Raw genomic sequence first — 54,383 nt, 5'->3', positions numbered from 1 at the left:
ACCGGCTCCGACGTCAGCGCGCCGGACACGGTGCTCACCCCGCCGCGCAGCTCGGGCGTGTCCCGCAGCGCGTCCCGCAGCCCCTTGTTCGCGATCTCCAGGGCGTAGGGCAGGGTCACGTTCGTCAGCGCGTGCGTGGAGGTGTGCGGCACCGCGCCGGGCATGTTGGCCACGCAGTAGAACACCGACTCGTGCACCCGGAAGGTCGGCTCGGCGTGCGTGGTCGGCCGCGAGTCCTCGAAGCAGCCGCCCTGGTCGATCGAGATGTCCACCAGCACGCTGCCCGGCTTCATCCGGGACACCACCTCGTTGGACACCAGGCTGGGCGCCTTCGCGCCGGGCACCAGCACCGCGCCGATCACCAGGTCGGCCTCCAGCACCGCCTGCTCGATCGCGTAGGCGTTGGCCGCGGCGGTGCGGATCCGCCCCTGGTACATCCGGTCGGCGGCGCGCAGCTTGTCCACGTTCTTGTCGAACAGCACGACGTCGCCCCACGCGCCGGCGGCCACCGCGACCGCGTTCATGCCCGCCACGCCCGCGCCCAGCACCACCACGCGCGCCGGGGCCACCCCGGACACGCCGCCGATCAGCACGCCGCGGCCGCCGTTGACCCGCATCAGGGTCTGCGCGCCGACCAGCGGCGCGAGGCGGCCGGCGACCTCGCTCATCGGGAACAGCAGCGGCAGCGCCCCGCCGGGCAGCTGCACCGTCTCGTACGCCACGGCGGTGGTGCCGGCGTCGAGCAGGGCCCGGGTGCACTCCTGGCTCGCCGCGAGGTGCAGGTAGGTGAACAGCAGCTGGTCCTCGCGCAGGCGGTGGTACTCCTGGGCGACCGGCTCCTTCACCTTGAGCACCATCTCGGCGGTGCCCCACACGTCGTCGGCGCTGTCGAGCAGCTTCGCCCCGGCCGCGGCGTAGTCCTCGTCCCGGATGGACGAGCCCTCGCCCGCGCCGCGTTCCACGAACACCTCGTGTCCGGCCGCGGTGAACTCGTGCACCCCGGCCGGCGTCGCCGCCACCCGGTACTCGTGGTTCTTCACCTCGCGAGGCACACCGATCCTCATCGTCCGCTCCCATCTGCCGTGTGCGTCGATCCGAGCGTGGGGGAGGACTGGCCCGGGCAGAAGTACCAGAACCGGGCCGGTCGGCGGTGCCAGACTGGACCCCTCATCGGCCGCGGTTCTGGCTCTGTCGGCGCCCGGCGCGGCTGGTCATCCTCACGGGGAGCACTGCCGCCGCACGCGAGGAGTCCGACGATGAGGATGGCCGGGAGCTGGTGGGAACGCGTCGCGGGCCGTGGCCTGCGGGTCGCGCTGGCCGATGGCACCGACGACGGGGCGCTGCACGCGGCGGCCCGGCTGCGCGACCGCGGCGGGATCGAGCCGGTGCTGGTCGGTGCGGCGGCGTCGGTCACGCCCGGGGTGCGGACCCTGAGCAGCGCGTTCCTGATGCTGCTGCGCGACGGCCGGGCGGTCACCTTCGCCGACTGCGCGGTGGTGGACAAGGTGCGCCGCGCCACCGAGCTCGTCCGCGACCGGCTGCCCGGGATCGAGGTGGACGGCGAGCTGCAGTTCGACGCGGCGGTCGTGGACGCGGTCGGCGCGGTGAAGGCGCCGCTGCACGACCTCTCCCGCGGCTGCGGTGCCGCCGAGATCGAGACGATGGCCCTGATCGCCGCGGTGCACGCGGTGACCGCCCACGACACCCAGGAGGTCCGGTGAACCCCCGCGTCGAGCTCATCGTGCTGGACATGGCCGGCACCACGGTCCGCGACGACGGCGCCGTGGAGGCGGCGTTCGCGGCCGCGCTGTCCGCGGTGGACGTGCCCGCCGGGTCCGAGCAGTGGCGGCGCGCGCGGTCCTACATCCACGACACCATGGGCACGTCGAAGATCGTGGTGTTCCGGGCGCTGTTCCCGGACGAGCGCGCGGACAAGGCGAACGCCGTCTTCGAGGAGACGTTCGCGGAGCAGGCGATCGCGGTGGCCGAACCGGTCCCCGGGGCGGAGGAGGCGATCCGCGCGTTGCGCGAGCAGGGCCGGCGGGTGTGCCTGAGCACCGGGTTCTCCGCCGGGACGCGGGACGCCCTGCTGGACCGTCTCGGGTGGACGGACCTGGCGGACCTGGCGCTCTGCCCGGACGACGCGGGCCGCGGCCGGCCGTTCCCGGACCTGGTGCTCACCGCGGCGCTGCGGCTGCGGGTCAGTGACGTGCGCGCGGTGGCCGTCGCGGGCGACACCGGCTACGACATGGTGAGCGGCCGCCGCGCCGGCGCCTCGGTGGTCGCGGGGGTGCTCACCGGCGCCCACGACGCGGCCACGCTGACGGCCCACGGCGCGACGCACGTGCTGGACTCCGTGGCCCGGCTGCCCGCCCTGCTCGGGAACCGCTGACCGGTCACCTCCCCGGCGGCGGGACCGTCCGGCGGTTCCGGCGCAACGCGATCGCCAGCAGCCGGGCGGCCGCACCGACCGGCGTGGTGCCCGATCGCCACACCGCACGCAGCGCCCGGCCGAGGTCCATGCCCACGGTCGGGATCTCCACCAGAGCCCCGCCCGCCAGGTCCGGCGCCACGATCAGCTCGCTGATCAGCGCCGGCCCCGCCCCGGCCGCCACCGCGCTGCGCACCGCCGTCGCCGAACCCAGTTCGAGCAGCGGTTCCACCGGTTCGGCCCCGGCGGCCCGCAACGCCTGCTCCGCCGTTTCCCGCGTGCCCGAGCCGGTTTCGCGGCTGATCAGCGCGGTCGACGCGAGCTCGGCCGGATCGACCGGGCGGCGGCGCCGCCGCCACGGGTGATCCGGCGACACCACCAGGACGAGCCGGTCGCGGGCCACCACCCGGGACCGCACCCCGGGCAGCCCGCCCGGGGATTCCACGAAACCCAGATCGATGTCGCCGTGGCGGGCCAGTTCGTGCACCCGGCTGGAATTCAGCACCTGCATGCCCACGTGCAGATCGGGCACGGCGCGCCGCAGCTCGCCGATCCAGCCCGGCAGCAGGTACTCGGCCACCGTGAGGCTCGCCGCCAGCGACAGCTGCGCGCCGCGTTCGCGCCGCAGCGCCTCGGCGCCGTCCATCATCACGTCCAGCTCGTCGAGAACACGCTGCGCCCACCCGCTCACCAGCAGCCCGGACGAGGTGAGCGCCGACCCGCGGCGGGACCGGTCCAGCAGCTGGATGCCGAGCAGCCGTTCCAGCGTGCTGATCCGTTTGCTCGCCGAGGGCTGGCTGATCCCGGCGGTCTGCGCGGCGGCGGTCAGGCTGCCGTGGTGCCCCACGAGGACCAGCAGCCGCAGGGATTCGACATCGGGCAGACGGGTCATGCAGTAAGGGTATGACGTCCGCATCGCTTGACGGGTACCGGGGAGCGGCCGGTGCGGTGACGATTCGAGGGTGACCAAAGCAGAATCCGCGCGGGGACGAGCACCGCGATCGACGACCGCCCGGCGGCTCGCGCCGGGCCTGTTGGTGGCCGCCGCCGGCACGGCGGTCGCGTTCGGACTGAACGAGCTGGTGCCCGCGATCAGCGCCCTGACCGTCGCGGTCGTGCTCGGGGTGCTCGTCGCGAGCTTCGTGCCTCCGGCCGCGCAGGACGGCCTGCGCTGGGCGACGAAGAAGTTCCTGCGGCTGGGGGTGGTGCTGCTCGGGTTCCAGCTCGGCCTCGGCGAGGTGTTCCGGCTCGGTGCCGGCACGGTGCTCGCCGTCGTGGTCACCGTGCTCGTCAGCTTCTTCGGCACGATCCTGGCCGGGCGGCTGGTGGGGGTGTCGCGCGGGATGGCGCTGCTGGTGGGGACCGGGTTCTCGATCTGCGGCGCCTCGGCGATCGCGGCGATGGACAGCGTGACCGAGTCCGACCGCGAGGAGGTGGCCACCGCGGTCACGCTGGTGACGCTGTACGGCAGCGCCGCGATCGCGCTGCTGCTGCTGGCCGGGCGGGCGCTCGGCCTGGGCCCGCAGCGGTTCGGCGAATGGGCCGGGCTGAGCGTGCACGAGGTCGCGCAGGTAGTCGCGGCGGCGTCCCCGGCGGGTGCGGCCGCGGTCGCCACCGCGGTCGTGGTGAAGCTGACCCGGGTGGTGCTGCTGGCGCCGATGGTGGCCGGGGTGAGCATCGTGCGGCGGCGCCGCCACGGCGCCACGGCGGGCAAGCGGCCGCCGCTGGTGCCGCTGTTCGTGCTCGGCTTCCTGGCGACGATGGCCGTGCGCAGCTCGGGTGTCGTGCCCGCGCCGGTGCTGTCCGCCACCAGCGTGGTGACCACCCTGCTGTTCGCCGCCGCGTTGTTCGGGCTGGGCAGCGGCGTGCGGATCGGGGCACTGCTGCGCACCGGCCGCCGCGGGCTGGCGCTGGGCGCGGTGTCGACCGTCCTGGTCGCCCTGGTGGCCTACGGCACGCTCACCCTCACCGGCGGCGCCTGATCACCGTCCACCACCGCGCCCGCCGGTCGAGGGCGTCCGTCGTGGCGCCCGCGCGCGAGGGGGGCGGGCGCCACGACGAGGTGATCACTTGTCCGCGGTCAGCTTCCCGGCCTTGCCCCAGCTGTCGGTGGGGACCTCGTGGATCCACACCTGCACGGCGTCGGCCGGGATCGCGTACGCGCGGACGAACGCGTCGGTGATCTGCTTGACCAGCTCCCGCTTGAGCTCCACGGTGCGCGGGCCTTGCTGAACGGTCACGATGGGCATGTCGTTCTCCTGCCGGATGTTTTTCGGTCCGGTTCAGTCCACAGGAGAATCCCGGCGCGACCAAGGAGCAGTCCGCTGCCGCTGCGATCAGCGATCGTGATCGGCGGATAATGGGCTCGTGGAACTTCGTCAACTGCGGTACTTCGTGACCGTCGCGGAGGAACTGCACTTCGGGCGGGCCGCGGAGCGGCTGCACATCGTGCAGGCCGCGGTGAGCCAGCAGATCCGCAAGCTGGAGCGGGAGCTGGGCGTGGAGCTGTTCGACCGGTCACCGCGGACGGTCCGGCTCACCACCGCGGGCCAGGTGTTCCTGCCCGAAGCGCGGGCCGTGCTCGCCGCCGAGAGCCGGGCGCGGGCCGTGGCCGCCGACGTCGCCGCCCGGTCCACCGTGCTGCGGCTGGGCACCAGCAACGGCCTGGGCGAGCACCTGGACCGGGTGCTGGACGAGCTGACCGCCCTCATCCCGCGGTTGAGCGTGGAGCTGGTCTCGGCGTCCACGCAGACGAGGCTGGACCAGGTCCGCGGGCACGCGCTGGACGCCACGTTCGTCCGGGGCGTGACCCACAGCCCGGAACTGCGGCTGATCCCGCTGTGGCTGGACCGGCTCGTCGTCGCGTTGCCCGCCCGGCATCCGCTCGCCGAGGCGGACGAGGTCGAGCTCACCGACCTGGCGGACCTGCCGCTGCGCCTGGCCGACCGGAGCCGCAACGCGCCGCTGCACGATCTGATGGTCTCCTCCTGCCGGTCGGCGGGGTTCGACCCGGTGTTCGGCCCACCGTCGGGCAACCTGCAGGACACCCTGGCCATCATCGGCAGCGGCACCGGCACGTGGACCGTCGTGTACGAGTCGCAGGCGCGCCGGCTGGTGGCGCCCCGGGTGGCGTTCCGGCCCACGGTGCCGCCGATCACCATGACGACGCTGCTCGCCGTGTCCGAGACCAACCCGCCCTGGTGTCTCGACGAGCTGCTGCGCGCCTGCGATCACGCTTCCTGATCGCAGCGAGCGCGAAACGGGCCTTGGTGGGGGCGGGGTTTCCGGGTGGACTGGAACCAGCCCGAGAAAACCCGTCACGTCAAGGAGATCTCCGTGCACGCGATCACCATCCGCGCCTCCGGCGGCCCCGAAGTCCTGGACTGGACCGAGGTGCCGGACCCCCGTCCAGGCCCCGGGGAGGTGCTGGTCCGCGTCGCCGCCACCGCGGTGAACCGGGCGGATGTGCTGCAACGCCAGGGCCGTTACCCGCCGCCGCCCGGTGCGAGTGAGATCCCCGGCCTGGAGTGCTCGGGCACGATCATCGAAGTCGGCGAGGACGTCGACGGCTGGCAGGTCGGCGACCAGGTGTGCGCGCTGCTCGCCGGCGGCGGATACGCCGAGCAGGTCGTGGTGCCCGCTCCGCAACTGCTGCCCGTCCCGGACGGTGTGGGGATCGTCGCCGCCGCGGCCCTGCCCGAGGCCGCCTGCACGGTGTGGGCCACCGCGGTGATGAGCGCCGGCCTGCGCAGCGGGGAGGTGCTGCTGGTGCACGGTGCTGCCGGCGGCATCGGCACGCACGCCGTTCAGGTCGGCAAGGCGCTCGGCGCGACCGTCGCGGTGACCGCCGGATCGGCCGAGCGGCTCGAACAGTGCCGGCGGCTCGGCGCCGACATCCTCGTCAACTACCGCGACCAGGACTTCGTCGCCGAGCTGCAGCGGGAAACCGGTGGCGCGCACGTGATCCTGGACAACATGGGAGCGTCCTATCTGGACCGCAACCTGGACGCGCTCGTCACCGGCGGCCGGCTGGTGATCATCGGGTTCCAGGGCGGCCTCACCGGCGAACTGAACATCGGCACGCTGATGCGCAAACGCGCCGGCATCGCCTCCCTCGCGCTGCGGCCCCAGCCGGTGGCCGAGAAGGGCCGTATCGTCGCGCAGGTGCGGAAGAACCTGTGGCCGCTCGTCGAGCGCGGGTGCGTCCGGCCGGTCGTCGGCCGGACCATCCCGCTCCGCCAGGCCGCCGACGCGCACCGCGGCGTGGAAGAGGGCAGCGCCGTCGGCAAGGTCCTGCTGACCGCGTAGCGCGGCGGGAGCGCCACGTGGCTGGGAATCCGCAGTGGCGCGTTTCTCTTCCTCGCCGCCGGGACCCACCGTGCGCGCGGTCAGCCCGCGCAGCGCACCGTCGGTTCCGGGTCGTAGCGCACGGTCCGCGTGGTGCGGCTGATCTCCCGGCCGCTCAGGTCGCGGACGATCCGGGTGTCCGAGGTCCGGAAGCCCGGCTTGCCCCGGGCCGGTTTGCACTCCGGGCCCGCCGGTTTGGTGACCGTGTACGGGCTGACGTAGTCGCCGCGCGGGCCGGTCACGGATTCGACGGTGACGTGCCTGGTGCCCCACAACCGCACGGTGATGGACTTCGGTGTCCAGATCGTCTGGATCGCCACCCCGGTGGGGTATTCGTTGCCGAACTTCAGGTCGATCACGCTGCTGCCGTCCGGGTTCTGGAAGACCGTCGCGTCGCGCGCGGCGGGGTAGCGGCTGATGTAGAAGCTGTGCTCCTTGTGCTCGACGTCGGTCATGCCGGCGAAGTACGCGGCGTTGTACAACGTGGTGGCGAACTGCGAGATACCGCCACCCACCTCACGCTCCGGCACGCCCTCCTCGATCACACCCGCTTCCACGTACCCCTGCGCGGCCTCGCGGGGGCCGGTGTACCCGTTGAGGCTGAACGTTTCCCCGGGCAGCACGATCGCGCCGGTCACCTCCTCGGCGACCACCCGGATGTTCACGCCGGAATCGGGGGCGAAGCCGCCGGTGGTGAACTCGCCGATCACCTCCCTGATCCCGAGCTGCCCGGCCCGGTCGGTGGTGATCCTGGCCGGCACCGCCACGTAGCGCGCCTCGGTGGTCCGGTTGCCGCCGGGCCCGATGGCCTGCAGGAGCCCGGTCAGGGTCTGGTCCCAGTCGATCGCCCGGCCGTCGACGGACGGCACGACCGCCGGCCGGTCGTTGTCGAACCGCATCCGCGCGTCCTGCCCCGGCTTCTCCGTCGGGGCGAGCTGATCGGTCAGGACACCGAGCCGTGCGCGGTCGAGCCCGGCGGTGAGCGTGCCGTTGCCGCCGGGCTGGAACGTCAGCGCGGCGGCGAGCTGCGCGGGCTCGACCGTGGCGTCGCGGCCGTCGCCGCGCACCGTCGCCGGGCCGGCCACCGCGGGGCGGGCGAGGAGGTCGAGTGCCGCCCGGACACCCTCCGGGGTGGTCTGTGGCGCGAGCGGGAGCACGGGCAGCGTCAGGCGCGGCGAGGTGGCCCACCCGGTGCGCAGCACGTCCTCGGCCCGTGCGAGGTCGAGGGTCTGCCCGGTCTGGGGATCGACCGGGACGGGGGTCGTGCCGTCGAACCGGATGCCGCCCTCCACCGCCGGCCGGTCGACCGCCGCCCGCGCCTCGTCGAGCGTGGCGGTCAGGGAGCCGGGGTTCGCCTCGGCCACGACGGCGGTTTCGCGGTCCCGGAACAGCGACACCAGCCGGGTCCACGGGTTGAGCGGCTGTGATCCGGCTCCGGCGACGGTCGCGGCGAAGTCGACGCGGACACCGGCGTCGGCGGGAACGAACGGGATCTCCCGGTCCCCGGCCAGCACCTGGACCGGCCGGCTGAGCCGGGGCGTCAGCTCCTCGCGCAGCTTCTGCTCGGCGGCGGACTCGCTCAGCCCGCCGATCGGCACACCCGCCACCGTCGTCCCCCGCGGCACGTCGCCCGAACTCAGCGCGAGGTCGAGCACGTACAGGACGGCGAGCGCGAGCAGGACCGCCGCCGCGGCGATCGTCGCGGGCCGCCGCCACCACGGCTTCGGCCGGGCGGGCCCCACCTCGCCGACGCGCGGGAGGTATTCGGTGGGCTCAGGTGTCGAAGAAACCACCAGGTCGTAGTTGACCAAAATGGGCGGTTCAAACCCGTAGCGGCCGGCGCTCACCTGCCGTGAGCGCCGGCCGCTGCGGTCACCCGGGCCGGTGGATCACCCGATGGTGCTGCGGAAGCCGCGCAGCCGCAGGCTGTTGCTCACCACGAAGACCGAGCTGAACGCCATGGCGGCGCCGGCGATCATCGGGTTGAGCAGGCCGGCGGCGGCCAGGGGGAGGGCGGCGATGTTGTAGGCGAAGGCCCAGAACAGGTTGCCCTTGATGGTGCGCAGGGTGCGCCGGGACAGGCGGATCGCGTCGGCCGCCACCCGGAGGTCGCCACGGACCAGGGTCAGGTCGCTGGCTTCGATGGCGACGTCGGTGCCGGTGCCCATGGCCAGGCCGAGGTCGGCCTGGGCGAGCGCGGCGGCGTCGTTGACCCCGTCGCCGACCATCGCCACCACCTTGTCTTCGTCCTGCAGGCGCTGGACCACGTCGACCTTGTCGGCGGGCAGGACCTCGGCGATCACCGTCTCGATGCCGACCTCGGCGGCGACTGCCTTGGCGACGGCTTCGTTGTCGCCGGTGAGCAGGACCGGGGTGAGCCCGAGGCCGCGCAGTTGCCCGATGGCTTCGGCGGAGGTGGGTTTGACGGTGTCGGCGACCACCAGCACGGCCCGGGCCCGGCCGTCCCAGCCGACGGCGACCGCGGTCTTGCCCTGCTGCTCGGCCGTGGCCTTGGCCGCGGCGAGTTCGGGGGACAGGTGCTGGCTCCAGTCCGCCAGCAGCGCGGTGCGGCCGACGAGCACGGCCTTGCCGTCGACGATGCCCTGCACGCCGAGACCTTCGAGGTTGGTGAAGTCCTCGACGGCCGGGAGGTCACCGACCCGCTCCCGCGCGCCGGTGGCGATGGCCTGGGCGATCGGGTGCTCGGAAGCGCTCTCCAGCGCTCCGGCCAAGCGAAGCACCTCGTCGGTGTCGGCGCCGTCGGTGTGCACGTCGGTCAGGGCCATCTTGCCGGTGGTGACGGTGCCGGTCTTGTCGAGCACGATCGTGTCGACGCGGCGGGTGGATTCCAGCACTTCCGGGCCCTTGATCAGGATGCCCAGCTGGGCTCCCCGGCCGGTGCCCACCAGCAGCGCGGTGGGGGTGGCCAGTCCCAGCGCGCAGGGGCAGGCGATGATCAGCACCGCGACCGCGGCGGTGAACGCCGCGGACACCGTGCCGCCGGCGCCGAGCCAGAACGCCAGGGTCCCGGCCGCCAGCGCGATGACGATGGGCACGAACACCGCGGAGATCCGGTCGGCCAGCCGCTGCACCGCGGCCTTGCCGGTCTGCGCCTGTTCGACCAGCTTCGCCATCTGCGCCAGCTGGGTGTCCGCGCCCACCCGGGTGGCCCGCACGACGAGCCGCCCGCCGGAGTTCACGGTCGCTCCGGTGACGGCGTCACCGGGCCCGACCTCGACCGGGACCGATTCGCCGGTGAGCATGCTCGCGTCGACCGCGGAACTGCCCTCGGTGATCACGCCGTCGGTGGCGATCTTCTCGCCGGGCCGGACCACGAACCGGTCACCCACGGCCAGCTGCTCGACCGGGATGCGTTCCTCGCGGCCGTTCCGCAGCACGGCGACGTCCTTGGCGCCGAGTTCGAGCAGCGCGCGCAGCGCGGCCCCGGCCCGCCGCTTGGAGCGGGCCTCGAAGTAGCGGCCGGCGAGGATGAACGTGGTCACCCCGGCCGCGACCTCGAGGTAGATGTTGCCGTCCCCGCTGATCCGCTCGATGGTCAGCTCGAACGGGTGGGTCATGCCGGGCACCCCGGCGCTGCCGAACAGCAGCGCGTAGAGCGACCAGGCGAACGCGGCCAGCGTGCCCATCGACACGAGCGTGTCCATCGTGGCCGCGCCGTGCCGCAGGTTCGTCCACGCCGCCTTGTGGAACGGCCAGGCGGCCCACACGATCACCGGTGCGGCCAGCGTGAGCGAGATCCACTGCCAGTAGGTGAACTGCAGCGCCGGGACCATCGCCAGCACGATCACCGGCACCGACAGCACCAGCGACCCGATGAGCCGCTGCCGCAACGAGCGGGCCGGGTCCTCCTCGGCGGCCTCCGGTTCCGCGGTTTCGGGCCGGGGGACGGTGGCCGAGTAGCCCGCCGCCTCGACCTGGGCGACCAGTGTGTCCGGGTCGAGGTCGGCGGGGAAGGTGACCTTCGCCTTCTCGGTGGCGTAGTTGACGGTCGCGGTGACACCGTCGAGCTTGTTGAGCTTGCGCTCGATCCGCATCGCGCACGAGGCGCAGGTCATGCCGCCGATCGCCAGTTCGATGTCCCGCGCCGCGGTCTTCGGGGAGTTCTGCAGGTCCGAAGTCATCGTGGTACCCCTTCCTCGATCAGCCGTGGCTGTGGCCGTGGCCGTCGGCGGTCGCGGGCGGCTGCGTGGTGGCCGGTGGCGTGGTCCCGGTCGCCACGGTGAACTCGGCGGTGCGGACCTTGCCCTCGTGCTGGAAGTCCAGGAACAGCCGGTAGGTGCCGGCCGAGGGGACCTCGGCGTAGAAGGTCACGGTCGGCCCGGGCCGGGTGGTCCCGTCACCGGGTGAGCCGTCGGGGTGGACGTGGAGGTAGGCCAGGTCGCCTTCGCGCAGCGCCACCAGGTGCCCGTAGGCGCCCAGGTAGGGCTGCAGGTCGGTGACCTCCCGGCCGTCCTTGGTGACCGTGACCGTCAGCTTCGACGTGTGTCCGGCGGTGAGGTCGCCGTCGAGGCGCACCTGGTAGCCGTCCACCTCCGCGACGCGCGAGGGCGCGTAGGTCCGCGGCTGGAAGTCGCCGGCCGCGGCGAGGTCGACGCCCAGGGTCGTGGCCTGGCCGCCGGTCGGCTTGAAGTCGGCGAAGGCGCGGTAGCTGCCGGCGTCGGCGACATTCAGCGGCACGGTCCAGGTGCCGTCACCGGCCATCTCCGGGTGCAGGTGCTGGAACCCGGCGGTGTCGCGGCGCACCACGATGAGGTGCATGCGCTTGTCGTGCTCGACGTCGAACGCGGTGACCGCGTTGCCGTCGGGCCCGGTGATCCGGAAGGCGAACTGGTTGGTGGTCCCGGTGGTCAGCGTCGTGTGGGTGGGCGTGAGGGTGTAACCGCCCCTGGACGACGCCAGCCCCGCGGGCAGAGCGGGTTGCGTGGTCTCCGCGACAGTGCCGCTGTGGCTGTCCCCGTGCGCGGCGTCCTCGCCGCCGCGCGTGCCAGCTTCGCTGGTGACGGGACCGACAGCGGTGCCGATCGCCCAGGCGCCACCGGCGACCAGGACGAGCGCCGCACCGTAGGCGGAGAGCTTCCCTGCAGTGTTCATGACATTCCTGTCCTCTGGGCCGGCCGCTACGCGGTCAGCTGGTATCCGGCTTCTTCGACGGCGGCGCGCACCACGTCGGTGGTGAGCGCGTTTTCGCTGGTGACGGTGACCTTGCCGGTGGGCAGATCCACCGCGACGTCCGTGACGCCCGGGATCTCGCCGACCTCCTCGGTCACCGAAGCCACGCAGTGCCCGCACGTCATGCCGGTCACGGTGTAGGTCTGCTGAGTCATTTCGCTTCCTCTCTCGTGGTCAGGAACGGACCAGCCGGGCGATGGCCTCACTGGCCTCGCGCACCTTCGCGTCCGCGGTGTTGCCACCCACGGCGATCGCCTCGGCCACGCAGTGCTTGAGGTGCTCGTCCATCAGCCCCAGCGACACCGACTGCAGCGCCTTGGTCGCCGCCGCGATCTGGGTCAGCACGTCGATGCAGTACTCGTCGTTCTCGACCATCCGCTGCAACCCGCGGACCTGCCCCTCGATCCGGCGCAGCCGCGTCAGGTAGCCGTCCTTGTCGCTGGTGTATCCCCGCATGTCCATCTCCTCTATCCGGCCGACGACTTCGACTATACCCCCTACCGGTATCCTCCGGGTCGGGTTCCCCGTTGCCGCCGATGAGGAATTTATACCCAAGGGGGGTATGCTGCGTCAAGTACCCCTCACCGGTAGGAGGCATGTGATGGAAACAGGGCGCCGGCTCCGCGCGCTGGACCCGGGCGGCGCGCCGGAGAAGTCCCGCGAGCTGCTCGGCGGAATCGTGGAGCGGCACGGCTCGGCGGGGGAGATGATCCGCACGATGGCCCACTCGCCGGCGTTGCTGCAGGGCTACCTGGAGCTGTCGCGGGCGATGAAACGCACGAAGCTGCCCCGCGCGGTGTGCGAGAAGCTCGCGATCGCCGTGCAGGAATGGATCGGCTGCGGCGCCTGCCTGGAAGCCCACATCGAGGGCGGCCGGGCCGCGGGCCTGAGTGACACCGACATCGCGCTGGCCAGGCAGGGCACCGCGACGGACCGCCGCGAGACCGCGCTCGTCGAGTTCGCGGTGCGGGTGCTGGCCGAACCGGCATCCCGCACCGACGACGACGTGGCCGGACTCCGGGCGCACGGCTGGAGCGAGCGCGTCATCGCCGAGGTGGTCGGGCTGGTGTCGCTCAACCTGCTGACCGGCGCCTTCAACCTGGTCGCCGGAATCGAACCGGCCACGCCGCCGCGGTGACCGCCGGGCGCCCGGCGCCTACGACCGCCGCTGCGTCCCGTGCTCCTTCTCCCAGTCCAGGAAGGCGGTCAGGGTGGCCGTGCGGTGGGCGCGGGCGAGGTGCTCGATCCACTCCGCGCCCGCGCCGGACCTGATCAGGGTCACCAGCTGGTCGTGTTCGGCGACGGACGCCGCCGCGCGGCCGGGGACGAACGAGAAGGTCGACTCCCGGATCGTGGCGAGCCCGGACCAGGTGCGGCGCACCGTGTCGAGGAGCCGCGGGTTGGGGCACCGTCCATAGAGGACCTCGTGGAACTCGTGGTTGAGCCGGGTGAACTCCACCGGATCCAGATCCCGCAAGCAGGTCCGCATCTGCTCGTTGAGGCCGGCCGCCTTCGCCAGGTCGGCCGGGGTGAGCAGCGGCGCGGCGAGGGCGGTCGCCGCGCTTTCCACGATCGCCAGCACCTCCATCGCGTGCTGGTACTCCACCGGGTCGATGGCGGCCACGGTCGCCCCCACGTTGTGCTGGAAGTGCACGAGTCCCTCGGCTTCCAGCAGGCGGATCGCCTCGCGGATCGGCACCGTGCTCATGCCCAGCTCGGTGGCCAGCGAACCGAGGACGAGCCGGTGCCCCGGCCCGTACACCCCGCGCGCGATCCGGTCCTTGATCACCTCGCGCGCTCGCTGGGACTTGCTCGCCGTGCCGTCCGGTTTGTCGTCCACGTGCGCAGGCACCCGGTCCTCCTTGCTCGCTGACCCGTTCGCAGCTCCCGCGCAGCCTACCAGTCATATACGAACCAGGCGTCCAGACGTCCATCTTCTCGGTGTTCTTGTCAGCTGTCGCGCAGATCGTATATGGTCCGGCGGTCCGCATCGACAACAAGGGAGTCGTGATGGCGCGACCGTTGACGAGAACCGGCCCCGAGCACCGCCGCGTCGTCCTGGCGGCGATGGCCGGCACCACCATCGAGTGGTACGACTTCTTCATCTACGCGATCTCCGCGGGACTCGTCTTCTCCACGCAGTACTTCGCCGCGCTGGGGGAGGACGCGCTCATCCTGTCCTTCGCCACCGTGGGGATCAGCTTCTTCTTCCGGCCCGTCGGCGCGGTGATCGCCGGGCACCTGGGCGACCGCATCGGCAGGCGCGCGATGCTGGTCCTCACCCTGCTGCTGATGGGCGTCTCCACGGTGCTGATCGGCCTGGTGCCCAGCGCCGCGGCGATCGGCGTGACGGCGCCGGTCGCGCTGGTCCTGCTGCGCATCGTGCAAGGACTGTCGGCGGGCGGCGAATGGGGCGGGGCCGCCCTGCTCGCCGTCGAACACGCACCGGCCGACCGCCGTGGCCTGTTCGGCGCGTTCCCGCAGATCGGGGTTCCGGTCGGGCTCCTGCTGGCCAACGGCGTGCTCGCGCTGGTGGCCGCGCTGACCACGCCGGCGCAGTTCCTCGCCTGGGGCTGGCGCATCCCCTTCCTGCTCAGCGCCGTGCTCATCGTCGCCGGGCTGGTGATCCGCTCGCGGGTCGCCGAGAGCCCGGTCTTCGAGGAGGTCCGCCGCACGCGCAGCCAGGCCGGCCTGCCCCTGGTCCAGCTGTTCCGGCACCACTGGCGGCTCGTCGTGCTCGGCGCGATCGTGTTCGCCGCCAACAACGCGGTCGGCTACATGACCACCGGCGGATACGTGCAGTCCTACGCCGTGCGGACCCTGCACCTGGAGCGCTCGACGGTGCTCGCGGCCGTCATGATCTCCGCCGTCGCCTGGCTGGTCAGCACCCTGGCCGGCGGCTGGCTGGCCGACCGCATCGGCCGGCTCCGGGTCTACCGGATCGGCTTCGTCGTCCAGCTGCTGTGGCTGGTCCCGTTCTTCGCCCTGCTCGACACCGCGAACGTGGGACTGCTGATCGTCGCGCTGCTCCTGTTCTCGGTCGGCCTCGGGTTCACCTACGGTCCCCAGGCGGCGCTCTACGCCGAGATGTACCCGGCGCGCGTGCGCTACAGCGGCGCCGCGATCTCCTACGCGCTCGGCGCGGTGCTCGGCGGCGCGTTCGCGCCCACCATCGCCGAAGCGTTGCAGTCGAGCACGGGCACCGTGTACGCCGTGTGCGCCTACCTGGCCGGGATGACCCTGCTCGGCCTGATCGCCACCGCCGCGCTCCGCGACCACCGCGGCATTCCGCTGGACGTCTCCGGCGAGCCGGCCGCGACGCCGTTGCCCGCCGAGCGCAACCCGGGTGGCGCCGCATGACCGCGACCCAGGCGCCCGGACGGCCGGGCAAGATCATCGCGGTCCACCTCAACTACCGCTCCCGGGCCGCGCAGCGGGGCCGGACCCCGGCGTACCCGTCCTACTTCCTCAAGCCGGCGACCTCCGTGGCGGCCAGCGGGGACGTGCTCGAACGGCCCCTGGGCGCGCAGCTGCTCGGCTTCGAAGGGGAGATCGCGCTCGTCATCGGGCAGACCACCCGCCGGGTCACCCCGGAGGAGGGCTGGTCCCGCGTGTCCGGCGTGACCGCGGCCAACGACCTGGGGATATACGATCTCCGCGCGGCGGACCGGGGCTCCAACCTGCGCTCGAAGGGCGGTGACGGCTTCACCCCGCTCGGACCCGTGGTGCTCCCGGCCGGCGAGCTGGACCCGGCGCGGCTGCGCGTGCGCACCTGGGTCAACGGCGTCCTGCGCCAGGAGGACACCACCGGCGGTGTGCTGTTCGGGTTCGGCCGGCTGGTGGCCGACCTGTCCCAGCTGATCACCCTCGAACCCGGCGACGTGATCCTGACCGGCACACCCGCCGGGGCGTCGGTGGTGGTGCCCGGCGACGTCGTCGAGGTCGAGGTGGACGGGTGCGGGCACACGACCGGCCGCCTGGTCACGCCGATCGCGGAGGGGACCGTCCCGTTCGGACCGTACGGCGCGCTGCCGCGGGCCGAGGACGACCTGCGCGCGGACGCCCACGGCACCCGGCCGTTCGTGCTCACCGCCGATCTGCGCCGCCGCCTCGAATCGGTGGGCACCGCGACCCTCGCCGCGCAGCTGCGCCGCCGCGGGCACGACGACGTGACGATCGACGGGCTCTCGCCCGCCAAACCGGGCAGGCGGTTCGCCGGGCAGGCCCGCACCCTGCGGTACCTGCCCTGCCGCGCCGACCTCTTCGACGAGCGCGGCGGCGGTCACAACGCGCAGAAACGCGTGATCGACTCGCTCGGTCCGGGCGAGGTGCTCGTGATGGAGGCCCGCGGGGAACGCGGCGCCGGCACCGTCGGGGACATCCTCGCGCTGCGGGCGCAGGTGCGCGGCGCGGCGGGGATCGTCACCGACGGCGGAGTGCGCGACATCGCCGCCGTGGCCGCGCTGGACATCCCGGTCCACCACGCCGGAGCGCACCCGTCCGTGCTCGGCCGCCGCCACGTGCCGTGGGACATCGACGTGCCCGTCGCCTGCGGCGGCGCCGCGGTCCGGCCCGGCGACGTGATCGTCGGCGACGACGACGGCGTGCTCGTCATCCCGCCCCCGCTCGCCGAGGAGGTCGTCGCCGCGGCCGAGGAGCAGGAACGGCAGGAGACGTTCATCGCCGCGCAGGTGGCCGCCGGCGAACCAGTGGCGGGCCTGTACCCGATGGACGAGCACTGGCGGGCCCGGTACGCCGACTGGCTCGCCGGGCAGTGAGACCCGTTTCCCGGAAAGGAGATCCATGCGATTCCGCGCGGACCCGCGGTCGATCAGAGGCTCGATCGCACCGCTGATGACCCCGTTCACCGCCGAGGGGGACCTCGACCACGCCGGCCTGGCGAACCTGGTGCGCTGGCAGCTGGCGGCGGGCAGCCACGGCATCTCGCTCGGCGGGTCGACCGGTGAGCCCGGCGCGCAGACGGTGGCCGAACGCGCCGCGGCGATCCGGACCGTGGCCGCCGAGATCGGCGACCGCGTGCCGTGCCGGCCGGGCACCGGCTCGGCGAAACTCGGCGAAACCCTGGAGCTGACCGCCGCCGCCCGGGACGCGGGCGCCGACGCCGTGCTCGTGATCACCCCGTACTACGCGCGCCCCACCCAGGAAGCGCTCTACACCTGGTACCGCACGGTGGCGCGCGAGTTCCCCGACCTGCCGATCGTGGCCTACAACGTGCCCAGCCGCACCGCGGTGGACCTCGCCCCGGAGACCGTGGCCCGGCTCTTCCGCGACCTGGACAACTTCGTCGGCGTCAAGGAGACCACCCGGGATTTCGAGCACTTCTCCCGCGTGCTGCACCAGTGCGGGCCGGAACTGCTGGTGTGGTCCGGGATCGAGCTGCTGTGCCTGCCGCTGCTGGCGCTCGGCGGCGCCGGGTTCGTCAGCGCCACCGCCAACCTCGCCCCGGCCGCCTGCGCCGCGATGTACGAGGCGTGGCAGGCCGGCGACCACGAGCGCGCCCGCGAACTCCACTACGGCCTGCACCCGCTGGTGGACCTGCTGTTCGTGGAGACCAACCCGGCACCCGGCAAGTGGGTGCTGGCCCAGCGCGGCCTCATCGCGTCGGCGCACGTGCGGCCCCCGCTGGTCCCGCCCTCGGAAGCCGCGCTCGCCCGCATCCGGGACCTCCTGCGCCAGGGCGAGGCGTACCTGAGCCCGGCGGACGGATTTTCGACGGAAGGACAGTGACCATGCCCGAGCCCCATGTCCCCGGTGGGTTGCCGGAAGCGATCCGGCACTACATCGGCGGCGAGTTCACCGACAGCCTCTCCGGCAAGACCTTCGACGTGCTCGACCCGGTGTCCAACCAGGTGTACGTCACCGCCGCGGCGGGACAGGCCGAGGACGTCGACCGGGCGGTCGCGGCGGCGCGCGAGGCGTTCACCGGCGGCCCCTGGCCGGGCCTGCCGCCGCGCGCCCGCGCCCGGGTGCTGAACCGCATCGCCGACGCCGTCGAGGCGCAGGACGCCCGGCTCGCCGAGCTGGAGACGTTCGACACCGGCCTGCCGATCACCCAGGCGCTCGGGCAGGCGCACCGCGCGGCCGAGAACTTCCGGTTCTTCGCCGACCTGATCGTGGCCCAGTCCGACGACACCTACCGGGTGCCCGGCAGGCAGCTCAACTACGTGCACCGCAAGCCGGTCGGCGTCGCCGGGCTCATCACGCCGTGGAACACGCCGTTCATGCTGGAGAGCTGGAAACTGGCGCCCGCGCTCGCGGCGGGATGCACCGTGGTGCTCAAACCGGCCGAGTTCACCCCGCTGTCGGCCGGGCTGTGGGCCGGCATCTTCGCCGAGGCCGGCCTGCCCGACGGTGTGTTCAACCTCGTCCACGGGTTCGGCGAGGAAGCCGGCGACGCGCTGGTGAAACACCCGGACGTGCCGCTGATCTCGTTCACCGGCGAGAGCGCCACCGGGCAGACGATCTTCCGCAACTGCGCGGCCGGCCTGAAGGGCATGTCCATGGAGCTGGGCGGCAAGTCGCCGGCGATCGTGTTCGCCGACGCCGACCTCGACGCCGCGCTGGACTCCACGGTGTTCGGCGTGTTCTCCCTCAACGGGGAACGCTGCACCGCGGGCAGCCGCATCCTCGTCGAGCGCGCCGTCTACGACGAGTTCTGCGAGCGTTTCGCCGCCCGCGCCCGTGCGATCGTCGTCGGCGACCCGGACGACCCGGCCACCGAGGTCGGCGCGCTGGTGCACCCCGAGCATCACGCGAAGGTGATGCGTTACGTCGAACTCGGCCGGTCCGAGGGACGGCTGCTCGCCGGCGGCGGCCGCCCGCCCGGCCTGGACACCGGGAACTACGTGGCGCCGACCGTGTTCGCCGACGTCGCCCCGGACGCGCGGATCTTCCAGGAGGAGATCTTCGGTCCCGTCGTCGCGCTCACCCCCTTCGACAGCGAGGACGAGGCACTGGCGCTGGCCAACGACGTCCGGTACGGCCTGGCCGCCTACGTGTGGACCTCGAACCTGGAACGCGCGCACACCTTCGCCCAGTCGGTCGAGGCCGGGATGGTCTGGCTGAACTCGCACAACGTCCGCGACCTGCGGACCCCGTTCGGCGGGATCAAGGCTTCCGGGCTCGGCCAGGAGGGCGGTTACCGCTCGCTCGACTTCTACACCCACCAGCAGGCCATCCACGTCTCACTCGGCCCCGTGCGCACCCCCCGGTTCGGCGCGGTCCGGAAAGGACAGTCATGACCACCACCCCGCCCGATGTGCTCCGCTGCGCCTACGCCGAGCTGGTCGTGACCGACCTGGCCGCGTCCCGGGCGTTCTACGTCGACGTGCTCGGCCTGATCCCCACGTACGAGGACGGCGAGCGGATCCACCTCCGCGCGGTCGAGGAGTACCTGCACCATTCGCTGGTGCTGCGCCAGGGGGACACGCCCGCGCTGGCGGTGCTCGGCTACCGGGTGCGCGGCGCCGCCGACCTCGACCTCGCCGAGGCGCACTACCGCGCCCTCGGGGTGCGGGTGCAGCGGCGCCCGGCCGGGGCGACGCGCGGGATCGTCGAAGCCGTGCGGGTGGAGGACCCGCTCGGCTTCCCGGTGGAGTTCTTCCACGACGCCGTGCACGTGGAACGGTTCACCCAGCGCTACGACGTGCACGGCGCGGGCGCACTGTCCCGGTTGGACCACTTCAACCTCGGCACGCCCGACGTCCCGGCCGCCCGGGCCTACTACGAGGACCTCGGTTTCCGCGTGTCGGAGGACATCCAGGACGCCGAGGGCACGGTCTACGCGGCGTGGATGTTCCGCAAACCGACGGTGCACGACGTGGCCCTCACCGGCGGCGACGGTCCCCGGCTGCACCACCTCGCGTTCGCCACCCACGAACGGCACCAGATCCTGCACATCTGCGACCACCTCGGCGCGCTGCGCCGGTCCGGGATGATCGAGCGCGGGCCCGGGCGCCACGGGGTGTCGAACGCGTTCTACCTCTACGTCCGCGACCCGGACGGCCACCGGATCGAGATCTACACCCACGACTACTACACCGGCGACCCGGACAACCCGGTGATCACCTGGGACGTGCACGACCACCAGCGGCGGGACTGGTGGGGCAACCCGGTGGTGCCCAGCTGGTACACCGACGCCTCCCCGGTGCTCGACCTCGACGGGCGGGTCCGGCCGGTGGTGCCCCGCGTGCAGCCCCGGGAGGCCGAGGTCACCGTCGGCGCGGACGGCTTCTCCTACACGAGCCCGCGCAACGGCTTCAAACTGGGCGAACAGGTCTGACGGTGCGCCCGGCGTGGCGATCACGCGGTGCCCCCGGCGCGGGGGCACCGCGGCCGGTACCGTGGACGCGGGCACCGAGGCGAGGGGAGCGCGGGCATGGACGACGAGCACCGGTTCGACCGCGACGCCTACCGCGCCTTCGTCCGCGCCCACCACCCCGACGTCGGCGGCGATCCCGAGCTGTTCCGCGAGGGGCTGCGCCGCTTCCACGCCGCCCGCACCGCACCGGCGAACCCGATCGTGTTCGTGCGGCGCCGCCGCGGGGTCGCGGGCCTCGTCCAGCGCCTGCGGGAGGGCTGGACGCGGCACCGCCGGCCGCCGCGGGTGCGGTAGCCGCTCCGGTTCAGTGTGCGGTGCGCCGTCCGCGCGCGGTGAGCAGGCCGAGCGCGATCATCGCGACCCCGAGCACCAGGTGCAGCCAGTTGTCGGCGGTGTTGACCGGGACGAAGTTGGCGCTCCCGGCCTCGTCGACGACCAGCCCGTACACCCACAGGACCAGGTAGATCGCGCCGCCGCCGATCAGGAAGGCACGGGCGGCCCCCGCGCTGCGCGACGCGGCCAGGCCGGCGACACCGAACAGCAGGTGCACGATGTTGTGCAGCACCGAGACCGCGAACACGCCCAGCAACAGGGCCCCGGAGTGGTGCCCGGCGAAGGTCAGCTCGTCGTAGCCGGTGGTGATGCCGGGGACGAAGCCGAGGATGCCGACCAGGAGGAACACGGCGCCCACGACGCCGGCGGCGGCGCGCGCCCCGCGGGTGGTGGACAGGGTGGTGGATCGGGACATGGTGATCACCTCAACCAGTGGATCGAGTCGGTCAGCGGGTTCTCGTCGCGGAGCGGGTTCCGGATGGGCGCCGCCCGGCCCCGATGCGGGCCGGCCGCCTGGTCCAGCTGCGTGGCCGCGGTTCCCCGGTGGTGGTCACTCCGGGCATTCGGGCCCGTCGCCGTGCGGATCGGATGGACCGGGATCTTCGCGCCGGCCGATCCGGTGACGGTGCGGCGCCGGATCCGCGGCCCATCAGTCCACTACGCACGTTCAAGCCCCGGGCGACCCGGCTGCGCCCAGGAAGTGACCGAGCTACGGGCGGCGGCCGCACGACTCGCCGCCGTCGCGCGACCCCTGCCTCACGGCTGCCCGGGGCGGTGCCGGCGGCGATCACCGGGGTGCGGGAGCCGGGGTGTGTGGCCGGTGACGCCGGGGATCCCGCGACGGTTCTCGACCGTCCCGCGCCGAGCCGGTCAGGACGCTCGCGGCGGCAGAGCCGGGTGGCCGGTGGGGTGGATACCGATCGCGAAGCCGTAGGTGGTGTCCCCGGACCGGGGCAGCCGGTCGAACTCGTCGACGAGCTGGGCCATTCTGTCCCAGAACCGCGCGGCCCGGTCCCCGGAGATGCGCGCGTGGCGGATGAAGCCCCACAGCTGTCCGGCCTCGAAAGCCGCGGCGGGCTCGCGCGCCGCCACCTCGAAGTCGTCGAAGTCCCCGGAGACCGCCGCCTCGGCCACGGCCGGCTCCGCCGCGACGAAGAACATGCGTGCGGTGCGGCCGTAGAACCGTTCCGCAACGGCTCGGACCCGCCGCGTGCGCACCACCCGGAGCAGGCCGTTGCCGGCGAGCACCTGCACGTGGTGCGCGACGGTGCTCTTGGGCTTGACCGAGGGCGTGTGGAGCGTCGCCGAGGACCTGCGCCGGGCGGGCCACATGGTGCACCCCCCGGATCTGTTCGGGGGCGGACCTTCGCCGGCCTCGAGGAAGGTTTCGCCTTCGCTCGCCACGCCGGGTTCGAACAGCTGCGGGAGCGTGGGATCGCCGAGGCGGAGGCGCTGGGACCGGAACTCGGGTACGCCGGGTTCTCGTTCGGTGTCACCATCGCCCAGCGGCTCGCGCAGACCCGCCCTGGAGCACGCGGCGCGGTGCTCATCGACTCCTCACTCCCCGCGTACGACCCCGAGGCAGCCGGGGTACTCCTGGATCGCGGGCGCTCTTTCCTCGCCTCGGTGTGACTCCCGCCAGGCGGACGGGGCCGGGTCCGCCGACCTCCACCACCGCGCGTCCGGCGAGCGGGGCGGTGGGAGAATCGGGCGCGTGACGGCGAGTACCAGTGACATCGACAAGGCGGCCGGCCTGCTGCGTGCCGGGCGCCTGGTGGCCTTCCCGACCGAGACGGTCTACGGCCTGGGCGCCAACGCCGAGGACGCGGCCGCCGTCGCACGGGTGTACCGGGCCAAGGGGCGCCCGTCGTCGCATCCGTTGATCGTTCACCTCGGCGGTGCGGGGCAGCTGGGGGACTGGGTCGAGGACGTGCCCGCGACGGCGCGCCTGCTGGCCGAGCGGTTCTGGCCGGGGCCGCTGACACTGGTGCTGCGCCGGGCCCGCCGGGTGCCGCTGGAGGCGACCGGTGGTCTGGAGACCGTGGCGGTGCGCGTGCCCGATCACCCCGTCGCGCTGGCGTTGCTGGCGGCGTTCGGTGGCGGTGTCGTGGCGCCGTCGGCGAACCGGTTCGGCTCCGTCAGCCCCACGACGGCCGGCCACGTGCGGACCGAGCTCGGCGACGCCGTCGACTTCGTGCTCGACGGCGGCCCCTGCCACGTCGGGGTGGAGTCGACGATCGTCGACGTCACCGGTGACGAGCCGAGTGTCCTGCGACCGGGCGGGGTGACCCGCGAGGACCTCGAAGCCGTGCTGGAGCGCCCGCTCGCGGTTCCCGCGACCAGCCACATCCGGGTGCCGGGCCAGCACCCGTCGCACTACGCGCCGCGGGCGCGGGTGGTGCTGGTCGAGCCGGAGAAGGTCGTCACCGAGGCGGAGCTGGCCGGCGAGCAGGGGCACAAGGTGGGCCTCCTGCTGCCCCCGGACGCGGGCGACGCCCCGGTGAACGCGCACGCGGTGGCGGAGGTCCCGGCTTCGATGGCCGCCTACGCGCGCAACCTCTACGGCTTCCTGCGGGAGCTGGACCAGCGGGGGTGCGACCTCATCATCGCGTCGCTCCCGCCGGAGGAGGGGCTCGGGCTCGCGATCGCCAACCGGCTGCGCCGCGCCGCCGGCCCCCGCACCGGCTGATCAGGACAGTCGCGAAGGCGCTCGACCGCAACGGTCCTTCCCAGGTTGGTGTGATCTGAAGTCAGCGAAGAGCGCGGTCCGGGTCATCGCCCGTGATGGGGAGCACGAGGTCGAGATCAGGCGGTCCCGGTTCCGGTGCACCGTTGCCCGCGTCGGTGACGCCGAGGCCGCCGCGGCGGTGATCGCGCGGGTGCGCAAGGCCGGGCCGGGTGCCAACCACCACTGCACGGCCCTCCGGACCGGCGACCCGGAGACCGGCGAGATGACCGTGCGCAGCAACGACGACGGCGAACCCGCCGGCACGGCGGGCGTTCCGATGCTCGAGGTGCTGGCGCGCCGCAACCTGACCGATGTCGTCGCCGTCGTGTCGCGGTGGTTCGGTGGGACCAAGCTCGGCGCGGGCGGGCTGGTCCGCGCGTACTCCGGTGCGCTGGCCGAAACCCTGGACGCCGTCGGGACGCTTCGCCGGGTTCGGCACCGCGAACTGCTGCTCGCCGTGCCGCACGACCTCGCCGGCCGTCTCGAGCACGACCTGCGCACCTCGCCCTACCGGCTGCTGGGCGCCGACTACGGGGCGGACGTCACGCTGACGGTCGCCGTCACCGAGGCCGGCCGCGATGCGTTCAGCGCGTGGCTCGCCGAGCGCTCCGGTGGCGCGGTCGAGGCCCTCGACGCGGGGACGCGGGACCTCTACCTGCCCTGAGCGGCGGCACACCGGTCAGCACGGTCCTGCCGCACGTGATCGAGGAGTTCCTTGCGCGGCCCGGCACGCGACCTCCCAGGCGGCCTCGATCATGGGGAAGATCTCGTCCACCGCAGCCTCCGGATCGGTGGCTTCGCGGCCGAGCGAGAAGGCGTCCACCACGAACCTCGCGACGGTCCGGCAGGCGATGGTGACCTGCGGCAGGCCGAGGTCCGCGGCGATGGCCACGGCCAGCGCCTCGGCGTGACGCAGCCGCATCGACTTCTCGTAGTCCCGCAGCGCGGGTGACTCGTCGATCATCCGCCAGAGCGGGCCGGCGCCGTCGCCGGTGCAGTGCCGCAGCAGCGCCTGGACCTCGCGGCGCAGTGCCGGCATGAGTGGCTCCTGCGGGGATCGGTGTGTCACCGCTCGCACGAGGCGCTGTTCGAAGTCGTCGTCCCGCTCGAAGACCAGGGCCTCTTTCGACGCGAAGTGGGCGAAGACCGTGGTCACGGCTACATCGGCCGCAGCGGCGACGTCACGGATCCCCACCGCGTCGTACCCGCGCTCCAGGAAGAGCCGCAGTGCGGTGTCGGCGATCTTCTGCCGGGTCGCGGCCTTCTTGCGCTCACGGCGTCCTGGGGGCGCTTCTGCCATGGGTGGACACTACCAGGTGCAAAATCCTATCCGTTGTTAAATGCTAACCGTTAGTGTTACGGTCGCCGGTATGAAGAAGGTGGTCTTCGCCGAGTACGGCGGTCCCGAAGTCCTGCAGCTCGTCGACGCCGAGGAGCCGCACGCGGGGCCTGGTCAGGTGCGCATCGCGGTGCGGGCCGCCGGTGTGAACGCCCACGACTGGAGGGTGCGCGAGGGCCAGTTCCGGGACTCGCGCCCGATCGCGTTGCCTTCCGGGGTGGGGCTCGACGCGTCGGGGGTGGTGGACGAGATAGGTGCGGGCGTGGCCGGGGTCGAGATCGGGGACCCTGTGTTGGGCGAAGGGTCGGACACCTATGCGGAGTTCGCGGTGCTGTCCGCGTGGGCTCCGATGCCCGGGGGCCTGACGTTTCCGGAGGCGGCCGGCTACGCCTCGGTGGTGGAGTCCGCGCTGCGCATCATCGGGCTGGCCGGGGTGGAGCCTGGGCAGACGCTGCTGGTGAGCGGCGCGGCCGGGGGAGTCGGATCGGTGGTGTTGCAGATCGCCCGGGAGCGTGGCATCACCGTCATCGGCACCGCCGGGCCGTCCAATCAGGACTACGTGCGCAGCCTGGGCGCGTTCGCCACCACCTACGGCGACGGCTGGGTCGGGCGGGTGCGACAGCTCGGCGAGGTCGACGCCGCTCTCGACCTGGCCGGCTCCGGGGTGATCCGCGAGCTCGTCGAGCTGACCGGGGACCCCCGGCGGGTGGTCTCCATCGCCGACCTCAGCGCGCCCGAGCACGGTGCCCGGTTCTCCGGAACGGCCGGGAGCGTGCAGGACGCGCTCGACGAGGTTGCCGGCCTCATCGCGGCGGGGAAGCTGCGCCTGCCGGTCGAGAAGACCTACGCGCTCACGGAAGCTGCGGCCGCGCACGCCGACAGCCAAGCCGGCCACACGCGCGGGCGCCGGGTCATCGTCCTGTGATGTCTGAAAGCGTCGCCGTTGCGGTCAAGCGCGAGGCGCGGCGCCCGCCGGCCGCCGCGGTCACGCTCGCGTGCGTGCTCCCAACCGTGACGTCATGGTGAGGGAGCCGCACGTTCGACTCCTGCAGGGGTACGCATCCGTGCACCGTCGCGGCGGGGCCCGCGGCTCGACCGGGAGAGCATCCGCACGGTACAGCGCGCGGGGCCCGGCGGCCACCCGGAACTCATGACTCCGGGGAGCCTGGATCGACACCAGGACGCGCGACCACCGGCCCCGACCGGCTTGGCCCACGCCGCGGCGGCCTGCGCAGCCGTCCGGCACCCCGGCGCGTTCATTTCGGTTCCTTGACGAGCGTCATCGCTGCGATATTCTGGCCCTGACGTCCGCGAAGGGAGTTCCGGGTGAGCGGCTTCCGGCTCAGTGGCGAGCAGCGTGAGTACGTGCGCTGGGTGCGCGAAGCCGCGAGTGGGCTTCCCGCGCCAGTGCCCGGCCGGGTGGACCGCGCCCTGGTGCAGGCCCTGGGGGAGCGCGGCCTGCTGCGGGGCCTGTTCGGGCCGGGCGACCCGCCGTCCGGTGCCGCGGCCCTGCGGTTGTGCCTGCTGCGCGAGACGATCGCCCAGATCAGCACCGAGGCGGAGACCGCGCTCGCGCTGCAGGGGCTGGGCAGCTACCCGATCCTGCAGTCCGGCTCACCCGAACTGGTCAGCCGCTGGATCCCCGCGGTGATCTCCGGGGAGGCGGTCGCCGCGTTCGCCCTGACCGAGGCGGGCGCCGGATCGGACGCCGCGGCGCTTCAGCTGCGCGCCGAACGCGACGGCGACGGCTGGGTGCTGACCGGCGAGAAGCTGTGGATCTCCAACGCCCCCGACGCCGACATCTACACCGTCTTCGCGCGCACCACGCCCGACGCCGGCGCGCGCGGCGTCACCGCGTTCGCCGTCCCGGGGACGAGCCCGGGGTTGTCCGGGGAACCGCTCGACATGCTGTCCCCGCACCCGATCGGCCGCCTGGTGTTCGACGGGGTGCGGGTCGGCGCGGGCGCGGTGCTGGGCGAGGTCGACCGCGGGTTCACCGTCGCCATGCGCACGCTGGACCTGTTCCGGCCCAGCGTCGGCGCCTTCGCGGTCGGGATGGCCCAGGCCGCGCTCGACGCGACGCTGACCCACGTCCGGGAACGCCGGGTGTACGGGGCGCCGCTGGCGAACCAGCAGTCCGTGGCGCACCGCGTCGCCGAGATGGCGACGGAGCTGGAGGCGGCCCGGCTGCTCGTCTACGCCGCGGCCGCGGCCTACGACGACGGCGCCGGACCGGACGAGCAGCCGCGGCGGTCGGCGATGGCGAAGCTGTACGCCACCGAAGCCGCGCAGCGGATCGTCGACGGGTGCGTCCAGCTGCACGGCGCGGCGGCCCTGCGGCGGGGACATCCGCTGGAACACCTCTACCGCGACGTGCGGGCGCTGCGCATCTACGAAGGCGCCTCCGAAGTCCAGCGTTCCCTCATCGCCCGCAACCTGATCGGCAGGGAGTACACCCGATGACCTACCGCTTCCACGCCTCCCCGCGGCTGACCGAGCACTGGCGGCACTTCCGGTTCGCCAAGGACGGCGGCGTGGCCACCGTGACCCTGGACCGGCCGGAGAAACTCAACCCGCTGACCTTCGAAAGCTACGCCGACCTGCGCGACCTGCTCGCCGAGCTGCCGCACCACCAGGACGTGCGCGCGCTGGTCATCCGCGGCGAGGGCAAGGGGTTCTGCGGTGGCGGCGACGTCGACGAGATCATCGGCGAGCTGATCCGGATGGAGCCGCGCGACCTGATGCGGTTCACGAAGATGACCGGCGCGGTCATCCGGGCGATGCGGGAGTGCCCGATCCCGATCATCACCGCCATCCACGGCATCGCAGCCGGCGCGGGCGCGGTGGTGGCGCTGGCGTCGGACTTCCGGATCGTGAGCCGGTCCGGGCGCTTCGCCTTCCTGTTCACCAAGGTGGGCCTGTCCGGCGGCGACATGGGCGCGGCGTACCTGCTGCCGCGCGTGGTCGGGCTCGGGCGGGCCACCGAGCTGCTGATGCTCGGCGACACGATCGACGCCGAGACCGCCGGCCGGTACGGCCTGGTGTCGCGGCTGGTGGCCGACGACGAGCTGGACACCGTGGTCGCCGACCTGGCCCGCCGGCTCGCCGACGGCCCGACGCTCGCGCTCGCGCAGACGAAGTCGTTGCTCACGGCCGAACTGGACATGTCCATGCCGGCGTCGATGGAACTGGACGCGATGACCCAGGCCCTGCTCATGACCACGCGCGACCACGCCGAGTTCCACGCCGCGTTCACCGAACGCCGCGCCCCGCGCTGGGAGGGCCGTTGACCGCGCGGGTCGCGCTGGTGACCGGCGCCGGCCGCGGCATCGGCCGCGCGATCGCCCGCCGGCTCAGCGGCGAGGGCCTGCGCGTGGCCCTGGTGGCCCGCGACCGCGACCAGCTCGCCCGCACGGCGAGCGGCTGCGCCGGAGCGACGATGGTGCTCCCCGCCGACGTCACCGAACCGGAGGCGGCCGAGCACGTGCACGCCGAGATCGAACGGACGTGGGGGCCGGTCGAGGTCCTCGTCGCCGGCGCCGGGGCCGGCCATTCGGCGCGGCTGGAACGCACGACCGACGCGGACTGGCAGCGCATGCTCGACCTGAACCTGACCGCGCCGTTCCGCTTCGTGCGGCGCGCGGTACCGGCCATGCGGGACGCCGGCTGGGGGCGGATCGTGGTGGTGGCGTCCAGCGCCGCGCACATCGGTGAGCCCTACATCGCGGCCTACACCGCGAGCAAGCACGGGGTGCTGGGCCTGGTCCGGTCCGCGGCCGCGGAGCTGGCGCGCACCGGCGTGACCGTCAACGCGGTGTGTCCCGGCTACGTGGACACCCCGATGACGGAGGCGACGATCGCGAACATCGTGGCGTCCTCGGGGCGCAGCCCGGAACAGGCCCGGGAGGCGCTGGAACGCAAGCAGCCGATCGGCCGGCTGATCACGCCCGCCGAGGTGGCCGACGCGGTGTGGTTCTGCGTCGCCAGCAGCGCGGTGACCGGGCAGGCGATCAATGTGGACGGAGGTGCCGTGCAGTGAGCGTCGAACGCGTCAACCCGCCGGAACTGGCGCCGCCACGGGGTTTCTCGCACGCGGTCGTCGGCACCGGGACGACGGTCTTCCTGGCCGGGCAGACCGCGTTGGACCGAAGTGGACGGATCGTCGGCGGGGACATCGTGGCGCAGTTCGAGCAGGCCCTGTCCAACCTGCTCACCGCACTGCGGGCGGCGGGCGGCGAGCCGGGGCAGCTGGCGAGCCTGACCGTGTACGTCACCGACATGGACGACTACCGGGCCCACGCCGGGGAGATCGGCCGGGTGTGGCGACGCCTGGCAGGCCGGGACTACCCGGCGATGGCGGGCATCGGCGTGGCCCGGCTGTGGGATGCCGAGGCGCTGGTCGAGGTGCAGGGGTTCGCCGTGGTGTGACCGCCTGGGCTTCGCCAAGCAGCGGGAACACCGCTTCGAGCCAGGACTTCGGCTCCGAGCCTGCTGAGCACGCTCTGGGACGTTCCCGGGGTGGCCTGTCGACCGGACTGCACCTGGCCTGCATCGCCGCCCGGCAGCGGCGTGGCAGCCGTGGATGCCGTTGCGCAGGATCGTCCAGTCCGTACGGCCGGCGTATCCCGATGGCCTGCGACGTCCGGGAGGTCCTGGACCGCATCGGCGACACATGGACGGTGCCGGCCCGCGTCGAGTACGCGCTGACTCCCACCGGCCACAGCCTCACGTTCGTGCTGAAAGCCGTCGCCGACTGGGCGGCGGAGCACCGCCACACCGTGATCGAGTCTCGCGCCCGCTGGGACCGCGGGACGGCAGCGCCTGGTCCCGGCGTGGCTTGACTACCGCGCGAGCAGGGGTTCGACGTGGTCGTGCGCGGGCCCGGCGAGCCGGCGCCGTAACTCGAAGAACACCTCCGCCGCGCGGAGGCCGATCCAGCCGGCCGGGAGCACCTCCAGGGGGAGCCCGGGTTCGAGGTAGGGCAGCCGCCGCCAGTCGGTGAGCGCGTGGACGTAGTCGGCGAACGCTTCCGCGCCGTCGATGCGGCGCCGTCGCCGGTAGCGCGCGAGCACCGGCTCGTGGCGGCTCAGGAACGTGTCGTACAGCTCGTGCAGGCGCTGGAGGTCCCACCAGTCCCGCACCCGCTCCGCGGTCGCGGCGAAACCCAGGTGGTCGGCGTGGAACAGCTCGACGTAGGGATCCAGGCCCTGGCGCAGGAGCGCCTCCCGCGTCTCGCCGAGCAGGTGCGCCGGGGCGATCCACACCCCCGACGACACCGTGCCGAACCCGAGCCAGGACAGCCGGGAGCGCAGCTGGTGCCGTTTGTCGCGTTCGGACTCCGGCACGCTGAACACCGCCATCAGCCAGCCCTCACCGGCATCGGCCCGGCGGCGCTCGAAGATGCGGCGGTCGCCCTCGTCGAGGATCTCGCGGGCGGTGGCGGACAGTTCGTACCCGGCGGCCCCGCCGACCTTCGCCGCCGTCAGCAGCCCGCGCCGCTTGAGCCGGAAGACCGCGGACCGCACGGCCGGCTCGTCCACCCCGCAGTGCGCCAGCAGCTGGATCAGCGCGGCGACGCTCATCCAGCCGCCCGCCTCCCGGGCGTAGAGACCGTAGACGGTGACGATCAGCGCCCGCGGCTGCTGCCCACGCCCGTTGTTCTCGTCCGCACCGGTGGCCACGGCAGTCACTCTAACCCGCCGCGCGGTGGCGTCCCCGGCTACATCATTTCTATCGCCGTCTTGACTACCGTCACGAAAAGAGAATGATTGGGGCATGACCTTCCCGGGTTCCGCGCACGCCGACACGTTCTGCCGGGACAACCTGCCGCCCCGGCACTCCTGGCCGGAGTTCCTGGAGGAACTGCCCGAGCTGCGGTATCCGCCGCGGCTCAACTGCGGCGTCGAACTCCTCGACGCGGTCATCGAGCGGCTCGGGCCGGACCGCCCGTGCCTGCTCACCCCGGACGGCGAAACCTGGACCTACGGCCAGTTGCGGGACCGGGTCGATCGCCTCGCCTGGGTGCTCACCGAACAGCTCGGCGTGGTTCCCGGGCAGCGGGTCCTGCTGCGCGGCCCGAACACCCCGGCGCTGGCCGCCTGCTGGCTCGCGGTGATGAAGGCCGGCGCCGTCGCGGTGGCGACGATGCCCCTGCTGCGGGCCGGGGAGCTGACCGCGATCGCCCGGATCGCCGCGGTCAACCTCGCGCTGTGCGACGCGCGGTTCGACGGCGAACTCGTGGCGGCCGACCTGGCCGGCGCGCCGGTGGTCCGGTACGGCGGAGGCGATCCGGACGACCTGATGGCCCGCGCGCGGGCGGCGCCGGGCGGGTTCACCGCGGTCGACACCGCGGCCGACGACGTCGCGCTGCTGGCGTTCACGTCGGGCACCACGGGGCGGCCGAAGGCGACCATGCACTTCCACCGGGACGTCCTGGCGATCACCGACACCTTCTCCCGGCACGTCCTGCGGCCGCGCCCGGACGACGTCTTCACCGGCACCCCGCCGCTGGCGTTCACCTTCGGTCTCGGCGGCCTGCTGGTGTTCCCGCTGCGCGCCGGCGCGGCCACGCTCCTGATCGAGAAGGCGACCCCGGACGAGCTGGCCGACGCCATCGAGGCCCACGACGTCTCCGTGTGCTTCACCGCCCCCACCGCCTACCGCGCCATGCTCCGCTCGAACCGGGTCCGCGCGCTGGGCAAGCTGCGGCGGGCGGTGTCGGCGGGGGAGCACCTGCCGGAGGCGACGTGGCGCGCGGTGCACGAGGCGACCGGCCTGCGCCTGATCGACGGCATCGGCGCGACCGAGATGCTGCACATCTTCGTCTCCGCCGCCGACGACGACATCCGGCCCGGCGCCACCGGCCGCGCCGTGCCCGGATACCGGGCGGCCGTGCTCGGCGAAGACGGCAAGCCGCTGCCGCCGGGGACGCCGGGGCGGCTGGCGGTGAAGGGGCCGACCGGCTGCCGGTACCTGGCCGACGACCGCCAGGCCGCCTACGTCCAGGACGGCTGGAACATCACCGGCGACACCTTCGTCGCCGACGAGGACGGCTACCTCTACTTCGTGGCCCGCAACGACGACATGATCGTCTCCTCCGGCTACAACATCGCCGGGCCGGAGGTCGAGGAGGCCCTGCTCGCGCACGAGGCCGTCCTCGAGTGCGGTGTGGTCGGCGTGCCCGACCCCGAACGCGGCCAGCTCGTCAAGGCCTTCGTCGTCCCGTCGCCCGGCGTCGAGGCGGACCAGGCCCTGGTGTCCGAGTTGCAGAACTTCGTGAAGGCGCGGATCGCGCCGTACAAGTATCCGCGCGCGGTCGAGTTCGTCTCCGATCTTCCGCGCAGCAACACCGGAAAGCTGCAGCGCTACAAGCTTCGCGAGCGCGATCACGCGGGGGAGCGGTGATGCGGATCGCGGTGATCGGCGGCGGGCCGGGCGGTCTGTACTTCGCGGCGCTGGCCAAACAGCTGGGCCCGGGCGACGAGATCGACGTGTGGGAACGCAACGCCGCCGACGACACGTTCGGGTTCGGCGTGGTGTTCTCGGACGAGACACTCGGGGGCATCGAGCACGCCGACGAGCAGGTCTACCGGCAGATGGCGCGGGAATTCGCCCGCTGGGACGACATCGACGTGCACTTCCGCGGCCAGGTGCTCACCAGCGGCGGCCACGGGTTCGCCGCGATGAGCCGCAAACGGCTGCTGCAGATCCTGCAGCAGCGGTGCGCCGGGCTGGGCGTGCGGCTGCACTTCGCCACGCCCGCCCCGGACGCCGACCGGCTCGCGGCCGAGTACGACCTCGTCGTCGCCGCGGACGGGGTGAACTCGGCGGTGCGCGCCCGCCACGCGGGCGTGTTCGGCCCGTCCCTGGACGACCGCTCGTGCCGCTACATGTGGCTGGGCACGGACAAGGTGTTCGACGCGTTCAAGTTCTACATCGAACAGACGCCGTACGGGGTCATGCAGATCCACGGCTACCCGTTCGACGCGCACGGCAGCACCTTCATCGTGGAGATGGCCGAACAGGTGTGGCAGCGGGCCGGGTTCGCCGCCTTCGCCGACCGCGAGTTCGCGCCGGGGGAGTCCGACGAGAAGTCGATCGAGCTGGTGCGGGAGCTGTTCGCCGGCGTGCTGGGCGGCGCCCGGCTGCTGGCGAACAACTCCCGGTGGATCACCTTCACCACGGTGCGCAACCAGCGGTGGCGCCACGGCAACGTCATCCTGCTCGGGGACGCCGCGCACACCGCGCACTTCTCGATCGGCTCGGGCACCAAGCTCGCGATGGAGGACGCGCTCGCGCTCGCCGCGTCCCTGCACGAGCAGCCGGACGTGGAGCGGGCGCTGATCGCCTACGAGGCGGAGCGCAAGCCGGTGGTCGAGTCGACCCAGCGCGCGGCGCAGGCCAGCCTGGAGTGGTTCGAGAACCTGGGCCAGTACGTGCACCAGGAGCCGGTGCAGTTCGCGTTCAACATCATGACCCGCAGCCGTCGCGTCACCTACGACAACCTCCGCGTCCGCGACCCCGGGTTCGTCGACCGCGCCGACCGCTGGTTCGCCGGGCACGAGCAGCGGCGCGGCCACGGCGACGGCAGCATGCGGCCGCCGATGTTCCAGCCGTTCCGGCTGCGCGGGCTGGAGCTGCGCAACCGCGTGGTGGTGTCCCCGATGGACATGTACCGGGCCTGCGACGGGATGCCCGGCGACTTCCACCTGGTGCACCTCGGCGGCAAGGCGCTCGGCGGCGCGGGCCTGGTGATGACCGAGATGGTGTGTGTGTCCGACATCGGCCGGATCACCCCGGGCTGCACCGGGATCTACACCGACGAGCAGGCGCGGGCGTGGCGGCGGATCACCGAGTTCGTGCACGCCGAGAGCACCGCGAAGATCGGCATCCAGATCGGGCACTCGGGGCGCAAGGGCTCCACCCGGCTGATGTGGGAGGGCATCGACCAGCCGCTGCCGGAGGGCAACTGGCCGGTCGTCGCCCCGTCGCCCCTGCCCTACCGGGAGGGCGTGAACCAGGTGCCGCGCGAACTCGATCCGGACGACCTCGCCGTGATCCGGCGCCAGTTCACCGACGCCGCGGCGCGGGCCGCCGACGCCGGGTTCGACCTGCTCGAACTGCACTGCGCGCACGGCTACCTGTTGTCGTCGTTCATCTCACCGCTGACCAACCACCGCACCGACGGCTACGGCGGGTCGCTGGAGGCGCGGCTGCGGTTCCCGCTCGAGGTGTTCCGGGCGATGCGGCGGGTGTGGCCGGCGGACCGGCCGATGAGTGTCCGGATCTCGGCCACGGACTGGTGCGACGACGGCATCACCGCCGAGGATTCGGTGGAGATCGCCCGCGCGTTCGCCGCGGCCGGGGCGGACGTCATCGACGTGTCCACCGGCCAGGTGGATCCCGCCGAGAAGCCCGCGTTCGGCCGGTCCTACCAGACGCCCTTCGCCGACCGCATCCGCAACGAAACCGGCATCGCGACCATGGCGGTCGGCGTCATCTCCTCCTACGACGACGTCAACTCGATCCTGCTCGCCGGCCGCGCGGACCTGTGCCTGCTGGGCCGCGCGCACCTGTACGACCCGAACTGGACGCTGCGCGCCGCCGCGGAGCAGGGGTATTCCGGTCCCGGGGCGGAGTGGCCGCTGCCGTGGCGGCCGGGGTCCCGGCGCCCGCAGACCGGCCGCACCGAAGGCCCCAAGCCCAGGCTGGAGCTGATCCGCCGCGGGGAGCCGGGGACCGCGCACCGCCGCTGGCGGCCGTAAAGAACATCGGAAACTAATTGAGTTACTGATACACTTCGCCGGTGCCTGCCGAACTGAGCGTCGCCGAGCTGACCGCCGTGTTCGAGGACTTCACCCGGATGGCCATCCGGCTCCCGGCCGGGCAGCGGCGGAGCTTCACGACGCTGTCCGTGCTCCACACGCTGGCCCGCCGCGGCCCGCGGCGACTCACCGAGCTGACGGCCAGCGAACAGGTCACGCAGTCGGCGATCACCCAGATCGTGACCAAGCTGGAGCGCGACGGGCTGGTGCGGCGCGAGCCGGACCCGTCGGACGGCCGCGGGGTCCTGGTGCGGATCACCGAGGCGGGGGCGGCGGTCGTGGACGGACGACGGGCCGAGCGCCAGGCGCGGCTCGCCGAACTCGCCGGCCGGCTCACCCCGGCGGAGCGCACGGCCATCGCGGCGGCGCTGCCCGCCCTGGCCCGCCTGGTCGAACTCGATCAGGGACGAACGGTGCAGTGACCGCAGGAGTGGACGATGACTGACTTCCCGCTGGTGCCGGAGCCGATCCACGTGCCCGAGGAGGTGCTCGACGACCTCCATCGGCGCCTGGAGCTGACCCGCTGGCCCGACGACGTCGGCAACGAGGACTGGTTCTACGGCGTGAACCGCGACTACCTGCGCGAGCTCGTCGGCTACTGGCGCACCGGATACGACTGGCGCCGCGCCGAAGCCGCGATCAACGCCTACGAGCACTACCGGGTCGATGTCGACGGCGTGCCGGTGCACTTCATGCGCAAACCCGGGGTGGGGCCCGATCCGGTGCCGCTGATCCTCACCCACGGCTGGCCGTGGACGTTCTGGCACTGGTCCAAGGTCGTCGGCCCGCTGGCCGATCCCGGCGCGCACGGCGGCGACCCGGCCGAGGCGTTCGACGTGATCGTCCCGTCGTTCCCCGGTTTCGGGTTCTCCTCGCCGCTGCCGCGCCACCCGGACATGAACTTCTGGAAGGTCGCCGACCTGTGGCACACGCTGATGACCGGCGTCCTCGGCTACGACAGGTATGCCGCCGCGGGTTGTGACGTCGGGGCGCTGGTCACCGGGCAGCTCGGCCACAAGTACGCCGGCGAGCTGTACGCCATCCACATCGGATCCGGCTTGCGGCTCGACCTGTTCACCGGCGACCGGGCGTGGGCCTTCGGCGGCGGAAAGCCCTTTCCCGCCGGGCTGCCCGCCGATGTCCACTCCGGACTGGTCGCGCTGGACCGGCGGTTCGCCGTGCACCTCGCCGCGCACATGCTGCACCCGAGCACGCTGGCCTACGGGCTGACCGACTCGCCGGCCGGGATGCTCGCCTGGATCCTCGAACGGTGGGTGAACTGGAGCGACAACGGCGGCGACATCGAGTCGGTGTTCAGCAAGGACGATCTGCTCACCCACGCGATGATCTTCTGGGTGACGAACTCGATCGGCACGTCGATCCGCACCTACGCCAACAACAACCGCTACCCGTGGACCCCCTCGCACGACCGCCGGCCGGTGGTCGAGGCGCCCACGGGCATCACCTTCGTCGGCTACGAGAACCCGCCCGGCGTCAGCACCGGGGACCGGGTCCGGCACTTCTTGGACAGCGACCGCGCCGCCTGGTACAACCACGTCAACCTGACCGCCCACGACGCCGGCGGGCACTTCATCCCCTGGGAGGTGCCGGACGCCTGGGTGGCGGACCTGAGGCGCACCTTCCGCGGCCGCCGCTAGGTCTGAAACTGACGGAGGTTGTTGACAGTCTGGGCTCTCGATCTAGGAAGGGAGCTCATGGCTGAGCGAGTGTGGAGCGAGAAGGACCTGGTCAGGGGCGCCAGGCCGGGTCGCGGCCGATGAAGGCCATCAGCTGGTCCTGCGGGGACGCGTCGGCGGGGACGGGGACCGCGGGGCCGTAGTGGCCGCTGTCGCGCAGGAGGTGTTCGATCGGCCGCATCGCGGCGAGCACGGTGGCGCAGCGGTCCTGGCCGAGGTCGGGTTCGCGGCCGAGTGCCTTGGCCAGGTCCCAGGTGTGCATCCACACGTCGGCGGTGTAGAACTGGTCGATCGCCTCGTCGACGGGCTTGTCGCCGGTGTGCGGGTTGCTGTGCACCCGTCCGCCGGGGTGGTCGAGGATGGCCTGGATGTCGGTGACGTGCTGCTTCCAGGCGGCGGCCGGCCCGGCGTCGACGTCCAGGGCCGGGAGGTCGATCCCGGCGCCGCGCAGGAACGCCCGGGACCACTCGACGAGGTGTTTGACGATGTCCAGCGCCGTCCACTCCGGAACCGGGCTGGGGCGGGCCCAGTCACCGGGGGAGGCGGACTCGACCAGTTCGGTGAAGCGGGCCGCGTCGTGTGCGTGCTGCTGGGCCGGGGTCATCTCAGGCTCCCCCGGCCAGCAGCTCGTCGAGCTTCTCGTAGCCCTCGCGGACGCCGACGTCCATGCCGCTGGACAGTATGCCGTCGCGGGTTTCGAAGTCCTCGACCACGCTCAGCACCCGCAGCCGGGTCCGGCCGCCGCCGAGCGCCTCGAAGGTGAGCGTCTCCAGCGCGACCCCGTCGGGTTCGCCTTCGTAGGTGAAGGTCCACACGATCCGCTCGTGCGGGCGCACCTCGTGGAAGCTGCCGTAGAACGAGGCGATCTCGGTGCCGTCCCGGTCGTTGGCGAAGGCCCATTCGCCGCCGGTGCGGGCGTCCCACCTGGTGATCCTCGTGGTCAGCGAGCGCGGCCCGACCCACCGCGCGTAGAGGTCGCGGTCGACGTGGGCGCGGAACACCTGCTCGGGTGGTGCGTCGAACTCGCGGATGATCTCGATGGTCGGCACCTTCTCGGCCGCCACGATCCGGGTTTCCTGCTGGGCGTGGTCATGATGCGTCCTCCTGGGTCTGGCCGGTGTCGCCGGTCAGGCGGGACAGCACGGCGTCCAGGCGCCGGTACCGCTCCTCGGCCTGGCGGCGGTAGCGCTCGATCCACTTCGTCATCAGGTCGAGCACCTCCGCGTCGAGGTGGACGGGCCGCCGCTGGGCGATCCGGCTGCGGGTCACCAGGCCGGCCTCCTCGAGCACCTTCACGTGCTTGGAGACCGCCTGGAGGCTCATGTCGTACGGCTCGGCCAGCTCCGCGGCGGTCGCGTCCGCGGCGGCCAGCCGGGCGACCAGGTCGCGCCGGGTCGGGTCGGCCAGGGCCGCGAACACGCGGTTGAGCCGCTCGGTCGTCTCGTCCACCCTGCTTCCTCAACTACTTGGTTGCGGACGACAGTAGAGCACCCGTCCCCAGGTTGTCAATCGACTGGTTGAGGAAGGCTGGACGGGTCACGAAAGAAAGTGATCGGTGCTATTCGAACACGCGGGCGGGTGATGGATTGCGGCGCTGATCGGTGATCACCGGGGGGAGCGTGGCGGTGTGAGGCTGGGCGCGAGGGGTGAAGATCCCTTGCTTCGCCCGTAACCTCGCGGGGCCCGCGAATCGGCCCGCGCGGGAGGCAGTAGCAGTGCTATTACCCAGCGGTAGAAACGCTGTTAGAGCTGCGGGAACAGCCGGTCCGCAAGATCGCACGCCACCCCCTCAAACTGTGTGGTCAGTCACCGTTTGGTGATATCTCCGTTGCGTGTTCGTAATCTGGCCGAGGCCTCGCGGAGACCGGAAATCCCCCGTTCCGTCTCGTGTGGCTCCCGCCGGCCTGGCCCCCGACAGGGTCGGCGTGGCTGAACGTCAAGCAAGGAGACCTCCCGTTCATGGGAAGCCATAATTTCAACAACCGTGCTCCCCGGAAGGCGGCCCTGTTTTCCCCGGACAGGTACCGCCCGCGGCACGCAGCCAAACCGAAGAACCTCGGCCGGATCGGCGCGCGCACGTCCGTTTCGGCGAGCCTGCTCATGATGTCCGTGGCCGGCTCCGCCAGCCCGCTCGCGATGGCGAGCGGCAGCGGCGAGGCCGCCCCGCCGGCGCCCGCCGCCGGTGCGACCCCGGTCGCCGGCACCGTGGCCGCCGTCCCGGTTCTCGGGCCGCCGTCGACGTGGGTGGTCACCACCCCGGCGCCGGTGCTGGACATCCCCGCCGCCATCGAGGTCGCGGCACCCGAGCCGGTCGCCGTGGAAACCCCGGTCGCGGAACCGGCTCCGGCCCCGCCGCCCGCGCCGGAGGTGTTCGACACCACCGGCGACCCGATCGCGGGCTGGATCAACGAGGCCATCCGCGTCATGCGGGCGCAGGGCGTGCCGGTCGACGGCGGCGACGTGCAGGCCATCCGCACGATCATCGACAAGGAGTCGAGCGGCAACCCGAACGCCGTCAACCGCTGGGACAGCAACTGGCGCGCCGGTCACCCCTCCAAGGGGCTGATGCAGTGCATCGACTCGACCTTCAACGCGCACAAGCTGCCCGGCCACGACGACATCTTCAACCCGGTGGACAACATCATCGCCGGGGTGCGCTACACGATCAGCCGCTACGGCGGTTTCGACGGCCACCCCGGGCTGAAGTCCATCCGGAAGGGCAGCGGCTACCGCGGCTACTGACGACGACGGGCGCCCGTCCACTTCGGACGGACGCCCGTGTGGTTAGCAGGGCTCGGGAACGGTCCGTCCACTGTGTACGCACGGTGGAGCCGGCGTGCCCACCTCGCCCGTTCGCCGGACGCCGCGTCCGCCCAGCCGCCGGAGCCACCCGTTCCGTAGCCGGGTCGTGAGTGCTAACGTGGTGTCCGTGATCGTCCCGCGGGGCCGGATCACGTGATCCGCCGTTCACCAGGGGGCCGCATGAGATTGCTCGGCGTGCACCAGGGTCTGGTGCACGCGCCCCTGCCGCAGGTGCGGGACCTCGTGCTGAGCACCGCGTTCTCGGCCTCCGCCACGCCATTGCGGGTGCGCAAGGACGCGGCGCAGGGGTGGATCGAGGCACGCGGGCAGTGGTGGTGGTGCGGGCGCGTCGAGGTGCACGAGCACGCCGCCGGGGCCCGGGTCGTCTACCGCATCTACAACGTGGCGACCGGGCTCGCCGGGCGGCTCGTGCCCGTCACCGTCGCGCGCGGGCACCGGGGCCCGGATCCGCTGCGCGCGCTGCTCGCCGAGCTGGGGGAGCGGCTCGGCTGCCGCACCGAACTGCTCTAGGACGCCGCGTCCGGCGCCGGCCGTCCTTCTCGGCCACCGGCACCGCGTCGCCGCCGGCGCGTCATTCCGTCGGCGTGCCGACCCGGAGCCGGTTGCCGTCGGGGTCGCGCAGCTCGACCTCACGCGCCCACGGAGCGTCCGTCACCGGCACGCCGAACTCGGCGGCGACGGCCTCCACGTCACGGACGCGGAGGTAGACCAGCGTGCCGGGGCGGGCGTCTCCCGTGTGCTCGGACAAGAACAACCGCACGCCGCCCCGCGCGACCTCGACGAACGCGGGCAGTCCCGGTTCGAAGCGGTGTTCCCACTGCTTGGTGAAGCCCAGCCGCTCGTACCACGCGACCGCCGCCGCGGCGGCCGCCACGCGCAGAATGGGAATGGCTTCCTCGTCCATGGCGCCATCGTCGCAGACCAGCCAGGGCGAACGCCGCCGCTCTAGCCCCCGTAGGGCTTGGTGATGATTTCCAGCCGGTGCCCGTTCGGGTCGTTCCAGTACACGCCGCGGCCACCGTCGTGGTGGTTGATCCGCCCCGGCTCCTTCTGGAACGGGTCCGCCCAGTACGGCAGGCCGCGACTGGTGATGCGCTCGAAGATCTCGCCGAACTCGGCGTCGCTGACCAGGAAGGCGTAGTGCTGCGGGTGCACGGGCCCGTCGACCTGGAGCACGTCGAGCGAGACCCCGTTGTCGGCCGCACCACGAGGAACGGGCCGTAGGGGACCGGGCCGGGCAGGCCGAGGACGCCGGTCAGGTACTCGGCGGTCTCCGCCCGGTCCCGCGCCTCGACGATCGTGTGGTTGAGCTGGACGGCCATCGCCGGCTCCTTTCCTCGCGGAACCTGGTGTCCCCACTGTAGGCCGCCGCTAGGCTGCGGGGATGACCATGGAACACGCCGCCGTGCTCGCCCTGCACTGGCAGGTCAACGTCATCAAGCCGGAGGGCTTCTTCGGCGGTATGCTCGCCGCGCCCGTCGAGCGCAGCGGCGTCGTCGGCCGCGCGGTCCGGTTCCACGAGTGGGCCGCCGCCGCCGGGATTCCGGTCTACTTCACCCGCTTCACGATCCCCGAGGACGAGGGCCGGCTCGTGCGCAACACCGCGTTCATGCGGGCCGTCGGCGACGCGCAGGAGCAGTTCCGGCCCGGCGCCCCGGGCACCCGGATCATCCCCGAGATGACGCACCTCGCCGAACACGTGACCGACAACCAGAAACTCTCCGGGCTCGCCGGCAACGACCTCGCCGCCCGCCTCGGCGACGCCGGCGTCACCACGCTGTACGTCACCGGCGTCGCCACCAACCTGACCGTCGAGCAGACCGCCCGGCACGCCACCGATCTCGGATTCGTCGTCCACCCGGTGAGCGACTGCGTGGCGGCCGCGGACGAGGCCGTGCACCTGGCGTCGCTGGCGAACCTGGACCTGGCGACCGCGGGCTGCCGCACGGCCGCCGAGATCACCGGAGGCTAGAACTCGTCGCCGCTGGAGAGTTCCTTTTCGAACGCGTCCGCCTGCGCGACGACCGACAGCAGCGGCCGCTCGAACTCCTCCCGCAGGTGCAGTGACGTCAGCGGCACGGTGTGCTTGATCAGCGCGACCCCGTCCACGACCGCGGCGCCCCCGATCGACGAGCCGCCGGCCAGCTCGAGCAGGCGGCGCAGGTCGATCTTGTCGGCCCAGCCCACGGCCGAGGAGATCTCGGCCCATTCGGCGCCGTCGAGGTCGGGCAGGTGGTGCACGGTGACCTGCTGGCTGCGGCCGCCGTCGGTGTCCAGCCGGAAGCGCAGCCAGTGCTCGCTCTCCTCCAGCACCTCGTACCGGATGCGTACGTAGTTGATGACGTCCGTCCAGATGGTCACGGGCGTCAGCTTAGCCAGAAGCCTCAGCTCTTGTGCGCGCGCGCCGCGGCGAAGCAGTAGATGCCGAACGCCGCCAGCCCGGCCGCGACGACCACCAGCAGCACGACGCCGTAGGGCTGGGCGGCGAGCGTGCGCAGCGCCTTGTCGACCCCGCCCGCCTGGCCGGCGTCCGACCGCAGCGCGGCGTAGCCGAGCAGCCCGCCGATGATCGCGTACACCACGCCCTTGGCGACGTACCCCGCGGAGCCGAGCCACTCGACCCACTTCGTGCTGCCCGCGGGCAGTTTCGGGGTGTTCAGGTCGTCGAGGAAGCTGCGTTTGATCCCCTTCACCGCCGCCGCGACGCCGACCGCGATCACCGCCGCCCCGGCGACCGCCACCAGCGCCTGCCCGGCGGGCAGCCGGAGCAGGCGGGCGGTGAACTCCTGCTGCGGCTGGTTGCCGTGCGCGGAGCCGCTGCCGGTGGCGAGCCGGATCGCGGTGTAGGCCAGGGCGAGCACCACCACGCCCCGTGCCCCGGAGCCGATGCGCTTGCGCACCCGCTTGCCGCGCCGGGGCACCCAGGTGTAGCCGCGGGCGGCCATCAGGAACTGCCACCCCCCGAACGCGACCAGCCCGATGGCGAGCACCCACAGCATCACTTGTCCGGCGGGGGTGGACCCGACTTCCTGCAGCGCGCCCTTCTGGTCGGCCTCCTTGCCGCTGTCCCCGGCCGCGACGCGGACCGCCAGGTAGGCGACGACCAGGTGCACCAGCCCCCAGCAGACCATGCCGGCGCGTCCGGCGGCCTGCGCCGCGGAGCGTCCCCTGACCCGTGCCGCCAGACCGGCGCCTGTCGCGTTGCTCGTCATCCGGGTACCTCCTCGTCACTCGATCGGGTGTACCCCGGAGGTGGCGTGGTTAAGCCGGGCGGGAGAGGAGCACGCCGAGGGCGCACCCCTGCGACGACGCCGAGCACCGCCAGCGTCGTGGTGCGGAACCCCGCCTGTCGCTCCGGCTGGTAGGGGCGTAGCCGTACCGGGTCTGCACCAGCGGATCGGCGGGAAACGCAGCAGCGCCAACGGAAACCACACCGAACGCCGATCCCCGGCCACGGTGTGGCAGGCTCCCCACCCTGCGGCGGCGGGATGTCCGCCCGCGGACCGCCCTACCCGGCCGGCACGCCGAGCACCTCCAGGAACGCGGCCGCCGCCGGGGTGAGGCCCGCTGTGCTCCAGACCAGGTGCTCGATCCGCCCGGGCGCGTCGGTGACCGGGACCGTCGCCACGCCGGACAGGTGCGGCGCGTACGTCGACGGCAGCATCGCCACCCCGAGGCCCGCCCGGATCAGCCCGGCCATCAGCTCGGCCGTGGTGACCTCGAACGCCACCTCGCGCTGCACCCCCGCCGCCGCGAAGGCCTGGTCGGACTGGGCGCGGCCCGGCGCGCCCGCCGTGAAGTCCACGAACTGCTCCGCCGCGAGCGTCCGCAGGTCGACCTCCGCCCGCCCCGCCAGGGCGTGCCCGGGCGCGACCACCGCGACGAGCCGGTCGCGCGCCAGTTCGTGTCCCCGCACGCCCTCGGGCCGCGTGGTGACCGGCAACCCGAGGAAGGCCAGGTCCAGCGCCCCTTCCCGGACCTGCTCGACCAGCTCGTGGCTCGCCGCCATCCGCAGCCGGACCCGCACCTGCGGGTAGCGCTGCCGGAACACTCGCAGCGCGTCCGGCAGGTCGACCGCCGCGACCGTGGGGATCACCCCGACGCTCAGCCGGCCCCGCACCTCGCCGACCGCGGCCGCCACCTCCGCCGCCGCCCGCTCGGCGAAGTCCAGGCACTGCCGCGCCGCGGGCAGGAACGCCGCGCCCGCCGCGGTCAGCCGCACCCGCCGGCTGGTGCGGTCGAACAACCGCGCCCCCAGCTCCCGCTCCAGGCGGGCGACCTGGTGGCTGAGCGCCGACTGCACGACGAGACATCGCTGCGCCGCCCGGGTGAAGCTGCCGGTCTCGGCCACCGCGACGACGTAGCGCATTTGCTGGAGTTCCACCGATCTATCGTGCCGCACGATCGGTCAGGTGACGAACATGTGTTGGACTCATGGATCAAGGCGACCGAGACTGGCCGGGTGAGACTTCGCGACACCGCACTGGCCGCCTTCGCGCCCGTGGTCTGGGGATCGACCTACGTGGTCACCACCGAACTCCTGCCGCCCGCCCACCCGTTGTTCGCGGGCCTGCTTTGGGCCCTGCCTGCGGGCCTGATCGCCCTCGCCGCCACGCGGACCCTGCCGCGCGGGGCCTGGTGGTGGAAGGCCGCCGTGCTCGGCGTGCTCAACATCGGCCTGTTCTTCCCGCTGCTGTTCGTCGCCGCCGAACGGCTGCCCGGCGGCGTCGCGGCGACCCTGGGCGCCACCCAGCCGCTGATCGTGGCCGTGCTCGCGGTCGCGGTCCTGAAGGAAAGCCCGTCGGCGTGGCGGTTCGCCTGGGGCGTGACCGGTGTCGTGGGGGTGGGCCTGGTCGTGCTCGGCCCGGCGGCCGGATTCGGCGTGGCCGGCGTGCTGGCCGGGCTGGGCGGCGCGGCGACCATGGCGCTCGGCGTCACGCTCACCAAGAAGTGGGGCCGTCCCGCCGAGGCCGGCCCGACCGCGTTCGCGGCGTGGCAGCTGACCGCGGGCGGGCTGTTCCTGGTGCCGGTCACGTTCCTGGTCGAGGGCGCCCCGCCCGCGGTCGATGTCCCCGCGGTGCTCGGTTACCTGTGGCTCGGGCTCGCCGGCGGGCTGCTGGCGTACGTGCTGTGGTTCCGCGGGATCACGACGCTGCCGGTCACCTCGGTCGCCGTGCTCGGCCTGCTGTCGCCGATGGTCGCCGCGCTGCTCGGGGTCGTCGTGCTCGGGCAGACGCTCGGACCGGTTCAGCTGACCGGCTTCGCCCTGGCCCTGGCCGCGATCGTCGCCGGGCAGCGGTCACGGCCGGGAGCGCAGATCCGCCAGCACGGCCGTCGCCGCGCGGCGGCCGGACACCAGCGCGCCCTGGATGGAGCTGGTGTCGCGGTGGTCCCCGCACACGTAGCGGCCCGGGGCGAGCCGGACCGGCTGCCGTAGCGGGTGGCCGGCCGGCATGACCGGCAGCGCCCGCGCGATCGCGTAGGTCTCGACCCGCTCCCAGTCCGTGGTCGTGGTGTCGTACATCCGCGCGAGCGTGGTCCGCACGTGCGGCTCCAGCTCGTTGCCGGTGTCGCAGCGTTCCGGCACCGACGCGGCGACCAGCGTCTGGCCCGGCGGCGCGTACCCCGGCGCGACGGCGCTGATCACCGCGGTGTTGACCAGCAGGTCACCGCTGTCGGTGCGCAGGGTCGGCTGCCGGGACGGCGGGTGGCCGCTCGTGCCGTAGTAGTAGGTGGTCACCGCGTGCCACTCCGGCTCCGGGACGCCGAGCAGGCCGTCCGCCGCGGCCACCACCACCGCCCGCGCGAGCACCTCGCCGCGGTCGGTCGTGACGCCTTCGCCGGTGATCCCGGTGACGCGGACTCCACATCGGACGGTGCCGGGCACGAGATCGCGGGCGAGCAGGTGCGGCAGCGCGCCCATCCCGGACGCGGGCAGCGCCGCGCCGCCGCGCAGGAAGCTCCGCCACACCAGGTGGAACGCCCGCGCGGACGTCCTCAAGGGACGGTCCAGGAACACCCCGGCGAGGAACGGCCGCAGCACCTCGTCGACCGTCCGGTCGCCGACGCCGCGCCGGGCGAGGTCCTCGGCGATGCTCGAATCGGCACCGGCTTCGAGCCGGCGGGCGGGGGCGAGCACGTCCCGTGCCGACATCGTCAGCAGCGCGGCCACGTCGCGTGGCCGGCCGGCGGTGCAGGCGAGCAGGTCCCGCACCGCGCGGCGGTGCCGCCACGGCGGGGCCAGCGCCTGCCCGTCCGCGATCACCCCTCGCGTGAAGTACTGCAACCGCAGGTCGGCGAGGCCGGACAGCTCCCGCACGGCCGGGTAGGCGGGCAGCAGCACCTGGAACCCGCGGTCCAGGCGGAACCCGTCGATCACGTCGGTGCGCACCCGGCCGCCGATGTCGTCCCCGGCCTCGCAGACCAGCACGTGCAGCCCGGCGCCCTGCAGGATCCGGGCCGCGGCGAGCCCGGCCGGACCCGCGCCGGCCACGACCACCTCGGCCCGCTCCACCATGTCCGCCCTCCTCGGGAGGAGGACTACCACGCCGAGTGGGGGCGCAACCACCGGTCAGGGAAAAAATTCGTTCGGCCCACCAATGAGTGTGATAGCGTTAGGCCAGCAAACGATAGAGTGGCTAACGTTAGGTAGCCGAATGGACAACCGGGAGCTGGGCACCATGATCGAACCGTTCCGCATCGACATCCCCCAGGCCGACCTCGACGACCTGAACGACCGGCTCGCCCGCACCCGCTGGCCCAACGAGGTCGCCGGCGCCGGCTGGGACTACGGCTTCCCGCTGGCACGCCTGCGGGCACTGGCCGGCCACTGGCGCAGCGGCTACGACTGGCGAAAGCACGAAGCCGAGCTCAACGAGCTGCCGCACTTCACCACCGAGATCGACGGCCAGAGCATCCACTTCGTGCACGTCCGGTCGGCCAGACCGGACGCGCTCGCGCTGGTCCTCACCCACGGCTGGCCCGGCTCGTTCCTGGAGTTCCTGGACGTGATCGAGCCGCTGTCGCGCGACTTCCACCTGGTGATCCCGTCCATTCCGGGCTACGGCTTCTCCGGGCCGACCCACGAGGGCGGCTGGAGCGCCGAGCGGATCGCGCGGGCGTGGGCCGAGCTGATGTGCCGCCTCGGGTACGAGCGGTACGGCGCGCAAGGCGGCGACTTCGGCGCCGGCATCTCCCTGGCGCTCGGCTCGGTGGCGCCCGAACAGGTGGTCGGCGTGCACATCAACTACCTGCCGACCCGGCCGGACCCCGATGCCGGCGTCGAACTGTCCGAAACGGACGAGGCCCGGCTGGACAAGGTCAGGCAGCTGATGGCGAACCGCCCGCCGTACCAGGCCCTGCAGGCCGCGACCCCGCAGACCATCGGCTACGCGCTGACCGACTCGCCGGTCGGGCAGCTGGTCTGGATCGCCGAGCGGTTCGCGCACTGGACCGACCCGGACTCGCGGATCAGCGACGACCGGTTGCTCACCAACGTCTCGCTGTACTGGCTGACCGCGACCGCGGCCTCCTCGGCGCGGCTGCACCACGACGCCCCGCGGGGGCAGTACCTGCCGTGCCGGGTGCCGGTCGGCGTGGCCGTGCTCCCGCACGACATCACCCAGTCGGTGCGGCCGCTGGCCGAGCGGCTGTACGACATCCGGCACTGGTCGGAGTTCGAGCGCGGTGGCCACTTCGCCGCCATGGAGGTGCCGGACCTCTTCGCCGAGGACGTCCGGGCCTTCTTCCTGACCGCCCTGACGTCCTGAGGAGACCGCCATGACAGAGACGCCGATCCGCGCGCTGGCCGACCGCGCCGAGCTCGCCGAGCTGGTCGCCCGCCACAGCGTGTGGCTCGACGAAGGCCGCTACGACGAGACCGGCCGGCTGTTCACCGAGGACGTCGTCGTCACCTCCCTGCGCGGGGAGGCGCGCGGCATCGAAGCCCTCGTCGAACTCGCCCGCTCGGGGCACGACACCTACGTCCGCACCCTGCACAGCAAGGCCAACCTCGTCATCGACGTCGACGGCGACACCGCCACGGTGCGGGCCCACGACATCGCCGTGTTCGTCCTCGACGACAAGACCGAGGCCGTCGCGGCCGGAGTCCACCACTACCGGGCGCGCCGCACCGCGCACGGCTGGCGCTTCGACCACCTCGTGATCACCCCGGTCGCCCTGACCGAAGCCCTCGGCCGGGCGCTCTGACCGGCCGCGCCATCACCGGCCGTCCACGGCCATCCGCACGCCGAGTGCGACCAGCACGGTGCCGCTGATCGCGTCGAGCCTGCGGCGGACGGCGGACCGGCGGAACCACCCGCCGGCCCGCCCGACGGCCGCCGCCAGGCTCAGGTACAGGACGGTTTCCAGGGCCACCTGGAACACGGCGAGCAGCGCCGTCGTGCCGAACAACGGCCGGCCCTCGGGCACGAACTGCGGGTAGAACGCGATCATGAACGCGGCCGCCTTCGGGTTCGCCAGCATGACGAGCAGGCCTTCGCCGAACGCGGCGGCCCAGCCCGTGGCCGGCGCCGCGGGCGGCTCGTCGGCAGGTGCGGCCGGGCGCCAGGCCGACCGCCACGCCTTGATCCCCAGGTGGATCAGGAACGCCGCGCCGGCGACCCGCAGCACGAGGAACGCGACCTCCGACGCGGCGACCAGTGCCGCCAGCCCCGCCGCGGCGGACAACGCCCACACGTACAGACCGGCTTCGAGACCGAGCACGGTCGGCACCGCGCCGCGGAACCCCCGCACCGCCGCCCGGCGCAGGATCAAGGCCATCGCCGGCCCCGGCGAGGCCGAGATCAGGACCACGGCCAGGGCGAAGGCGGGCAGCACCGCGAGCAGATCCACGCCCGGCATCCTGCCCGCGGTACGACCGCGGTTTCAACGGAAATCAGTCCAGTTCGTCGAGCGCCGCGACGGCTTCCCAGCGCGCGCCCAGGGTGTTCAGCAGCCCCGCGACGTCGACGTCGCCCGAATCCGAGCCGAGCAGCGCCTTGTCCAGGCGGCGGGCCCGGCGGTTGACCTCCGTCAGCACCGCCGAGCCCTCCTCGGTGAGCGACAGCAGCTTGCGGCGCGCGTCGCGGGGCGACTCGACGCGCTGGATGAGGCCGCGCTGTTCGAGCCTGCGGCACAGGTCCGCCATCGTGGAGGTGTCCAGGGCGACCGCGCCGGCCAGGGAACTCTGGTCGCTGCCGGGGTAGGCCCGCACGGCGGACAGGACCGCGAACTGGGGCCCGGTCAGCACCGGGTCGACGTGGCGGTTCCACGCGGCGAGGTAGGCCTGGTACATGCGGCGGGCGCCGTACCCGGGGGCGGCCAGCAGATCCGGAGGAGGCGCCGGTGCGACGGCCGGAGCCCCCCGGCCGCGCCGGCCTGCCCGCGCTGGCTCACCCATCAAACCCTCCCACTCTCGCGGCTTCCCGTGATCCTACGTGTCCGGACGATCGCGCCGCCGTGACAGTCCGGCCCAAACTCTTGCGTATCCGGATAATACGTGTTCGGATTAATAGCGGAGGTGGTCAACGATGGACCAGAACCTGTTCAACGACATCTGCCTGCGCCAGCTGACGCTCTCGGGCGTGCACGAGGGCGAGACCGTGGTGGTGCTGACCCGCGGCGGCGAGCGGGCGGAGTACGCCGACGCCTTCCTGTGGGCCGCCCAGCAGCTGGGCGCCGCGACCTACCACATGCGCCTGCCCTCGCCGGCCAGCGCGTCCGGCGCGTGGGCGGTGGGCGACTCCGGGCTGGGGAACATCCCCCGCGCGGTGGACGCGCTCAAGGGCGTGGACATGGTCGTCGACTGCACGTTCCTGCTGTTCAGCAAGGAGCAGTTCGCCATCCAGGAAGCCGGCACCCGCATCCTCACCGCCGTCGAGCCGCCCGAGCTGCTGGCCCGGCTGATGCCCACCAAGGAGCTGCGCGAGCGGGTGGAGATCGGCGCCGAGCTGCTGGCCAAGGCGAGCACGATGCGGATCACCAGCCCGGCCGGCACCGACGTCACCTACCGGCTCGGCGTGTACCCGACGCTGTCGGAGTACGGCTACACCGACACCCCGGGCCGCTGGGACCACTGGCCCGCGGCGTTCGTGTTCACCGGGGGCGCCGCCGACGGCGTGGACGGCAAGATCGTGCTGTCGCCCGGGGACGTGCTGCTGCCGTTCAACACCTACGTGCAGACCCCGGTGGAGATCACCATCGAGGAGGGCTTCATCCGCGACATCCGCGGCGGCGCCGGATCGTCCGGTTTGGACGCCGACCTGCTGCGCTCCTACATCGAAAGCTTCCACGACCCCCGCGGCTACGGGATGAGCCACGTGGGCTGGGGCCTGGACGAGCGCGCGCACTGGCACGGCCTGACCCAGTTCCCCGGCGGGATGGGGATGGAGCTGCGCAGCTTCTACGGCAACGTGATGTTCTCCATCGGCCCGAACAACGAGCTGGGCGGCCCGAACGACACCGCCTGCCACTTCGACATCCCGATGCGCGGCAACTCGCTCTACCTCGACGACGAGCTGATCGTCGACGCCGGCGAGCTGACCGTGCCGGAGATGCGCCCGGCGGCGAAGCGATGACCGACCACCACATCGGGATGATCGTCCCCAGCTCGAACCTCACCATGGAGACCGAGCTGCCCCGGATGCTGCGCGCCCGCGAAGAGGCCGAGCCGGGGGAGGCGTTCGTCTTCCACTCCGCGCGGGCCCGCATGCAGCACGTCGACCCGGAGCAGCTGCGCGCGATGAACGACCAGGCCGGACGCGCGGCGGCCGAGCTCGCCGACGCCCGCCCGGACGTGGTCGCCACCGCCTGCCTGGTGGCGATCATGGCCCAGGGACCCGGCTACCACTGCACGGCCGAGGACGACATCACCCGCGTTCTGCGCGCCGAGGGCTGCGCCGCGCCGGTCGTGTCCAGCGCGGGGGCGCTGCTGTCCGGCCTCGCGGCGCTGGGCGCCGCGAAGATCGCGATCATCACCCCGTACCTGAAGCCGCTGACCAAGGCGGTGGCGGACTACATCGAGGACGCCGGGGTCGAGGTGGTGGACGCGCTGTCGCTGGAGGTGCCGGACAACCTCGCGGTGGCCCGGCTGGACCCGCACGACCTGCGCGAGCACTACCGCAAACTCGATCTGTCCGGAGTGGACGCCCTGGTGCTGTCCGCGTGCGTGCAGATGCCGTCGCTGCCGTCGATCCAGCCCGTCGAGGACGAGACCGGGATCCCGGTCCTGTCGGCGGCCACCGCGACCACGTTCCGGATCCTGACCGAACTCGGGCTCCCGCCGCGCGTGCCGGGGGCCGGGCGGCTGCTCGCGGGCACAGACCAGACGAGGAGGCCGGCGTGACGGCGAGCCAGTCGTTCGAAGTCGTGGTCGTCGGGGGCGGCCTGGGCGGGCTGTGCGCGGCACTGTCGCTGCGGCAGCGGGGCCTGCGGGTCACCGTGGTCGAGGCGGCGCCGCAGCTCGGCGAGATCGGCGCGGGCATCCAGACCGCGCCCAACGCCAGCCGGATCCTCATCGGACTGGGCCTGCGCTCGCAGCTCGAGCGGGTGCGCACCGAGCCGCAGGACCAGGTCCGCCGCCGGTGGGCCGACGGCAGCATCATCGCCCAGCTGCCGCTGGGACAGCGGGTCACCGACACCTACGGCGCCCCGTACTGGCACTACCACCGCGCCGACCTGCACGGGGTGCTGCTGGACGCGTGCGTGGACCCGGACGGCCACGGGCCGGTGGTCCAGGTGGCGACCGGCGCGCGGGTGGTCGAGCTGGACCGCGCCCAGCCGGAACGCCCGGCGGCGATCACCGCCGACGGCCGCCGGTTCACCGGGGACGTGGTGATCGGCGCGGACGGCATCCGCTCCGCGGTCCGCGATCTCGCCGGGTTCGACGACACGCTGGTGTTCTCCGGCGAGATGGCCTACCGCGCCCTGATCCCCGGGGACCTGGTCGCCCAGGACCCGGCCACCCGGTTCCTCGTCGACCGCTACCACTCCACGATCTGGTACGGCCCGGACAAGCACCTGGTGCACTACCTGATCCGCGGCGGCCAGTACCTCAACGTGGTCGCGATCGTGCCGTGCACCGACACGATCGCCCGCGAGTGGAGCGGCCCGGCGACCGCCGAGCAGCTCGCGGCGGAGTACCGGGACTGGGACGACCGGGTCCCGGCCGTGCTGTCGAAGGCCAAGGACGAGGATGTGTCGGTGTGGGCCATGTATCGGCGCCGGCGCGATCCGGTGTGGGTGGACGGGCGGGTGACCCTGCTCGGCGACGCCTGCCACGCCATGCTGCCCTACCAGGCCCAGGGCGCGTCCCAGGCGATGGAGGACGCGGCGGTGCTCGCCGAGGAGCTGGGACGCGTCACCCGCGACGGGATCGACGGCGCCCTGATCCGCTACGTCGACCGGCGCGCCAAGCACGCCGGCATGGTCCAGGACGCGTCCCTGCAGAACATGAGCTTCTACCACCTGCCCGACGGTCCCGAGCAGCGCGAGCGCGACGAGAAGCTGCGCCGGTTCGACGGCGAGTCCGACGTGTCCTACGACTGGCTGTGGAACGGCAGCCCGCTCACCGATCCGGACACCGAGTCCATCAACTACCAGTTCGCCCGCTGAGGCGCGGAACTGGCCGACAATCGCAACGGAGCGATTCATGCGTACCGGAGATCAGATCGTCCAGGACCTGCCCTGGCGCTGGAGCGTGCAGGGGAAGATCTTCCTCATCGGTGGTCTGGGCTACATGTTCGACGCGTGGGACGTCGCCCTGAACGGGTTCCTCACGCCGCTGGTCGGGACCGAGTTCGGGTTGTCACCGGGCCAGAAGGGCCTGGTGGCGACCGCCAACCTGATCGGCATGGCGGTGGGGGCCGTCGTGTGGGGCACCGTGGCCGACCGCATCGGCCGGAAACGGGCGTTCAGCATCACGCTGCTGGTGTTCGCCCTGTTCTCCGTGCTCGGGGCGCTCTCGCCGAACGTGGAGGTCTTCCTGGCTCTGCGGTTCCTGGCCGGGGTGGGGCTCGGCGGGTGCATCCCGGTGGACTACGCGATCGTCAGCGAGTTCTCCCCGCGGCGCCACCGCGGCCGGGTGCTCTCGGCGATGGACGGCTGGTGGCCGGTGGGCACCACCCTGGCCGCCGTCACGGCGACCCTGCTGGTCCCGGTGTCCGGGAACTGGCGCTGGATGCTGGTGCTGATGATCCTGCCCGCGCTGCTGCTGTTCTGGGTCCGGCGCGGGGTTCCGGAATCCCCGCTGTACCTGGTGCGCAAGGGCCGGGAAGCGGAGGCCCGCGCGGTCATCGACGACCTCGTCCGCCGCACGGGCGCGCCCGCCGAGCCGTACACGATCCCGCCGGCGGTCGTGGAGGACACTCGCGGCGGCGCGCTCACGGCCGCGTTCGACCAGCTGCGCCGGGTGTGGGCGTTCAGCCCGCGGATCACGGCCGTCGCGTGGTCGCTGTTCATCAGCGTCATGCTGGTGTACTACGCCGCCCTGAGCTGGATGCCGTCGATCCTGCGCGCCCAGGGGTTCGGGGAGATCGCGGCCTTCGCCTCGACCGCGCTGATGAACGCGCTGGGCATCGTGGGCGTCGCGGTGGCGGTGCTGCTCGTGGAGAAGGTCGGCCGCAAGCGGATCGTCGCGGTCGCCGGGCCGCTCGCGGCGCTTTCGCTCGTGGTGTTCTCGCTGCTGCTGGGCTCACCCACCGGCGCCGTGATCGCGATCGGCGCGTTCGGCATGCTGGCGCTGGTGGTCATCCCGGTGATGTACGCCTACGTGTCCGAGCTGTATCCGACGGAGCTGCGGGCGTCCGGTTTCGGCTGGGCGTCGTCGTCGAGCCGGGCCGTGACCGGCTTCGCGCCGCTGGTGTTCGGCAGTCTCCTGTGGCCGGTGCTCGGACTGCCGCTGACGTTCACCGTGCTGGGCGGTCTCGTGGTGGCCGCGGTGGTGTTCATGATGCTGGGGGCGCCGGAGACCCGCGGCCGCGAGCTCGACCGGATCGCCGTCCCGGCCAAGCCCGAGGCGCCCGCGAAAACCACGCAGGTGCCGTGAACGACAGGAGGTCGACACCGTGAAGCCCGCCGCGTTCGCCTACCACCGGGCCCACGACGTGCCCGACGCCATCGGCCTGCTCGGCGAGCTCGCCGCGGCGGGCGAGGAGCCGAAGCTGATCGCCGGCGGGCAGAGCCTGGTCCCGATGATGAACTTCCGGCTCGCCCGGCCGACGGCCCTGGTCGACCTGGGGCCGCTGCGCCGGGATCCGGCCCTGACCGGCCTGCGGCGCGCGGGCGCGGGGCTGGAGATCGGGGCGCTGGTCACCCACCGGGCGGTCGAGGTGGCGAAGCTGGGGCCGGACTTCGACGTACTCTCGCGTGCCATGCGGTGGGTGGGGCACCTGCCGATCCGCTCCCGCGGCACGGTGGCCGGCAGCATCGTGCACGGCGACGCCACCGCCGAGTGGTGCCTGCTCGCGCTCCTGCTCGACGCCGTGATCGTCGCCGACGGCTCCGGCGGGCGGCGGGAGATCCCGGCCGCGGAGATGTTCCACGGGTTCTACACCACCGCCGTGGAACCGGACGAGGTGGTGACGGCGGTGCGGTTCACCCGGCCGTCGCCGCGGGCCGCGCTGACCGAGTTCGCCCGCCGCCACGGCGACTTCGCGATCGTCGACGTCGCGGTCAGCCTCCACGAGGACGGGGGCCGGGTGGTGGTCGGCGGCGTCGCGCCGGCGCCCGTCCGGGTCCCGGAAGCCGAGGCCGTCCTCGCCGCCGGTGACCCCGGGCGGGACCTGTTCGCCGCGTGCGCCGACGCCGCGGCCGCCGCGGTCGACCAGGCCGGCGACGCCGCCGGCAGCAGCGCCTACCGCCGCCGGCTCACCCGGACGCTCGTCGTCCAGGCCCTGCACCAGGCGTGGGAGAAAGGAGTGACGCGATGAGCGACGGTGCTCCGCGGTTCGACGGGCGAGGCGGCCGGTGGGTCGGCGCGTCGGTGCCCCGGCGGGAGGACCCGCGGCTGCTCACCGGCCGGGGACGCTTCGTCGACGACATCCAGCCGCCCGGCACGCTGCACGCGTGTTTCGTCCGCGCCACGGTCGCGCACGCCCGGATCACCGGGATCGACCTGTCGGCCACCCTGGCGGTCGACGGGGTCGTCGCCGCCTGGACGGCGGCCGACCTCGATCTGGGCGACATCGTCGCGTTGCTGGACCGCCCGCCCGAGGAGTTCGCGCCGACCGCGATGCCGATCCTGGCCCGGGACAAGGTGCGGTTCACCGGCGAACCGGTCGCGCTGGTCGTCGCGCGGGACCCCTACCTCGCCGAGGACGGCGCCGAACTGGC

At 72.9% G+C, this 54,383-nt stretch carries 58 protein-coding genes and 2 pseudogenes (2 of these 60 only partly in view); 36 read left to right on the top strand and 24 right to left on the bottom strand.

Translation table 11 applies throughout. From position 1 onward, the window contains the following. Positions 1-1,064, bottom strand: the 5' portion of a protein-coding gene (gene ald / locus D0D28_RS03720) for an alanine dehydrogenase (protein ID WP_116109724.1). Its footprint begins 52 nt before the window's first position; only the first 1,064 of its 1,116 coding nucleotides appear in the window; the start codon lies at positions 1,062-1,064; the stop codon falls past the left edge of the window. Positions 1,065-1,256: 192 nt separating this feature from the next. Here ald and D0D28_RS03715 point away from each other — a divergent pair, with 192 nt between their 5' ends. Continuing rightward, positions 1,257-1,721, top strand: coding sequence for a phosphate acyltransferase (locus tag D0D28_RS03715; protein WP_116109723.1), 465 nt, complete (start codon positions 1,257-1,259; stop codon positions 1,719-1,721). Further along, entirely contained in the window at positions 1,718-2,392 is a 675-nt protein-coding gene (locus D0D28_RS03710) for a phosphonatase-like hydrolase (protein WP_094002677.1), read from the top strand. The genes D0D28_RS03715 and D0D28_RS03710 overlap by 4 nt, the downstream gene beginning before the upstream one ends. 4 nt (positions 2,393-2,396) lie before the next feature. On the opposite strand, the gene D0D28_RS03705 is transcribed toward D0D28_RS03710, so the two are convergent. Further along, positions 2,397-3,323, bottom strand: a complete 927-nt coding sequence (locus tag D0D28_RS03705; RefSeq protein WP_116109722.1) for a LysR family transcriptional regulator — start codon at positions 3,321-3,323, stop codon at positions 2,397-2,399. Between the two features lie 70 nt (positions 3,324-3,393). On the opposite strand from D0D28_RS03705, the gene D0D28_RS03700 reads away from it, so the two are divergent. After that, positions 3,394-4,413 (top strand): putative sulfate exporter family transporter, encoded by a 1,020-nt coding sequence (locus tag D0D28_RS03700; protein ID WP_116109721.1) that lies wholly within the window; start codon positions 3,394-3,396, stop codon positions 4,411-4,413. Positions 4,414-4,497: 84 nt separating this feature from the next. On the opposite strand, the gene dmpI is transcribed toward D0D28_RS03700, so the two are convergent. Next, complete coding sequence (gene dmpI / locus D0D28_RS03695) at positions 4,498-4,698, bottom strand: 4-oxalocrotonate tautomerase DmpI (protein WP_275895886.1); 201 nt, start codon at positions 4,696-4,698, stop codon at positions 4,498-4,500. 100 nt (positions 4,699-4,798) lie between these two features. On the opposite strand from dmpI, the gene D0D28_RS03690 reads away from it, so the two are divergent. Both D0D28_RS03690 and D0D28_RS03685 read left to right on the top strand, forming a co-directional pair. Then, positions 4,799-5,674 carry a LysR family transcriptional regulator gene (locus D0D28_RS03690; protein ID WP_116109719.1) on the top strand — a complete coding sequence of 292 codons (876 nt, stop codon included), beginning with the start codon at positions 4,799-4,801 and terminating at the stop codon, positions 5,672-5,674. A 93-nt stretch (positions 5,675-5,767) separates the two neighbouring features. After that, on the top strand, positions 5,768-6,739 hold the full coding sequence (locus D0D28_RS03685) for an NAD(P)H-quinone oxidoreductase (protein ID WP_094002844.1): 972 nt from the start codon (positions 5,768-5,770) through the stop codon (positions 6,737-6,739). 80 nt (positions 6,740-6,819) lie between these two features. Here D0D28_RS03685 and D0D28_RS03680 read toward each other — a convergent pair whose 3' ends face one another. From D0D28_RS03680 to D0D28_RS03660, 5 genes are all read right to left on the bottom strand, one after another. Continuing rightward, positions 6,820-8,571 carry a VanW family protein gene (locus D0D28_RS03680; RefSeq protein ID WP_094002845.1) on the bottom strand — a complete coding sequence of 584 codons (1,752 nt, stop codon included), beginning with the start codon at positions 8,569-8,571 and terminating at the stop codon, positions 6,820-6,822. Positions 8,572-8,667: 96 nt separating this feature from the next. Then, a complete protein-coding gene (locus D0D28_RS03675) occupies positions 8,668-10,920 on the bottom strand; it encodes a heavy metal translocating P-type ATPase (RefSeq protein ID WP_094002681.1) in 2,253 nt (750 codons plus the stop codon). A gap of 19 nt (positions 10,921-10,939) precedes the next feature. Beyond that, positions 10,940-11,890 carry a hypothetical protein gene (locus tag D0D28_RS03670; RefSeq protein ID WP_094002682.1) on the bottom strand — a complete coding sequence of 317 codons (951 nt, stop codon included), beginning with the start codon at positions 11,888-11,890 and terminating at the stop codon, positions 10,940-10,942. A gap of 26 nt (positions 11,891-11,916) precedes the next feature. After that, complete coding sequence (locus D0D28_RS03665; protein ID WP_094002683.1) at positions 11,917-12,123, bottom strand: heavy-metal-associated domain-containing protein; 207 nt, start codon at positions 12,121-12,123, stop codon at positions 11,917-11,919. Positions 12,124-12,142: 19 nt separating this feature from the next. Further along, entirely contained in the window at positions 12,143-12,424 is a 282-nt protein-coding gene (locus D0D28_RS03660; protein WP_094002846.1) for a metal-sensitive transcriptional regulator, read from the bottom strand. A gap of 145 nt (positions 12,425-12,569) precedes the next feature. Here D0D28_RS03660 and D0D28_RS03655 point away from each other — a divergent pair, with 145 nt between their 5' ends. Then, entirely contained in the window at positions 12,570-13,106 is a 537-nt protein-coding gene (locus D0D28_RS03655) for a carboxymuconolactone decarboxylase family protein (protein WP_094002684.1), read from the top strand. Between the two features lie 18 nt (positions 13,107-13,124). Here the strand turns inward: D0D28_RS03655 and D0D28_RS03650 are convergent, their stop codons facing one another. Further along, positions 13,125-13,820, bottom strand: coding sequence for a GntR family transcriptional regulator (locus D0D28_RS03650; RefSeq protein ID WP_233156982.1), 696 nt, complete (start codon positions 13,818-13,820; stop codon positions 13,125-13,127). Positions 13,821-13,978: 158 nt separating this feature from the next. On the opposite strand from D0D28_RS03650, the gene D0D28_RS03645 reads away from it, so the two are divergent. The 6 genes from D0D28_RS03645 (at position 13,979) to D0D28_RS03620 (ending at position 20,603) form a co-directional block, all read left to right on the top strand. Then, positions 13,979-15,328, top strand: coding sequence for an MFS transporter (locus D0D28_RS03645; RefSeq protein WP_094002686.1), 1,350 nt, complete (start codon positions 13,979-13,981; stop codon positions 15,326-15,328). After that, positions 15,325-16,746, top strand: a complete 1,422-nt coding sequence (locus D0D28_RS03640) for a fumarylacetoacetate hydrolase family protein (RefSeq protein WP_094002687.1) — start codon at positions 15,325-15,327, stop codon at positions 16,744-16,746. Before D0D28_RS03645 ends, D0D28_RS03640 begins: the two co-directional genes overlap by 4 nt. Before the next feature lie 25 nt (positions 16,747-16,771). Then, a complete protein-coding gene (gene dapA / locus D0D28_RS03635; protein WP_116109718.1) occupies positions 16,772-17,716 on the top strand; it encodes a 4-hydroxy-tetrahydrodipicolinate synthase in 945 nt (314 codons plus the stop codon). 2 nt (positions 17,717-17,718) lie between these two features. Further along, the gene (hpaE, locus tag D0D28_RS03630; protein WP_116109717.1) at positions 17,719-19,230 is read left to right on the top strand and encodes a 5-carboxymethyl-2-hydroxymuconate semialdehyde dehydrogenase; all 1,512 of its coding nucleotides are present in this window, start codon (positions 17,719-17,721) and stop codon (positions 19,228-19,230) included. Continuing rightward, a complete protein-coding gene (gene hpaD, locus D0D28_RS03625) occupies positions 19,227-20,270 on the top strand; it encodes a 3,4-dihydroxyphenylacetate 2,3-dioxygenase (RefSeq protein WP_116109716.1) in 1,044 nt (347 codons plus the stop codon). The genes hpaE and hpaD overlap by 4 nt, the downstream gene beginning before the upstream one ends. A gap of 96 nt (positions 20,271-20,366) precedes the next feature. Then, on the top strand, positions 20,367-20,603 hold the full coding sequence (locus tag D0D28_RS03620; protein WP_094002691.1) for a hypothetical protein: 237 nt from the start codon (positions 20,367-20,369) through the stop codon (positions 20,601-20,603). A 10-nt stretch (positions 20,604-20,613) separates the two neighbouring features. On the opposite strand, the gene D0D28_RS03615 is transcribed toward D0D28_RS03620, so the two are convergent. Then, positions 20,614-21,057 carry a DUF4383 domain-containing protein gene (locus tag D0D28_RS03615; RefSeq protein WP_094002847.1) on the bottom strand — a complete coding sequence of 148 codons (444 nt, stop codon included), beginning with the start codon at positions 21,055-21,057 and terminating at the stop codon, positions 20,614-20,616. A 455-nt stretch (positions 21,058-21,512) separates the two neighbouring features. After that, a complete protein-coding gene (locus tag D0D28_RS03610) occupies positions 21,513-21,974 on the bottom strand; it encodes a hypothetical protein (protein ID WP_198958078.1) in 462 nt (153 codons plus the stop codon). A 382-nt stretch (positions 21,975-22,356) separates the two neighbouring features. Between D0D28_RS03610 and D0D28_RS03600 the strand changes: the two genes are divergently transcribed. Then, entirely contained in the window at positions 22,357-23,331 is a 975-nt protein-coding gene (locus tag D0D28_RS03600) for an L-threonylcarbamoyladenylate synthase (RefSeq protein WP_116109715.1), read from the top strand. A 55-nt stretch (positions 23,332-23,386) separates the two neighbouring features. Beyond that, positions 23,387-24,034: an IMPACT family protein gene (locus D0D28_RS03595; protein ID WP_116109714.1), complete on the top strand. Its 648-nt coding sequence runs from the start codon at positions 23,387-23,389 to the stop codon at positions 24,032-24,034. 15 nt (positions 24,035-24,049) lie between these two features. Here the strand turns inward: D0D28_RS03595 and D0D28_RS03590 are convergent, their stop codons facing one another. Beyond that, positions 24,050-24,670, bottom strand: coding sequence for a TetR/AcrR family transcriptional regulator (locus D0D28_RS03590; protein ID WP_094002694.1), 621 nt, complete (start codon positions 24,668-24,670; stop codon positions 24,050-24,052). Between the two features lie 70 nt (positions 24,671-24,740). Here D0D28_RS03590 and D0D28_RS03585 point away from each other — a divergent pair, with 70 nt between their 5' ends. From D0D28_RS03585 to D0D28_RS03560, 6 genes are all read left to right on the top strand, one after another. Continuing rightward, a complete protein-coding gene (locus D0D28_RS03585; RefSeq protein WP_116109713.1) occupies positions 24,741-25,634 on the top strand; it encodes an NADP-dependent oxidoreductase in 894 nt (297 codons plus the stop codon). Positions 25,635-26,035: 401 nt separating this feature from the next. Continuing rightward, positions 26,036-27,172 (top strand): acyl-CoA dehydrogenase family protein, encoded by a 1,137-nt coding sequence (locus tag D0D28_RS03580; RefSeq protein ID WP_116109712.1) that lies wholly within the window; start codon positions 26,036-26,038, stop codon positions 27,170-27,172. Continuing rightward, entirely contained in the window at positions 27,169-27,999 is an 831-nt protein-coding gene (locus D0D28_RS03575; protein ID WP_116109711.1) for an enoyl-CoA hydratase family protein, read from the top strand. Before D0D28_RS03580 ends, D0D28_RS03575 begins: the two co-directional genes overlap by 4 nt. Continuing rightward, positions 27,996-28,748 carry an SDR family NAD(P)-dependent oxidoreductase gene (locus D0D28_RS03570; protein WP_116109710.1) on the top strand — a complete coding sequence of 251 codons (753 nt, stop codon included), beginning with the start codon at positions 27,996-27,998 and terminating at the stop codon, positions 28,746-28,748. The genes D0D28_RS03575 and D0D28_RS03570 overlap by 4 nt, the downstream gene beginning before the upstream one ends. Further along, a complete protein-coding gene (locus tag D0D28_RS03565) occupies positions 28,745-29,137 on the top strand; it encodes a RidA family protein (protein WP_094002699.1) in 393 nt (130 codons plus the stop codon). Before D0D28_RS03570 ends, D0D28_RS03565 begins: the two co-directional genes overlap by 4 nt. A 200-nt stretch (positions 29,138-29,337) precedes the next feature. After that, entirely contained in the window at positions 29,338-29,550 is a 213-nt protein-coding gene (locus D0D28_RS03560; RefSeq protein ID WP_115944147.1) for a winged helix-turn-helix transcriptional regulator, read from the top strand. On the opposite strand, the gene D0D28_RS03555 is transcribed toward D0D28_RS03560, so the two are convergent. Beyond that, a complete protein-coding gene (locus tag D0D28_RS03555; RefSeq protein ID WP_240323079.1) occupies positions 29,551-30,399 on the bottom strand; it encodes a PaaX family transcriptional regulator in 849 nt (282 codons plus the stop codon). An 85-nt stretch (positions 30,400-30,484) separates the two neighbouring features. Between D0D28_RS03555 and D0D28_RS03550 the strand changes: the two genes are divergently transcribed. The 4 genes from D0D28_RS03550 to D0D28_RS03535 are packed head-to-tail and all read left to right on the top strand — an operon-like array spanning position 30,485 to position 36,191. Then, positions 30,485-32,113, top strand: coding sequence for an AMP-binding protein (locus tag D0D28_RS03550; protein WP_116109708.1), 1,629 nt, complete (start codon positions 30,485-30,487; stop codon positions 32,111-32,113). Further along, positions 32,113-34,473 carry a bifunctional salicylyl-CoA 5-hydroxylase/oxidoreductase gene (locus D0D28_RS03545; protein ID WP_116109707.1) on the top strand — a complete coding sequence of 787 codons (2,361 nt, stop codon included), beginning with the start codon at positions 32,113-32,115 and terminating at the stop codon, positions 34,471-34,473. Before D0D28_RS03550 ends, D0D28_RS03545 begins: the two co-directional genes overlap by 1 nt. 41 nt (positions 34,474-34,514) lie before the next feature. Next, on the top strand, positions 34,515-34,955 hold the full coding sequence (locus D0D28_RS03540; RefSeq protein WP_198958079.1) for a MarR family transcriptional regulator: 441 nt from the start codon (positions 34,515-34,517) through the stop codon (positions 34,953-34,955). A 15-nt stretch (positions 34,956-34,970) separates the two neighbouring features. Then, positions 34,971-36,191, top strand: a complete 1,221-nt coding sequence (locus tag D0D28_RS03535; protein ID WP_116109706.1) for an epoxide hydrolase family protein — start codon at positions 34,971-34,973, stop codon at positions 36,189-36,191. A gap of 91 nt (positions 36,192-36,282) precedes the next feature. On the opposite strand, the gene D0D28_RS03530 is transcribed toward D0D28_RS03535, so the two are convergent. Genes D0D28_RS03530 through D0D28_RS03520 form a run of 3 tightly spaced genes read right to left on the bottom strand, consistent with a single transcriptional unit; the run spans position 36,283 to position 37,679 of the window. Continuing rightward, a complete protein-coding gene (locus D0D28_RS03530; RefSeq protein WP_116109705.1) occupies positions 36,283-36,834 on the bottom strand; it encodes a maleylpyruvate isomerase family mycothiol-dependent enzyme in 552 nt (183 codons plus the stop codon). 1 nt (position 36,835) lies between these two features. Next, on the bottom strand, positions 36,836-37,294 hold the full coding sequence (locus D0D28_RS03525) for an SRPBCC family protein (protein ID WP_240323078.1): 459 nt from the start codon (positions 37,292-37,294) through the stop codon (positions 36,836-36,838). 25 nt (positions 37,295-37,319) lie between these two features. Beyond that, a complete protein-coding gene (locus D0D28_RS03520; RefSeq protein WP_116109703.1) occupies positions 37,320-37,679 on the bottom strand; it encodes an ArsR/SmtB family transcription factor in 360 nt (119 codons plus the stop codon). Positions 37,680-38,189: 510 nt separating this feature from the next. Between D0D28_RS03520 and D0D28_RS03515 the strand changes: the two genes are divergently transcribed. Both D0D28_RS03515 and D0D28_RS03510 read left to right on the top strand, forming a co-directional pair. Continuing rightward, positions 38,190-38,972 carry a transglycosylase SLT domain-containing protein gene (locus D0D28_RS03515; protein WP_240323077.1) on the top strand — a complete coding sequence of 261 codons (783 nt, stop codon included), beginning with the start codon at positions 38,190-38,192 and terminating at the stop codon, positions 38,970-38,972. Positions 38,973-39,212: 240 nt separating this feature from the next. Continuing rightward, complete coding sequence (locus D0D28_RS03510; protein WP_162830968.1) at positions 39,213-39,563, top strand: hypothetical protein; 351 nt, start codon at positions 39,213-39,215, stop codon at positions 39,561-39,563. A gap of 61 nt (positions 39,564-39,624) precedes the next feature. Here D0D28_RS03510 and D0D28_RS03505 read toward each other — a convergent pair whose 3' ends face one another. Further along, positions 39,625-39,957, bottom strand: coding sequence for a glyoxalase superfamily protein (locus tag D0D28_RS03505; RefSeq protein WP_116109700.1), 333 nt, complete (start codon positions 39,955-39,957; stop codon positions 39,625-39,627). Between the two features lie 41 nt (positions 39,958-39,998). Further along, positions 39,999-40,375: pseudogene (locus D0D28_RS03500) on the bottom strand (VOC family protein). A gap of 62 nt (positions 40,376-40,437) precedes the next feature. On the opposite strand from D0D28_RS03500, the gene D0D28_RS03495 reads away from it, so the two are divergent. After that, complete coding sequence (locus D0D28_RS03495; protein ID WP_116109699.1) at positions 40,438-41,025, top strand: cysteine hydrolase; 588 nt, start codon at positions 40,438-40,440, stop codon at positions 41,023-41,025. Here D0D28_RS03495 and D0D28_RS03490 read toward each other — a convergent pair. From D0D28_RS03490 to D0D28_RS03480, 3 genes are all read right to left on the bottom strand, one after another. Further along, positions 41,022-41,414 carry a hypothetical protein gene (locus D0D28_RS03490; protein WP_116109698.1) on the bottom strand — a complete coding sequence of 131 codons (393 nt, stop codon included), beginning with the start codon at positions 41,412-41,414 and terminating at the stop codon, positions 41,022-41,024. The two genes, D0D28_RS03495 and D0D28_RS03490, sit on opposite strands and share 4 nt — an antisense overlap. A 23-nt stretch (positions 41,415-41,437) precedes the next feature. Next, positions 41,438-42,184 (bottom strand): DUF1206 domain-containing protein, encoded by a 747-nt coding sequence (locus D0D28_RS03485; protein WP_116109744.1) that lies wholly within the window; start codon positions 42,182-42,184, stop codon positions 41,438-41,440. Positions 42,185-42,561: 377 nt separating this feature from the next. Continuing rightward, positions 42,562-43,437: a LysR family transcriptional regulator gene (locus D0D28_RS03480; protein WP_116109697.1), complete on the bottom strand. Its 876-nt coding sequence runs from the start codon at positions 43,435-43,437 to the stop codon at positions 42,562-42,564. A 78-nt stretch (positions 43,438-43,515) separates the two neighbouring features. Here D0D28_RS03480 and D0D28_RS03475 point away from each other — a divergent pair, with 78 nt between their 5' ends. Continuing rightward, positions 43,516-44,490: an EamA family transporter gene (locus D0D28_RS03475; RefSeq protein ID WP_346009473.1), complete on the top strand. Its 975-nt coding sequence runs from the start codon at positions 43,516-43,518 to the stop codon at positions 44,488-44,490. Here D0D28_RS03475 and D0D28_RS03470 read toward each other — a convergent pair. Continuing rightward, positions 44,437-45,570, bottom strand: a pseudogene (locus D0D28_RS03470) (FAD-dependent oxidoreductase); the annotation flags it as partial. The gene D0D28_RS03475 and the pseudogene D0D28_RS03470 overlap by 54 nt on opposite strands. A gap of 163 nt (positions 45,571-45,733) precedes the next feature. Here D0D28_RS03470 and D0D28_RS03465 point away from each other — a divergent pair. Both D0D28_RS03465 and D0D28_RS03460 read left to right on the top strand, forming a co-directional pair. Continuing rightward, positions 45,734-46,822, top strand: coding sequence for an epoxide hydrolase family protein (locus D0D28_RS03465; RefSeq protein WP_116109743.1), 1,089 nt, complete (start codon positions 45,734-45,736; stop codon positions 46,820-46,822). A 10-nt stretch (positions 46,823-46,832) separates the two neighbouring features. Beyond that, the gene (locus D0D28_RS03460) at positions 46,833-47,261 is read left to right on the top strand and encodes a nuclear transport factor 2 family protein (RefSeq protein WP_094002714.1); all 429 of its coding nucleotides are present in this window, start codon (positions 46,833-46,835) and stop codon (positions 47,259-47,261) included. Positions 47,262-47,273: 12 nt separating this feature from the next. Here D0D28_RS03460 and D0D28_RS03455 read toward each other — a convergent pair whose 3' ends face one another. Next, entirely contained in the window at positions 47,274-47,915 is a 642-nt protein-coding gene (locus D0D28_RS03455) for a LysE family translocator (protein WP_240323076.1), read from the bottom strand. A gap of 34 nt (positions 47,916-47,949) precedes the next feature. Further along, positions 47,950-48,453, bottom strand: coding sequence for a MarR family winged helix-turn-helix transcriptional regulator (locus D0D28_RS03450; RefSeq protein ID WP_116109694.1), 504 nt, complete (start codon positions 48,451-48,453; stop codon positions 47,950-47,952). A gap of 130 nt (positions 48,454-48,583) precedes the next feature. Here D0D28_RS03450 and D0D28_RS03445 point away from each other — a divergent pair, with 130 nt between their 5' ends. The 6 genes in view from D0D28_RS03445 to D0D28_RS03420 are tightly spaced (at most 37 nt apart) and all read left to right on the top strand, a layout consistent with a single transcriptional unit that may run on beyond the window. Continuing rightward, positions 48,584-49,630 carry a leucyl aminopeptidase gene (locus D0D28_RS03445; RefSeq protein ID WP_116109693.1) on the top strand — a complete coding sequence of 349 codons (1,047 nt, stop codon included), beginning with the start codon at positions 48,584-48,586 and terminating at the stop codon, positions 49,628-49,630. Next, positions 49,627-50,397: a maleate cis-trans isomerase family protein gene (locus tag D0D28_RS03440; RefSeq protein ID WP_116109692.1), complete on the top strand. Its 771-nt coding sequence runs from the start codon at positions 49,627-49,629 to the stop codon at positions 50,395-50,397. The genes D0D28_RS03445 and D0D28_RS03440 overlap by 4 nt, the downstream gene beginning before the upstream one ends. Next, positions 50,394-51,665: an FAD-dependent oxidoreductase gene (locus D0D28_RS03435; protein ID WP_116109691.1), complete on the top strand. Its 1,272-nt coding sequence runs from the start codon at positions 50,394-50,396 to the stop codon at positions 51,663-51,665. Before D0D28_RS03440 ends, D0D28_RS03435 begins: the two co-directional genes overlap by 4 nt. A 37-nt stretch (positions 51,666-51,702) precedes the next feature. Continuing rightward, entirely contained in the window at positions 51,703-53,097 is a 1,395-nt protein-coding gene (locus D0D28_RS03430) for an MFS transporter (protein WP_094002720.1), read from the top strand. A gap of 19 nt (positions 53,098-53,116) precedes the next feature. Continuing rightward, entirely contained in the window at positions 53,117-53,980 is an 864-nt protein-coding gene (locus D0D28_RS03425) for an FAD binding domain-containing protein (protein WP_116109690.1), read from the top strand. Next, positions 53,977-54,383: the beginning of a xanthine dehydrogenase family protein molybdopterin-binding subunit gene (locus D0D28_RS03420; RefSeq protein WP_116109689.1), read on the top strand. The gene runs 1,996 nt beyond the window's last position; only the first 407 of its 2,403 coding nucleotides appear in the window; the start codon lies at positions 53,977-53,979; its stop codon lies beyond the right edge, outside the window. Before D0D28_RS03425 ends, D0D28_RS03420 begins: the two co-directional genes overlap by 4 nt.

This window comes from Amycolatopsis ruanii (genome assembly GCF_003385175.1).
GTDB classification, from domain to species: Bacteria; Actinomycetota; Actinomycetes; order Mycobacteriales; family Pseudonocardiaceae; genus Amycolatopsis_E; species Amycolatopsis_E thermalba.
Note: the sequence above shows the minus strand (reverse complement) of the source record. Positions and strands in the feature narration are given on the sequence as shown.

What these genes read in the sequence shown, in the direction of transcription:
- D0D28_RS03715 (WP_116109723.1), top strand. Translation starts at nt 1,257, where the DNA reads ATGAGGATGGCCGGGAGCTGGTGGGAACGCGTCGCGGGCCGTGGCCTG.
- D0D28_RS03705 (WP_116109722.1), bottom strand. Translation starts at nt 3,323, where the DNA reads ATGACCCGTCTGCCCGATGTCGAATCCCTGCGGCTGCTGGTCCTCGTG.
- D0D28_RS03675 (WP_094002681.1), bottom strand. Translation starts at nt 10,920, where the DNA reads ATGACTTCGGACCTGCAGAACTCCCCGAAGACCGCGGCGCGGGACATC.
- D0D28_RS03670 (WP_094002682.1), bottom strand. Translation starts at nt 11,890, where the DNA reads ATGAACACTGCAGGGAAGCTCTCCGCCTACGGTGCGGCGCTCGTCCTG.
- D0D28_RS03665 (WP_094002683.1), bottom strand. Translation starts at nt 12,123, where the DNA reads ATGACTCAGCAGACCTACACCGTGACCGGCATGACGTGCGGGCACTGC.
- D0D28_RS03660 (WP_094002846.1), bottom strand. Translation starts at nt 12,424, where the DNA reads ATGCGGGGATACACCAGCGACAAGGACGGCTACCTGACGCGGCTGCGC.
- D0D28_RS03655 (WP_094002684.1), top strand. Translation starts at nt 12,570, where the DNA reads ATGGAAACAGGGCGCCGGCTCCGCGCGCTGGACCCGGGCGGCGCGCCG.
- D0D28_RS03645 (WP_094002686.1), top strand. Translation starts at nt 13,979, where the DNA reads ATGGCGCGACCGTTGACGAGAACCGGCCCCGAGCACCGCCGCGTCGTC.
- D0D28_RS03640 (WP_094002687.1), top strand. Translation starts at nt 15,325, where the DNA reads ATGACCGCGACCCAGGCGCCCGGACGGCCGGGCAAGATCATCGCGGTC.
- dapA (WP_116109718.1), top strand. Translation starts at nt 16,772, where the DNA reads ATGCGATTCCGCGCGGACCCGCGGTCGATCAGAGGCTCGATCGCACCG.
- hpaE (WP_116109717.1), top strand. Translation starts at nt 17,719, where the DNA reads ATGCCCGAGCCCCATGTCCCCGGTGGGTTGCCGGAAGCGATCCGGCAC.
- hpaD (WP_116109716.1), top strand. Translation starts at nt 19,227, where the DNA reads ATGACCACCACCCCGCCCGATGTGCTCCGCTGCGCCTACGCCGAGCTG.
- D0D28_RS03620 (WP_094002691.1), top strand. Translation starts at nt 20,367, where the DNA reads ATGGACGACGAGCACCGGTTCGACCGCGACGCCTACCGCGCCTTCGTC.
- D0D28_RS03615 (WP_094002847.1), bottom strand. Translation starts at nt 21,057, where the DNA reads ATGTCCCGATCCACCACCCTGTCCACCACCCGCGGGGCGCGCGCCGCC.
- D0D28_RS03610 (WP_198958078.1), bottom strand. Translation starts at nt 21,974, where the DNA reads ATGTGGCCCGCCCGGCGCAGGTCCTCGGCGACGCTCCACACGCCCTCG.
- D0D28_RS03590 (WP_094002694.1), bottom strand. Translation starts at nt 24,670, where the DNA reads ATGGCAGAAGCGCCCCCAGGACGCCGTGAGCGCAAGAAGGCCGCGACC.
- D0D28_RS03585 (WP_116109713.1), top strand. Translation starts at nt 24,741, where the DNA reads ATGAAGAAGGTGGTCTTCGCCGAGTACGGCGGTCCCGAAGTCCTGCAG.
- D0D28_RS03575 (WP_116109711.1), top strand. Translation starts at nt 27,169, where the DNA reads ATGACCTACCGCTTCCACGCCTCCCCGCGGCTGACCGAGCACTGGCGG.
- D0D28_RS03560 (WP_115944147.1), top strand. Translation starts at nt 29,338, where the DNA reads ATGGCCTGCGACGTCCGGGAGGTCCTGGACCGCATCGGCGACACATGG.
- D0D28_RS03550 (WP_116109708.1), top strand. Translation starts at nt 30,485, where the DNA reads ATGACCTTCCCGGGTTCCGCGCACGCCGACACGTTCTGCCGGGACAAC.
- D0D28_RS03545 (WP_116109707.1), top strand. Translation starts at nt 32,113, where the DNA reads ATGCGGATCGCGGTGATCGGCGGCGGGCCGGGCGGTCTGTACTTCGCG.
- D0D28_RS03535 (WP_116109706.1), top strand. Translation starts at nt 34,971, where the DNA reads ATGACTGACTTCCCGCTGGTGCCGGAGCCGATCCACGTGCCCGAGGAG.
- D0D28_RS03530 (WP_116109705.1), bottom strand. Translation starts at nt 36,834, where the DNA reads ATGACCCCGGCCCAGCAGCACGCACACGACGCGGCCCGCTTCACCGAA.
- D0D28_RS03515 (WP_240323077.1), top strand. Translation starts at nt 38,190, where the DNA reads ATGGGAAGCCATAATTTCAACAACCGTGCTCCCCGGAAGGCGGCCCTG.
- D0D28_RS03510 (WP_162830968.1), top strand. Translation starts at nt 39,213, where the DNA reads ATGAGATTGCTCGGCGTGCACCAGGGTCTGGTGCACGCGCCCCTGCCG.
- D0D28_RS03505 (WP_116109700.1), bottom strand. Translation starts at nt 39,957, where the DNA reads ATGGACGAGGAAGCCATTCCCATTCTGCGCGTGGCGGCCGCCGCGGCG.
- D0D28_RS03495 (WP_116109699.1), top strand. Translation starts at nt 40,438, where the DNA reads ATGACCATGGAACACGCCGCCGTGCTCGCCCTGCACTGGCAGGTCAAC.
- D0D28_RS03485 (WP_116109744.1), bottom strand. Translation starts at nt 42,184, where the DNA reads ATGGTCTGCTGGGGGCTGGTGCACCTGGTCGTCGCCTACCTGGCGGTC.
- D0D28_RS03465 (WP_116109743.1), top strand. Translation starts at nt 45,734, where the DNA reads ATGATCGAACCGTTCCGCATCGACATCCCCCAGGCCGACCTCGACGAC.
- D0D28_RS03460 (WP_094002714.1), top strand. Translation starts at nt 46,833, where the DNA reads ATGACAGAGACGCCGATCCGCGCGCTGGCCGACCGCGCCGAGCTCGCC.
- D0D28_RS03455 (WP_240323076.1), bottom strand. Translation starts at nt 47,915, where the DNA reads ATGCCGGGCGTGGATCTGCTCGCGGTGCTGCCCGCCTTCGCCCTGGCC.
- D0D28_RS03450 (WP_116109694.1), bottom strand. Translation starts at nt 48,453, where the DNA reads ATGGGTGAGCCAGCGCGGGCAGGCCGGCGCGGCCGGGGGGCTCCGGCC.
- D0D28_RS03445 (WP_116109693.1), top strand. Translation starts at nt 48,584, where the DNA reads ATGGACCAGAACCTGTTCAACGACATCTGCCTGCGCCAGCTGACGCTC.
- D0D28_RS03440 (WP_116109692.1), top strand. Translation starts at nt 49,627, where the DNA reads ATGACCGACCACCACATCGGGATGATCGTCCCCAGCTCGAACCTCACC.
- D0D28_RS03430 (WP_094002720.1), top strand. Translation starts at nt 51,703, where the DNA reads ATGCGTACCGGAGATCAGATCGTCCAGGACCTGCCCTGGCGCTGGAGC.